Annotated in this window: 53 protein-coding genes, 1 tRNA gene, 1 other RNA gene and 1 pseudogene (2 of these 56 cut by a window edge); 34 read left to right on the forward strand and 22 right to left on the reverse strand. The window is 64.4% G+C overall.

Annotation, left to right across the window (positions count from 1 at the left end; all coding sequences use genetic code 11):
• The 3 genes from ACZ1JX_RS11380 to ACZ1JX_RS11390 form a co-directional block, all read left to right on the forward strand.
• A protein-coding gene (locus ACZ1JX_RS11380; protein WP_465123662.1) for a hypothetical protein crosses the window boundary here: on the forward strand, positions 1-253 show its final stretch. The gene continues 686 nt to the left of window position 1, outside the view; only the last 253 of its 939 coding nucleotides appear in the window; its start codon lies beyond the left edge, outside the window; it ends in the stop codon at positions 251-253.
• Between the two features lie 413 nt (positions 254-666).
• Positions 667-742: transfer RNA gene (locus ACZ1JX_RS11385), tRNA-Val, on the forward strand.
• Between the two features lie 115 nt (positions 743-857).
• Entirely contained in the window at positions 858-1,532 is a 675-nt protein-coding gene (locus tag ACZ1JX_RS11390; protein WP_465123663.1) for an extensin-like domain-containing protein, read from the forward strand.
• Positions 1,533-1,535: 3 nt separating this feature from the next.
• Here ACZ1JX_RS11390 and ACZ1JX_RS11395 read toward each other — a convergent pair whose 3' ends face one another.
• The 5 genes from ACZ1JX_RS11395 to ACZ1JX_RS11415 form a co-directional block, all read right to left on the reverse strand.
• Positions 1,536-2,156, reverse strand: a complete 621-nt coding sequence (locus ACZ1JX_RS11395) for a response regulator transcription factor (RefSeq protein WP_465123664.1) — start codon at positions 2,154-2,156, stop codon at positions 1,536-1,538.
• 283 nt (positions 2,157-2,439) lie between these two features.
• The gene (locus ACZ1JX_RS11400) at positions 2,440-3,204 is read right to left on the reverse strand and encodes a proteasome-type protease (protein WP_465123665.1); all 765 of its coding nucleotides are present in this window, start codon (positions 3,202-3,204) and stop codon (positions 2,440-2,442) included.
• Positions 3,205-3,299: 95 nt separating this feature from the next.
• The gene (locus ACZ1JX_RS11405) at positions 3,300-4,112 is read right to left on the reverse strand and encodes a transglutaminase family protein (protein ID WP_465123666.1); all 813 of its coding nucleotides are present in this window, start codon (positions 4,110-4,112) and stop codon (positions 3,300-3,302) included.
• Between the two features lie 22 nt (positions 4,113-4,134).
• Positions 4,135-5,082, reverse strand: coding sequence for an alpha-E domain-containing protein (locus ACZ1JX_RS11410; RefSeq protein WP_465123667.1), 948 nt, complete (start codon positions 5,080-5,082; stop codon positions 4,135-4,137).
• A 1-nt stretch (position 5,083) separates the two neighbouring features.
• Positions 5,084-6,517: a circularly permuted type 2 ATP-grasp protein gene (locus ACZ1JX_RS11415; RefSeq protein WP_465123668.1), complete on the reverse strand. Its 1,434-nt coding sequence runs from the start codon at positions 6,515-6,517 to the stop codon at positions 5,084-5,086.
• 194 nt (positions 6,518-6,711) lie between these two features.
• Here ACZ1JX_RS11415 and ACZ1JX_RS11420 point away from each other — a divergent pair, with 194 nt between their 5' ends.
• Entirely contained in the window at positions 6,712-8,766 is a 2,055-nt protein-coding gene (locus ACZ1JX_RS11420; protein WP_465123669.1) for a molybdopterin oxidoreductase family protein, read from the forward strand.
• A 297-nt stretch (positions 8,767-9,063) separates the two neighbouring features.
• On the opposite strand, the gene ACZ1JX_RS11425 is transcribed toward ACZ1JX_RS11420, so the two are convergent.
• Together ACZ1JX_RS11425 and ACZ1JX_RS11430 are read right to left on the reverse strand one after the other, a co-directional pair.
• Positions 9,064-9,858 carry an esterase/lipase family protein gene (locus ACZ1JX_RS11425; RefSeq protein WP_465126403.1) on the reverse strand — a complete coding sequence of 265 codons (795 nt, stop codon included), beginning with the start codon at positions 9,856-9,858 and terminating at the stop codon, positions 9,064-9,066.
• A 219-nt stretch (positions 9,859-10,077) separates the two neighbouring features.
• Positions 10,078-10,626, reverse strand: coding sequence for a DUF3617 domain-containing protein (locus ACZ1JX_RS11430; RefSeq protein ID WP_465123670.1), 549 nt, complete (start codon positions 10,624-10,626; stop codon positions 10,078-10,080).
• Between the two features lie 111 nt (positions 10,627-10,737).
• Here ACZ1JX_RS11430 and uvrB point away from each other — a divergent pair, with 111 nt between their 5' ends.
• From uvrB to ACZ1JX_RS11450, 4 genes are all read left to right on the forward strand, one after another.
• Positions 10,738-12,927, forward strand: a complete 2,190-nt coding sequence (uvrB, locus tag ACZ1JX_RS11435) for an excinuclease ABC subunit UvrB (protein ID WP_465123671.1) — start codon at positions 10,738-10,740, stop codon at positions 12,925-12,927.
• 92 nt (positions 12,928-13,019) lie between these two features.
• Positions 13,020-13,379 (forward strand): type II toxin-antitoxin system RelE/ParE family toxin, encoded by a 360-nt coding sequence (locus tag ACZ1JX_RS11440; RefSeq protein WP_465123672.1) that lies wholly within the window; start codon positions 13,020-13,022, stop codon positions 13,377-13,379.
• Complete coding sequence (locus tag ACZ1JX_RS11445; protein WP_465123673.1) at positions 13,354-13,644, forward strand: addiction module antidote protein; 291 nt, start codon at positions 13,354-13,356, stop codon at positions 13,642-13,644. The genes ACZ1JX_RS11440 and ACZ1JX_RS11445 overlap by 26 nt, the downstream gene beginning before the upstream one ends.
• A gap of 70 nt (positions 13,645-13,714) precedes the next feature.
• The gene (locus ACZ1JX_RS11450) at positions 13,715-14,248 is read left to right on the forward strand and encodes a hypothetical protein (RefSeq protein WP_465123674.1); all 534 of its coding nucleotides are present in this window, start codon (positions 13,715-13,717) and stop codon (positions 14,246-14,248) included.
• Here ACZ1JX_RS11450 and ACZ1JX_RS11455 read toward each other — a convergent pair.
• The 4 genes from ACZ1JX_RS11455 to tsaD are packed head-to-tail and all read right to left on the reverse strand — an operon-like array spanning position 14,221 to position 18,294.
• Complete coding sequence (locus tag ACZ1JX_RS11455) at positions 14,221-14,757, reverse strand: hypothetical protein (protein WP_465123675.1); 537 nt, start codon at positions 14,755-14,757, stop codon at positions 14,221-14,223. The genes ACZ1JX_RS11450 and ACZ1JX_RS11455 overlap by 28 nt on opposite strands.
• 21 nt (positions 14,758-14,778) lie before the next feature.
• Complete coding sequence (locus tag ACZ1JX_RS11460) at positions 14,779-16,257, reverse strand: lipopolysaccharide biosynthesis protein (RefSeq protein ID WP_465123676.1); 1,479 nt, start codon at positions 16,255-16,257, stop codon at positions 14,779-14,781.
• Positions 16,250-17,245: an NAD(P)H-dependent glycerol-3-phosphate dehydrogenase gene (locus tag ACZ1JX_RS11465; RefSeq protein ID WP_465123677.1), complete on the reverse strand. Its 996-nt coding sequence runs from the start codon at positions 17,243-17,245 to the stop codon at positions 16,250-16,252. The genes ACZ1JX_RS11460 and ACZ1JX_RS11465 overlap by 8 nt, the downstream gene beginning before the upstream one ends.
• The gene (gene tsaD / locus ACZ1JX_RS11470; RefSeq protein ID WP_465123679.1) at positions 17,242-18,294 is read right to left on the reverse strand and encodes a tRNA (adenosine(37)-N6)-threonylcarbamoyltransferase complex transferase subunit TsaD; all 1,053 of its coding nucleotides are present in this window, start codon (positions 18,292-18,294) and stop codon (positions 17,242-17,244) included. Before tsaD ends, ACZ1JX_RS11465 begins: the two co-directional genes overlap by 4 nt.
• A 45-nt stretch (positions 18,295-18,339) precedes the next feature.
• Between tsaD and hemC the strand changes: the two genes are divergently transcribed.
• The 4 genes from hemC (at position 18,340) to ACZ1JX_RS11490 (ending at position 21,430) form a co-directional block, all read left to right on the forward strand.
• Complete coding sequence (gene hemC / locus ACZ1JX_RS11475; protein WP_465123680.1) at positions 18,340-19,275, forward strand: hydroxymethylbilane synthase; 936 nt, start codon at positions 18,340-18,342, stop codon at positions 19,273-19,275.
• Positions 19,272-19,964: a uroporphyrinogen-III synthase gene (locus ACZ1JX_RS11480; RefSeq protein WP_465123681.1), complete on the forward strand. Its 693-nt coding sequence runs from the start codon at positions 19,272-19,274 to the stop codon at positions 19,962-19,964. The genes hemC and ACZ1JX_RS11480 overlap by 4 nt, the downstream gene beginning before the upstream one ends.
• Positions 19,965-19,993: 29 nt before the next feature.
• Entirely contained in the window at positions 19,994-20,926 is a 933-nt protein-coding gene (locus tag ACZ1JX_RS11485; RefSeq protein ID WP_465123682.1) for a hypothetical protein, read from the forward strand.
• A 126-nt stretch (positions 20,927-21,052) separates the two neighbouring features.
• Positions 21,053-21,430 carry a hypothetical protein gene (locus tag ACZ1JX_RS11490; RefSeq protein ID WP_465123683.1) on the forward strand — a complete coding sequence of 126 codons (378 nt, stop codon included), beginning with the start codon at positions 21,053-21,055 and terminating at the stop codon, positions 21,428-21,430.
• A gap of 188 nt (positions 21,431-21,618) precedes the next feature.
• Here ACZ1JX_RS11490 and ACZ1JX_RS11495 read toward each other — a convergent pair whose 3' ends face one another.
• Positions 21,619-22,836, reverse strand: coding sequence for a UbiH/UbiF/VisC/COQ6 family ubiquinone biosynthesis hydroxylase (locus ACZ1JX_RS11495; protein WP_465123684.1), 1,218 nt, complete (start codon positions 22,834-22,836; stop codon positions 21,619-21,621).
• Entirely contained in the window at positions 22,833-24,512 is a 1,680-nt protein-coding gene (locus ACZ1JX_RS11500; RefSeq protein ID WP_465123685.1) for an alkaline phosphatase family protein, read from the reverse strand. The genes ACZ1JX_RS11495 and ACZ1JX_RS11500 overlap by 4 nt, the downstream gene beginning before the upstream one ends.
• A 121-nt stretch (positions 24,513-24,633) precedes the next feature.
• Between ACZ1JX_RS11500 and ACZ1JX_RS11505 the strand changes: the two genes are divergently transcribed.
• Positions 24,634-26,670, forward strand: coding sequence for a protein-disulfide reductase DsbD family protein (locus ACZ1JX_RS11505; protein ID WP_465123686.1), 2,037 nt, complete (start codon positions 24,634-24,636; stop codon positions 26,668-26,670).
• A 17-nt stretch (positions 26,671-26,687) separates the two neighbouring features.
• On the opposite strand, the gene ACZ1JX_RS11510 is transcribed toward ACZ1JX_RS11505, so the two are convergent.
• Complete coding sequence (locus tag ACZ1JX_RS11510; RefSeq protein ID WP_465123687.1) at positions 26,688-27,461, reverse strand: SDR family NAD(P)-dependent oxidoreductase; 774 nt, start codon at positions 27,459-27,461, stop codon at positions 26,688-26,690.
• 404 nt (positions 27,462-27,865) lie between these two features.
• Between ACZ1JX_RS11510 and ACZ1JX_RS11515 the strand changes: the two genes are divergently transcribed.
• Complete coding sequence (locus ACZ1JX_RS11515; protein ID WP_465123688.1) at positions 27,866-28,168, forward strand: hypothetical protein; 303 nt, start codon at positions 27,866-27,868, stop codon at positions 28,166-28,168.
• A 194-nt stretch (positions 28,169-28,362) separates the two neighbouring features.
• Here ACZ1JX_RS11515 and parC read toward each other — a convergent pair whose 3' ends face one another.
• Complete coding sequence (parC, locus tag ACZ1JX_RS11520) at positions 28,363-30,648, reverse strand: DNA topoisomerase IV subunit A (protein WP_465123689.1); 2,286 nt, start codon at positions 30,646-30,648, stop codon at positions 28,363-28,365.
• Between the two features lie 117 nt (positions 30,649-30,765).
• Here parC and ACZ1JX_RS11525 point away from each other — a divergent pair, with 117 nt between their 5' ends.
• The 5 genes from ACZ1JX_RS11525 to ACZ1JX_RS11545 all read left to right on the forward strand — a co-directional run bounded on the left by ACZ1JX_RS11525 (position 30,766) and on the right by ACZ1JX_RS11545 (position 35,268).
• On the forward strand, positions 30,766-31,293 hold the full coding sequence (locus ACZ1JX_RS11525) for a type 1 glutamine amidotransferase domain-containing protein (protein ID WP_465123690.1): 528 nt from the start codon (positions 30,766-30,768) through the stop codon (positions 31,291-31,293).
• A 62-nt stretch (positions 31,294-31,355) separates the two neighbouring features.
• Positions 31,356-32,564 carry a hydrolase gene (locus tag ACZ1JX_RS11530; RefSeq protein ID WP_465123691.1) on the forward strand — a complete coding sequence of 403 codons (1,209 nt, stop codon included), beginning with the start codon at positions 31,356-31,358 and terminating at the stop codon, positions 32,562-32,564.
• Complete coding sequence (locus tag ACZ1JX_RS11535) at positions 32,561-33,598, forward strand: arginine N-succinyltransferase (RefSeq protein ID WP_465123692.1); 1,038 nt, start codon at positions 32,561-32,563, stop codon at positions 33,596-33,598. Before ACZ1JX_RS11530 ends, ACZ1JX_RS11535 begins: the two co-directional genes overlap by 4 nt.
• A gap of 9 nt (positions 33,599-33,607) precedes the next feature.
• Entirely contained in the window at positions 33,608-34,873 is a 1,266-nt protein-coding gene (locus ACZ1JX_RS11540; RefSeq protein ID WP_465123693.1) for an N-succinylarginine dihydrolase, read from the forward strand.
• A gap of 149 nt (positions 34,874-35,022) precedes the next feature.
• Complete coding sequence (locus tag ACZ1JX_RS11545) at positions 35,023-35,268, forward strand: hypothetical protein (protein WP_465123694.1); 246 nt, start codon at positions 35,023-35,025, stop codon at positions 35,266-35,268.
• A gap of 315 nt (positions 35,269-35,583) precedes the next feature.
• Here ACZ1JX_RS11545 and ssrA read toward each other — a convergent pair.
• Positions 35,584-35,953, reverse strand: a transfer-messenger RNA (tmRNA) gene (gene ssrA / locus ACZ1JX_RS11550).
• Positions 35,954-36,176: 223 nt separating this feature from the next.
• Complete coding sequence (gene mscL / locus ACZ1JX_RS11555; RefSeq protein ID WP_465126404.1) at positions 36,177-36,608, reverse strand: large conductance mechanosensitive channel protein MscL; 432 nt, start codon at positions 36,606-36,608, stop codon at positions 36,177-36,179.
• A gap of 166 nt (positions 36,609-36,774) precedes the next feature.
• On the opposite strand from mscL, the gene ACZ1JX_RS11560 reads away from it, so the two are divergent.
• From ACZ1JX_RS11560 to ACZ1JX_RS11580, 5 genes are all read left to right on the forward strand, one after another.
• A complete protein-coding gene (locus tag ACZ1JX_RS11560; RefSeq protein WP_465123695.1) occupies positions 36,775-37,401 on the forward strand; it encodes a LemA family protein in 627 nt (208 codons plus the stop codon).
• 1 nt (position 37,402) lies between these two features.
• Positions 37,403-38,245, forward strand: coding sequence for a TPM domain-containing protein (locus tag ACZ1JX_RS11565; protein WP_465123696.1), 843 nt, complete (start codon positions 37,403-37,405; stop codon positions 38,243-38,245).
• Positions 38,245-38,928 (forward strand): TPM domain-containing protein, encoded by a 684-nt coding sequence (locus tag ACZ1JX_RS11570; RefSeq protein ID WP_465123697.1) that lies wholly within the window; start codon positions 38,245-38,247, stop codon positions 38,926-38,928. Before ACZ1JX_RS11565 ends, ACZ1JX_RS11570 begins: the two co-directional genes overlap by 1 nt.
• A complete protein-coding gene (locus tag ACZ1JX_RS11575; protein WP_465123698.1) occupies positions 38,925-39,467 on the forward strand; it encodes an NUDIX hydrolase in 543 nt (180 codons plus the stop codon). Before ACZ1JX_RS11570 ends, ACZ1JX_RS11575 begins: the two co-directional genes overlap by 4 nt.
• Before the next feature lie 71 nt (positions 39,468-39,538).
• Entirely contained in the window at positions 39,539-40,318 is a 780-nt protein-coding gene (locus ACZ1JX_RS11580; RefSeq protein ID WP_465123699.1) for an SDR family oxidoreductase, read from the forward strand.
• Between the two features lie 126 nt (positions 40,319-40,444).
• Here the strand turns inward: ACZ1JX_RS11580 and ACZ1JX_RS11585 are convergent, their stop codons facing one another.
• Complete coding sequence (locus ACZ1JX_RS11585; RefSeq protein ID WP_465123700.1) at positions 40,445-41,557, reverse strand: S-(hydroxymethyl)glutathione dehydrogenase/class III alcohol dehydrogenase; 1,113 nt, start codon at positions 41,555-41,557, stop codon at positions 40,445-40,447.
• 99 nt (positions 41,558-41,656) lie between these two features.
• On the opposite strand from ACZ1JX_RS11585, the gene ACZ1JX_RS11590 reads away from it, so the two are divergent.
• From ACZ1JX_RS11590 to ACZ1JX_RS11630, 9 genes and pseudogenes are all read left to right on the forward strand, one after another.
• A complete protein-coding gene (locus ACZ1JX_RS11590; protein ID WP_465123701.1) occupies positions 41,657-42,544 on the forward strand; it encodes a LysR family transcriptional regulator in 888 nt (295 codons plus the stop codon).
• A gap of 117 nt (positions 42,545-42,661) precedes the next feature.
• A complete protein-coding gene (locus ACZ1JX_RS11595) occupies positions 42,662-43,942 on the forward strand; it encodes an MFS transporter (RefSeq protein WP_465123702.1) in 1,281 nt (426 codons plus the stop codon).
• Positions 43,943-44,199: 257 nt separating this feature from the next.
• A complete protein-coding gene (locus ACZ1JX_RS11600; protein ID WP_465123703.1) occupies positions 44,200-44,997 on the forward strand; it encodes a thioesterase family protein in 798 nt (265 codons plus the stop codon).
• Positions 44,998-45,007: 10 nt separating this feature from the next.
• Positions 45,008-46,240 carry a serine hydrolase domain-containing protein gene (locus tag ACZ1JX_RS11605; RefSeq protein WP_465126405.1) on the forward strand — a complete coding sequence of 411 codons (1,233 nt, stop codon included), beginning with the start codon at positions 45,008-45,010 and terminating at the stop codon, positions 46,238-46,240.
• Positions 46,241-46,284: 44 nt separating this feature from the next.
• Positions 46,285-47,523 (forward strand): annotated as a pseudogene (locus ACZ1JX_RS11610) (3-hydroxyacyl-CoA dehydrogenase); the annotation flags it as partial.
• A 13-nt stretch (positions 47,524-47,536) separates the two neighbouring features.
• Positions 47,537-49,129: a class I adenylate-forming enzyme family protein gene (locus ACZ1JX_RS11615; RefSeq protein ID WP_465123704.1), complete on the forward strand. Its 1,593-nt coding sequence runs from the start codon at positions 47,537-47,539 to the stop codon at positions 49,127-49,129.
• A 3-nt stretch (positions 49,130-49,132) separates the two neighbouring features.
• The gene (locus tag ACZ1JX_RS11620) at positions 49,133-50,308 is read left to right on the forward strand and encodes an acetyl-CoA C-acyltransferase (protein ID WP_465123705.1); all 1,176 of its coding nucleotides are present in this window, start codon (positions 49,133-49,135) and stop codon (positions 50,306-50,308) included.
• 172 nt (positions 50,309-50,480) lie between these two features.
• Complete coding sequence (locus ACZ1JX_RS11625) at positions 50,481-51,221, forward strand: hypothetical protein (RefSeq protein WP_465123706.1); 741 nt, start codon at positions 50,481-50,483, stop codon at positions 51,219-51,221.
• A complete protein-coding gene (locus ACZ1JX_RS11630) occupies positions 51,185-51,802 on the forward strand; it encodes a hypothetical protein (protein ID WP_465123707.1) in 618 nt (205 codons plus the stop codon). The genes ACZ1JX_RS11625 and ACZ1JX_RS11630 overlap by 37 nt, the downstream gene beginning before the upstream one ends.
• 192 nt (positions 51,803-51,994) lie before the next feature.
• Here ACZ1JX_RS11630 and ACZ1JX_RS11635 read toward each other — a convergent pair whose 3' ends face one another.
• Both ACZ1JX_RS11635 and der read right to left on the reverse strand, forming a co-directional pair.
• A complete protein-coding gene (locus ACZ1JX_RS11635; RefSeq protein WP_465123708.1) occupies positions 51,995-52,423 on the reverse strand; it encodes a DUF983 domain-containing protein in 429 nt (142 codons plus the stop codon).
• A 17-nt stretch (positions 52,424-52,440) separates the two neighbouring features.
• A complete protein-coding gene (gene der / locus ACZ1JX_RS11640; RefSeq protein ID WP_465123709.1) occupies positions 52,441-53,823 on the reverse strand; it encodes a ribosome biogenesis GTPase Der in 1,383 nt (460 codons plus the stop codon).
• A 125-nt stretch (positions 53,824-53,948) separates the two neighbouring features.
• Between der and ACZ1JX_RS11645 the strand changes: the two genes are divergently transcribed.
• Positions 53,949-54,752 carry a CHAP domain-containing protein gene (locus ACZ1JX_RS11645; protein WP_465123710.1) on the forward strand — a complete coding sequence of 268 codons (804 nt, stop codon included), beginning with the start codon at positions 53,949-53,951 and terminating at the stop codon, positions 54,750-54,752.
• A gap of 3 nt (positions 54,753-54,755) precedes the next feature.
• On the opposite strand, the gene mmsB is transcribed toward ACZ1JX_RS11645, so the two are convergent.
• Positions 54,756-55,625, reverse strand: coding sequence for a 3-hydroxyisobutyrate dehydrogenase (gene mmsB / locus ACZ1JX_RS11650; protein WP_465123711.1), 870 nt, complete (start codon positions 55,623-55,625; stop codon positions 54,756-54,758).
• Positions 55,626-55,629: 4 nt separating this feature from the next.
• Positions 55,630-55,985, reverse strand: the 3' portion of a protein-coding gene (locus ACZ1JX_RS11655; RefSeq protein WP_465123712.1) for an enoyl-CoA hydratase-related protein. 427 nt of this gene lie beyond the right edge of the window; 356 of the gene's 783 nt are visible here — the last part of the coding sequence; its start codon lies off the right edge, out of view; it ends in the stop codon at positions 55,630-55,632.

The raw sequence follows: 55,985 nt of genomic DNA on the forward strand, positions 1-55,985 counted from the left end.
GGGTCTGTTTCTGCGCGGCGGGAAGGGGCGTGGTGGCCAGGTTACCCTTCCGCGCTTCGAAGCCTCTGCAGAGGCTCTGGAGAAAGAGTTGGGCGCTCCCCTTGCGAATCCGAACTTCCCTTTCGCGGCCCACCGCGATGTCAATTGGGGCGACGCTGACTCGATCGAAGCCGCTACAGATTGGCTAGTATTGCAAACTGAACGATACACTAACGCAGCAGCGACACTGCTGTTACTAGGGGAAGTTGATTGAGGTCTTCTTCGCAGCTCTCCACACCGCGCATCAACCAGCGACTGAGACTCCTAGCATTGACTAGCGAATAGAGCACAACGCACGGCGCGCTCGTCACTTCTGCAACCAGACACTTTTTTGGACTCGAAATGCATTTGCTCGCCCGAGCCGTTAAAACTCGGCTTTCGAGGGCCTTCCTCGCTCGCATAAAGCCACAAGCACGGTCATGGGAAGTTGCATCGCATCGTTTGCATCCTCCAGCCATTCAAACTCGGAGAAATCTGCGGGTTTGAATGGCAAATCACTTCGGGACTATTTCGGGACTCTTGGCACAATCAGGGGTGTTTAGAGGTCATTCGATGCCTCTCCCTGCAGGACCATCAACGCTTGACCAACCCCGAAAAACCTAGCAATAGCGCGCTTCCGGCACGCCGGGGCGCTTAGCTCAGTTGGTAGAGCATCTCGTTTACACCGAGAGGGTCGGCGGTTCGAGCCCGTCAGCGCCCACCATTCCCGGACGCCGTTTCCCCATTCATCGCGATCACACGCCGGGTTGGAGCAGAGCTGCGCCGTAGTGGTGTTGACGCGTGTTGCGTGCGCGCGATTGTCGTGCGATTCTCAGGCCATGGCCAGAGCGTCTCGCGCCATCCTTGCTGCCTCGCTGACGGTCCTGCTCGCCGGGTGCATCGGATCGCCCGAACAGCCCGTGCGCAAGCCTTCGCGCAGTGGTACGGGCACCTCGCTCAGCCAATCGCCGCAGACCCGCGCGTGCCTTGCCAACCTGGGCACGACCCGCGCCAGTTTCACACCGCTGGCGGACCAGTATTACGGCGCAGGCTGTGCCACGCTGGGCACGGTCAAGCTGGGCTGGCTGCAGGGGGACGAGGGGCGGCTTGATGTCACCAACCTGGGGCCCGTATCGTGCCCCGCCGCCACGGCGCTGCAAGGCTGGGCGCGATTTGGGGTGGACCGGGCGGCACGGCAGATCCTTGGCAGCCCGCTGGTGCGGATCGAGACGATGGGGAGCTATTCGTGCCGCAACGTGGCGGGCACCACGCGCCTGTCTGCCCATGCACAAGCCAATGCGATCGACGTTGCGGGCTTTCGCCTTGCCGACGGGCGCCGCATTACCGTGGCCAACGACTGGAATTCACCCTCGCCCCAGACCCGCGCTTTCTTGCGGACGATCCGCGACAGCGCCTGCAAGCGCTTCGGCACCGTGCTTACCCCGGACTACAACGCCGACCACCGCGATCATCTCCATCTGGAGCCCGGCGGCCTCAAGCCGTTCTGCCGCTGACGATCAGGCCGCCACGTCGTCCAGTCCCGTAGCCTCGATCCGCAAACGCACCGCTTCGGCAGCATGGCGCGCGCCGAGCTTGCCCATCATCTTCATGCGGTGGATTTCGACGGTGCGCGGGCTGATGTCGAGTTCGCGGGCGATGGCCTTGTTGCTGCATCCCTCCGCCAACCGGTCGAGCACCTCACGTTCACGCAAGGACAGGCGCGAAATCCGCTGCCGCGCCTCGGCCGCGCGGGCGCGCTGGGCGCGGAAGGTGTCAGCCTCGCGCGTCGCCCGGGCCACCGCTTCATTCAGCGGGCCGATCTGCGTCGGTTGCGCAAGATAGTCGAGAGCGCCAGCCTTGATCGCCGAGACCACTGCCGCTGTCTGCGGCGCTTCGGCTATGGCGACGACCGGCAGCCAGTGCCCGGCGTGCATCATCGCCGCGATCAGCTTGCGTATCCCCTCGCCGACCGGTTCGTCCTGCGCCAGCACAAGGCCGCCAGACGGCGCGTGCGCAAGAAGCTCCCCGGCACTCGCGTAGATTTCCGCGTGGTGGCCAGCTGCGAAAGCCAGTCGTGCGAGCTGCGCACGGCGGGCGGAGTCGCTATCGAGAATGTGGAGTGTGATACGATCAACCATGCGGGCAAGTAATCACCCTGCTGCAACAATTGACCACCGTGGTTAGCTTCGTATTGAACCGAAACCGCGCTGCAAATTGTCGCTACTACAGGTTCACCCTAAGGAACTTCGCTTCGGGAACGGATCAAATACATCGGAATTTACCACGCCAATCGCCCGTCCAGCGCCTCGTGGCGGGGATTTTCCAAAGCGAAACACTGGCTTTCGGAAAGATGCGGTTAACCAAGGCCAGCCGGATCGGCCGAGTCGGAGCGACTGAAACGCAGAAACTGGCCGCCCCGGCTCAGTTGCCCCCGGCCTGCTCACCCAGACCATCGAAAGTATAGTCCGGCAGCGAATGGAACGCCTGCCGCAAGGCCTCGCTCCAGCTTGACGAGATCGACTTGAAATAGGGGTCGCTGGCAAGGATCCGCCGTTGGTGCAAGGGCTCGAACCGGTCGCGCTCCATCACCATCAGGTCGAACGGCAAGCCGACCGACAGGTTCGCCGCTACCGTGGAATCGAAAGATACCATCAGCAGCTTCACCGCGTCCTCGAAGCTCATCGTCCGGTCATAGCCGCGCAGCAGGATCGGGCGACCGTACTTGGTTTCGCCGATCTGGAAGAACGGCGTGTCGAAGCTCGCCTCGATGAAATTCCCTTCGGGGTAGATCATGAACAGGCGCGGCTCCATGTCCTTGATCTGGCCCGCCACGATGATCGAGGCGGTAAAGCGCGGCCCTTCGGATTGCATTCCGCCTTCCTGCCGCCCTTCGATCACATTGCGCAGCAGGTTGCCGACCAGCGTTGCCACCTGGAACATTGTCGGCGCTTCGAGGATCGACGGCCTGCGGTCGCTTGGCGCCTTGTTGCGCTCCTCAAGCTGCGAGATCACGGCCTGCGTCGTGGCGAGATTGCCCGCAGTCATGATCGTGATCTGCCGCTCGCCCGGCACCGACCAGTGGAACATCTTGCGGAACACCGAGATATTGTCGACGCCGGAATTGGTGCGCGTGTCACTCATCATGACAAGCCCTTTGTCGAGCACCATTCCCACGCAATAGGTCATTGTCCTGCCCCGATTTTTCCCCGTCGCAACGATGCAATCCGGCGCTCTGGCCGAAGCGTTGACCGAATCCCCCCGATCAGGCCGTTCGCGCGGTGCTATTGTTCCACACGCTGTTGCTGCACGGCAAGCTTCACGTGCATGGATTCGTCTCGCGCACCATACCTTATCCCCGTCACCGGCGCAGCATCGCGATAATCGCGCCCTGTCGCGACACGCACGTACCGGGCGTCGGGACTGATCCCGTTCGAGATATCGAAGCCGACCCAGCCCAGCCCTTCGACGAAGGCCTCGGCCCAGGCATGCCCTGCATCCTGATCGATGCGGTCATCCATCATCAGGTAGCCGCTGACATAGCGGGCAGGAATGCCGAGCGATCGCGCGGCACCGATGAACACGTGGGCATGGTCCTGGCACACCCCGCGCCCCGCCAGCAGCACGCCTTCGGCTGTCGTGGCAGAATCGGTATGCCCCGCCGCATACTCCACCCGCTCGCGGATGAGCGACGAGAGGCCGTGCAGCGTTGGCAGCGTGTTGGGCTCGTCCGGCAGCGCTGCAAGCAGACTCCGCGTCCGTGGTCCCGCGCGCGTCAGGTCGGTCTGCTCGACGAACTGCCACAGCGGCATGAAGCCCGAATGCCGTCCGATCACGCCGCTTTCGTCGCTGGTGTCGACCAGCCCTTCGCAACGGATGGTCACTTCGCTCACGCCCGGATCGAACGAGATCAGCGTGACGTGGTTGCAGTTGGCGTCGTCGTATTCGACCTGCAGCTGCGCGCCCTCGAAATGCATGTTCCATTCAAGCACGCGCTGGCCGGACGAGGTCTTCGGCATCAGGCGCAGGCGCTGCATCCCGCGGCTCACCGGCCCGGAAAAGACGTAATGCGTGGTATGATCTACGCTCAGGCGCATGGGGCTATGGTGTCCTCGGGGCCTAATCGATGAAGCGGTAATCGCGCTGTATCTGCAACGCGAGGGCAGTGTTGGAGCGGATGAAGCCGCCGATGAACTCGTGCAGGCCCTGCTCGAAGATCGCATCGATCGTTGCCTGATGGAACCGGCAATCGGCATCGCGCAGGATTTCGTGCGAATGCATCTCGCCGCCATACTCGCGAGCAAGGCTGGCAAGGTTCGAGCGCAACTTGGAATAGCAAAACGCCAGGCTGCGCGGGAAACGGCCGTCGAGGATCAGGAACTCGGCAATGCCGCGCGGGTCCATGCGCCCGGCGTTGAGCCAGCGATAGGCCCGCTCGCCCGCCACAGAGCGCAGCACGTTCTCCCACTGCACGTTGTCGAGGCTCGACCCCACGTAGGAAATCGAAGGCAGCAGCACGTAGTACTTCACGTCGAGGATGCGCGCGGTGTTGTCCGCCCGCTCGATAAAACTGCCCAGCCGCGCGAAGTTGTAGATCTCGTTGCGCAGCATGGTGCCTTCCATGGCACCGCGCACTTGCGTCGACTGGCGACGGACAAGGTCAAGCACGTCGCCCAGCCGCGTCTCCGTGACCGGACGCGCCAGCGCCTCCTTCAGCTTCATCCAGCCGTCATTGACCGATTCCCACACCTCGCGGGTGATCCCGCCGCGCACCATGCGCGCATTGGTCCGCGCCATCTCGGTCATCGCCATGACGCTGCCGGGATTGTCCTTGTCGCGCAGGATGTAGTTGAACACGTGCGGGCCGGTATATTCCGTCCCGTGCCGCGCTTCGAACCCCGGCCTCAGGCCCAGCGTCACGATCAGCGAGCGCCATTCGTCCGATGCGTCGGAGGCATCGCGGGTCAGCGCCATGCGGAACCCCGCCTCGATCAGGCGGGAAATGTTCTCCGCCCGTTCAAGGTAGCGGAACAGCCAGAAAATGCCGTTTGCAGACCGTCCCAACATATCAGTCGTCCAGTACCCAGCTGTCCTTGGTCCCGCCGCCCTGCGACGAGTTGACCACGAGCGACCCCTTCTTCAGCGCCACGCGGGTCAATCCGCCGGGCGTGATGTCGATCCCGTTGGGGCTGACCAGCACGAAAGGTCTGAGGTCCACGTGGCGCGGGGCAAGGCCCGCCTTGGTCAGGATCGGCACGGTCGAAAGCGAGAGCGTTGGCTGCGCAATGTAGTTCTCGGGCTTTGCCCGCAGCTTGGCCTCGAACGCTGCCAGTTCCTTGCGTGACGACGTCGGCCCGATCAGCATGCCGTACCCGCCCGATCCGTGCACCTCCTTGACTACCAGTTCGGCAAGGTTGTCGAGCACGTACTTGAGCGATTCCGGCTCGGCGCAACGCCAGGTTGGCACGTTCTGCAGGATCGGCTTTTCGCCGGTATAGAACTCGACGATCTCGGGCATGAACGAATAGATCGCCTTGTCGTCGCAGATGCCGGTGCCCGGTGCGTTGGCGATCGTGATCCCGCCCGCGCGATAGACGTCCATGATCCCCGACACGCCAAGAACGCTGTTGGGATTGAAGGTCAGCGGATCAAGGTATTCGTCGTCCACCCGGCGATAGAGCACGTCGATCGGCTGGTAGCCGCGCGTCGTCCGCATCGCGATGCGCCCGTTCTCGACGCGCAGGTCGCTGCCCTCGACCAGTTCGGCACCCATCTGGTCTGCGAGGAACGCGTGCTCGAAATAGGCCGAATTGTAGATCCCCGGCGTCAACACCGCGACGACCGGTTTCTTGCCATCGCAGGCCGGCGGCGCGCAGGCGGCAAGGCTGCGGGCAAGACGGCGCGGATAGTCCGAAACCTCGCGCACCCGGACCTTGGTGAACAGCTCCGGGAACATCGCCATCATCGTCTCGCGGTTCTCCAGCATGTAGGAGACACCGGACGGCGTGCGGGCATTGTCTTCCAGCACCATGAAATCGTCCTCGCCCGTGCGGACAAGGTCGATGCCGACGATGTGGGTATAGACCCCGCCCGGCGGCGTGAAGCCGACCATCTCGGGCAGGAACGCCACGTTGTTCTTCAAAAGGCGCGCCGGGAGACGACCCGACCGGACGATTTCCTGCCGGTGATAGAGATCGTGGAGGAAAGCGTTGAGCGCCCGCACGCGCTGCTCGATCCCGCGCGAGAGCTTGCGCCATTGCTGGGCAGTTATGATGCGCGGCACCATGTCGAAGGGAATGAGCCGCTCTTCAGCGTCTTCGTTGCCATAGACGTTGAAGGTGATGCCGGTGCGACGGAAAAAGGCTTCGGCTTCGCTGCCCTTGCGCCGCAGCAGGTCCGGTGGCTGCTGATCGTACCACTGGCAATATCCAGCATACGCAGGCCTCACCGAGCCATCGGCGTTGAGCATCTCGTCGTAGGACGAGGGCGATGTTGTTTTCATAGGCACATCCCGTCTGCACCCAAGCTTGCACAACGAATCAGCTTTGCCAAGCGCGCCAATGCTGCACTGCGAAATAAAGTTGCACCACTTTAACTGCCGCACTCTGTGCAAGATTCCGGCAAGCAATTTCCCTTGCCTGATCGCGTCTGGAATGAGACTTAATCGCTCAACTAAAAAGTTCTCGGAGAGCGGCGATGCCACAGGTCCACAAGCGCACCTGCCACATTTGCGAAGCAAACTGCGGCGTGCTGGTCGAGGTTGAAGGCAACAGCATCCTCTCGATCAAGGGCGATCCAGACAACCCTTTGTCGCGCGGGCATATTTGCCCCAAGGGCACCGCTTTGCAGGACCTGCAGGAAGACCCTGACCGGCTGCGCAAACCCTTGAAGCGCGTCGGATCAGACTGGCACGAAATCAGCTTCGAGCAAGCCTTTGCGGAGATCGGCGAGAAGGTCCGCGCCATCCTCGCGCGCGATCCTGACAGTTCGGCGGTCTATGTCGGAAATCCCAACGCACACTCATATGGCAATGCGCTGAACATCGGCATTCTCGAGAAGGCACTGCGCACGCGGAACAAGTTTTCCGCCAGCACCGTCGACCAGATGCCGCACCAGGTCGCGAATCTGCGGCTGTGGGGCCACGCCAGCATGTTCCCGATTCCCGACGCCGACCGCACGCAAACGCTCGTCATCCTCGGCGGCAATCCCATGGCGTCGAACGGCTCGCTGTGGACCGTCCCCGATTTTCGCAACCGCATGAAGGACTTGCGCGGTCGCGGCGGCGAACTCGTCGTGATCGACCCGCGCCGCACCGAAACCGCGAAGATCGCCGACCGCCACCTGTTCATCCGTCCGGCGAGCGACGTCTGGTTCCTGATCGCGATGCTCAAGGCGGTCATGGCGCGCAAGCCCCACCGCCCGGTGCAGGACTTCGTCACCGGGCTCGATGAAGTCGCCGCCCTGCTCGAACGCTTCGACAGCGAGGCCTGCGCCGCCGCCTGCGGCGTCCCACTTGCCGAGATCGAACGCCTGGCTGACCGCTTCGCCGCAGGCCCCGCCGCACTCTATGGACGCATGGGCGTGGCGACCCAATCCAATGGGACGCTCAACGCCTGGCTTATCTCCTTGATAAACATCGCATCCGGCCAGCTTGACCGCGAAGGGGGCTGGGTGTTCGGCCTGCCTGCCGTCGATACCGTCAGCGTCCTGCCCCCCGGCTCGATCGGCAAGCACACCTCGCGCGTGTCGGGCCACCGCTCGGTCCTCGGCGAATTTCCCGCCGCCGCCATGGCCGAGGAGATCGAGACGCCCGGCGAAGGCCAGATCAAGGCGCTGTTCGTCGTCGCCGGCAATCCAGTGCTCTCCACGCCCAACGGTGCGCGTCTGGCCAAGGCACTGGAATCGTTGGACCTGATGGTCTCCATCGACATCTACCGCAACGCCACCAGCGCCCACGCGCACTACATCCTGCCGCCCTCCGGCCCGCTGGAGCGCGACCACTACGGTCTGTTCCTCCTGCCCATGGCCGCACGCACCATCGCGGTCTATTCGCCACCCACGCTGCCGCAGGCTGAAGGCTCGCTCCACGACTGGGAAATCCTGCGCGGTCTGGCGAGCGCGATCAGCGGCGAACCGGTGCAGTCCCCCACCCCGCGCGAGGCGCTTGACGGACTTCTCCAAACGGGTCCTTACGGCCTCACTCTCCAACAAGTGGAAGCATCGCCTTCGGGCATCGATCTGGGTCCGCCGCCTGTCGGCCAGTTGCCAGCCCGCCTGCGCTCTGCCTCGAAGAGTGTGGCCTGTGCTATACCAGAGTTCATGCTCTGCCTCGGAGAGTTGGAGATTCCCGTCAACGAAGTTTCAGAGGGTCTGAAACTGATCGGAAGACGCCACTTGCGCACCAACAACTCCTGGCTCGCCAACAGCCGCCGCCTGATCAAGGGCCCGGACCGCTGCACAGTGATGATCCACCCGACCGACGCCGAACAGCGCGGCATCGCCGACGGTGCGACCGTGAAGGTCCGCTCAAGTGCTGGAGAAATAAGCCTTTCCGCCGAGATAACCGAAGACATGATGCCCGGCACCGTCTCCATCCCCCACGGCTGGGGCCACGCCCTCCCCGGCGTCGCCATGGCCAACGCGCTGGGCAAACCCGGCGTCAGCGTCAACGACATCACGCTGAACGAAGTCGATCCGCTATCGGGCAACGCAGCGCTGAACGGGATCGTGGTGGAGGTGGAGGTGACTTGATCTCGCAGAGAGCGTGATTCACACTGAGACCATGACACCTCGGCAGCGAGCGATCTTTTCTACAGCCTTTGAACGGCATCCAGATGGTTGGCTGTGGTATGCCAACGCGTGGTCTGGCGGCGTTCTAGTCTCAGCTGAAGAGCGTGAAATCTACATGCAATTCAGACCTGTAGCTTTCAGGCGAGCGCTAGCCGGGCGAAAGCCCAGTTCACCACGCAGACCATACTGGCCAATGTTAAAGCGCATTGCTGCGGCAATGCTCACCGGCGTAGATCCGGGATCAACGCCAGACCAGCTTCAATAAGACGCCACCAACCGCTTGAGCATCGCCGCCACATCGGGGTGCGCGGCAAAGCCCAAATGCGTGCAGCGCATGGGGATAGCGAGGTCTCGCTCACCCTTGCGGCCGCAGGCGGAACGGGGGGCGATGATGCCGTCGCGCGCGCTCCACAGCGCCACGGTCGGTACTGGGGGCTTGGCGGACATGTCCTGCCCGATCGGCGGTTCATCGACGGAATGGCCCGCGATCAGCTGGTAGGCGCGCCAGGCGTTGTTGGCGCGGCGGTCTCCGGAGAAGGGCGTGCCCATGGTGACGACCAGCCGCACGGCTTCGGGGTGGGCCTTGGCCACTTCGCGCGCGAAGATGCCGCCGAGGCTCCAGCCGACCAGCACCAGCGGCTCGCCCTCCTTACGCGCCATAGTGACGACACGCTCGCACAGGCGCTCGAAGCGTTCCTCGGTCGGCCCGAAGTTGAAGCCCAGGCCCCAGTCGCTGACGCGGTGGCCTGCCGCTTCGAGCGCCAACCGCAACGGCTTCATCCGTACGGGGTGCGTGCCGAAGCCGGGGAGAAGCATGACCGGGCGCGACTGGACGGCGGGTTCGTCTGAAACCTGTGCTTGGCGCGAGGCCTGCCAATGCTCGACCGGGGTGCGCAATTCGCCCAGCAGCGCCTGCCACTTCGGCCCGCGCACGTCTGCCGGACGCGGCTGGAATGCCAGCGCTCTGCGCCGCGCGATTGCCTGGCGCAGCAGCGCGAACCGGGCGGTTGCCTGCCCGAATGCGCCTTCAGACTGAGGTTGGTTGAGGATCATTGCCATTGCCTGCGCTCTATCGGCCTAACCCTGGATGAACGCCAGCATTTGGCAATTGTTTCAAATTCGCGTCAAGAAAGTGACTTGGAAGGCCCAATGTAACTTCGTCGCCCCGGACTTGATCTGGGGCCCCACTGCCTTCTTCTGCGCGGCGTCAGAAAAAGCGGAATCCCGGGTCGAGCCCGGGAGGACGAGGTGGGTGATGCGTGGGGGTATCTTTCACCCCTGCTCATCCCCCTTGCATTCACCCTTGTGCTGCGAGACCAGCCCCATCTGCATGACCATCGCCTTGCCGTTGGGGGCAGTGCCGACCATGTCCATGGTCATGTCGTAAGTATCCGCGCTGTAGGTGCCTGCGAGCGTCATCTTCGCCGAATTGCCCGCATCCTCGCCCGTGCCCTTGCAGGTCATGGTCGCATCGATCTTGCCATTGCCCATGGTGAAGGTGTCGTACTTGCAGTCCTCGCCCTGCTGGCCGAAGAATTTGCCGTCAGGCTTTTCCGCCTCCTCCTTGGTCAGGCATGAGGCGAACGTGCGGCTTTGGCCGAGCATCTTTGCCATCGCGGCCTTGGCCTCGGGCGGCATGCCTTCGACGTCGAACTTCTTGAAGTTCATGGTCAATTCCCACCTGCCGGGATTGAGCTTCATGCCAGCATCGGCCACCGACTTGGCGACCTCTGCCGTGCTGGCGTTCTTCTTCTCGACCGTGCTGCCATCGTTGCAGGCAGCCAGCAGGGCCAGCGGGATAAGGGCAATTGCAGCGCGCATGGGCGTCTTCCTCTCTCGTTCCGCGCAGGAGGCTAACACCTCGGCCCAAAAGCGCCAGTGCGCCCCATCACTCAGGTTGCGCGGACGCGGTTTGTTCCCCATATCCGCGCCATGGCCGAACTCGTTATCCGCAGGGGACTCGAAGAGCCCGACACCTCCGGCACTTTCGTGCCCCACCGCCCCGCGCGCCCGGACAAGATCGAGGGCGGCAGGCCGTTCAAGGTCGTCTCGGAATACCAGCCCGCGGGCGATCAGCCGACCGCGATTGCCGATCTGGTGGCCGCCGCGCGCGAGGGCGAACAGACGCAGGTGCTGCTGGGCGTGACCGGTTCGGGCAAGACCTTCACCATGGCCAAGGTGATCGAGGAACTGCAGCGACCCGCGCTGATCCTTGCCCCCAACAAGATCCTTGCGGCACAGCTCTATGGCGAGATGAAGAGCTTCTTCCCCGAGAACGCGGTGGAGTACTTCGTTTCGTACTACGACTACTACCAGCCCGAAGCCTACGTGCCCCGGTCTGACACTTATATCGAGAAGGAGTCCTCGACCAACGAGGCGATCGACCGGATGCGCCACTCGGCCACGCGTTCATTGCTGGAGCGCGATGACGTGATCATCGTCGCCTCGGTATCGTGCATCTACGGCATCGGCTCGGTCGAGACCTATTCGGCGATGATCTTCGACCTCAAGGTCGGGCAGAGCGTGGACAGCGGCGAGATCATCCGCAAGCTGGTGGCGCTGCAGTACAAGCGCAACGATGCGGGCTTCGGACGCGGCAACTTCCGCGTGCGGGGCGACAATCTCGAAATCTTCCCCTCGCACTATGACGATACCGCATGGCGGATCAGCTTCTTCGGTGACGAGGTCGAGGAGATCGTCGAGTTCGATCCACTGACCGGCAAGAGCGGGACCAAGCTTTCCAACGTGCGCGTCTATGCCAACTCGCACTACGTCACGCCGGGGCCGACGATGCAGCAGGCGGCGCAGGCGATCCGCTTCGAGCTGACCGAGCGGCTCAAGGAACTGGTCGAGGAAGGCAAGCTGCTGGAAGCGCAGCGGCTGGAGCAGCGCACCAACTTCGATCTTGAGATGATCGCCGCCACCGGATCGTGCGCAGGGATCGAGAACTACAGCCGCTTTCTTACGGGTCGCCTGCCGGGCGAGCCGCCGCCGACGCTGTTCGAGTACCTGCCCGACAACTGCCTGCTGTTCCTTGATGAAAGCCACCAGACCGTGCCGCAGATCGGCGCAATGGCGCGCGGGGACCATCGCCGCAAGATGACGCTGGCCGAATACGGCTTCCGCCTGCCCAGTTGCATCGACAACCGCCCGCTGCGCTTCAACGAATGGGACGCGATGCGCCCGCAGACCATCGCGGTTTCGGCAACGCCCGCCTCATGGGAAATGGAGCAGGCGGGCGGCGTGTTCGCCGAACAGGTCATCCGCCCGACCGGCCTGATCGACCCGCCGGTGTTCATCCGCCCGGTCGAGGATCAGGTGCAGGACTGCATCAACGAGTGCAAGCTGACCGCCGCCAACGGTTATCGCACGCTCGTCACCACGCTGACCAAGCGCATGGCCGAGGACCTGACCGAGTTCATGCACGAGGCGGGGCTGCGCGTGCGCTACATGCACTCCGACGTCGAGACGCTGGAGCGCATCGAACTGATCCGCGACTTGCGGCTGGGCGTCTATGACGTGCTGGTGGGGATCAACCTGCTGCGCGAAGGCCTCGACATTCCCGAATGCGGGCTGGTGTGCATTCTGGACGCGGACAAGGAAGGCTTCCTGCGCAGCGAGACCTCACTGATCCAGACTATCGGCCGCGCGGCGCGCAACGTGGACGGCCGCGTAATCCTCTATGCCGATCGCATGACCGGCAGCATGGAGCGCGCCATCGCCGAAACCGACCGCCGCCGCGCCAAGCAGGAGGAATACAACGCCCTCCACGGCATCACCCCGCAGACGATCAAGCGCAACATCCACGACATCGTGGCCGACACCGCCAGCCGCGACGGCGTGCTGGTCGACATCGACGCGGATGGTGCCAACAACCTCGTCGGCCACAACCTGCGCGCTTACATCGAAGACCTCGAAAAGAAGATGCGCGCGGCGGCGGCGGATCTGGAGTTCGAGGAAGCGGGCCGGTTGCGCGACGAGATCCGGAAGCTTGAGGCGACCGAATTGGGCTTGCCGGACGGGGATCGCAAGGCGCCGATTGTCGGGCGGAGCAATGAAGGCAAGCCGGGGACAAGGAAGACGCGGTACGGGAAGAGCCAGAAGACGAAGTGGGGGAGGTAATGCAACGCCACCTCAATGAACCCAAACTGGCAGCGCCTGCGCTGTATTGGCGCATCCTCAGGCCTATTGAACTCTCCTGATGGAGAGGCTTCGTGGTCGATATTGACTCTGACAAGAATGTCCCTTATAAAGGACAAGTTCAGATCGTTCAAACTGCCCGCTTCCGGGACTGGATTGACGGTTTGCGTGATCGGCGGGCGCGGTTGCGGATCGATGATCGCCTTCTGCGTCTGGCCGAAGGAAATGCTGGGGACACGAAATCGGTTGGGGATGGCGTTCAGGAACTTCGCCTGCACTTCGGCCCCGGCTATCGGATCTACTACATCTGGCAAGGCGACGTTCTCGTCATCTTGCTGAACGGGGGCGACAAGGACACGCAATCGCGTGACATTGCATTGGCCCGGACACTGGCCAAGGAAGCTGACAATGGCATTGAAGGTTTACCCGTTTGATCCGGCCAGACATCTTGAGACAGAGGAGGACATCCTCTTTTACCTTGAGGCGGCGATGGAAGGGAATGATCCCAAGCATATTGCAGGGGCGCTCGGCGATATCGCACGTTCCAAGGGCATGAGTGAGATTGCGCGGAAGACGGGTCTGGGACGTCAGGCCCTCTACAAGTCACTGTCTGAAGACGGTAACCCCACGCTTGAAACGCTGGTCGCGGTCCTGTCGGTCCTCGGCCTTGAATTGACCGTCCAGAAGCGGGCTGCCTGATCCTGTCGTGAAACATCCATTAGTAGCCCTTTTGGCCCTCACCCTCGCCGCGTGCTCCAACTCCCCGGCCATGCCCACGCGCGAAGGGGCGCCGGACAATGCCGTGCGGCTGGCCATGCCTGAGGGCGAGGCGCTACCGGGGGTGCAGGATGGCAAGTCCCAGGCCTCGTGGGCATCCGGGGCCGATGGGCTTTCGGCGCGATACGGCTATCCGGGCGAGGCACCGTTGGTCTCCGTTGCCTGCCGCGAAGGCGTGCTCACTATCACCCGCCATGCTGCCGCTCCGGTGGGTGCGCAGGCGCTGTTTGCGCTGGTAGGGAGCGAAGGGATCATGCGCCTGCCGGTGGATGCCACACAGGTGCCGGGGCAGCGCGGCTATATCTGGCAGGGGACGATGTCAGCCGATGACAGCCGCACGAAGGTGCTCGGCGGCTCCTACACCGGCACACTGCCGGGCGCAGGCATGATCAAGGTTTCGGGCGGCGGCGCGGTGCGCGATGTGGTGGCGCGGTGCCGCCGATCAGCGCCGACGGCTGCGCCCGAGCCCATGGCCCCGGCAGCAAGCCCCGATAACGCTCAGACTTTTCCGAACTTCGCTTCGTAGGCGGCGGTGTCGCCGGTGGCGAGGAGCTTGGCCTGCTCGACCCAGTTGTCGCGCTTGGCGCGGCCCGCAAAGGTGCCGAGCTGCGCGTCGATCTTCGCGATGTCCTCATCGGTCCACGCGGCGATCTGGGCGTAGCTGGTCACGCCCAGCGATGTGAGCAAGGCCTTCAGCTTCGGCCCCACGCCCTTGATCCGGCCAAGATCATCGCCCGCCGCGGCAGGCGCAGGTGCCGCCTCAAGCACTTCCTCGGCAGCGGCAGCGGCGACGACCTCACCGATGCCAGCCATCGTGCCCACGCCCGGTGGCGGCGTTACCAGCGCGGCCGCGCTTGGCGCGTCGATCAGTGCAGTGTTGCGCGCAGCCTTCTCCGCGCCTTCCGAGAGAACGTCGGTATATTCGCGCTTCTTGGGTGCAGGCTTGGTGCGGCCCCACACCCACCAGACCACGAACGCGACGAGAAGAACGATGCCAGCCAGCAGAATCTGATTGGCTTCGAACAGTTCCAGCATCTGCAAACCCCTTCTGGCAGATCAGGCCGGTTGCTGCTTTCGGAACAGCACACGGTCCTCGGGCCCGAACGCGCGGACCCACAACATGTAGCAATAGATACCCAGGATCGCCGGGATGCCAATGGCAAGCTCGGCCCATTCGGGCAGCCAGGTCATCGCCGTGCCGATGGCAATCGCCGGAATGATCGCCCAGGCAAGGCCCCAGCGCCAGTTACTGATCGAATGGCCGAGAATACGCGTCAGCACCCGCGACTTGACCGCCGACGAGAGGCCCAGCGAAATCGCCAGAGCCAGTGCGGCGGCCGCCGCAACGTACATCGGCCCCATCTCCAGCCGCTTAGCAACCAGGATCAGCGCGAAAGTCAGCACCGCCTGCAAGGCGATCGTCGCAAGGCTGATCCACAGGTTGCGCATGCGGGCGAGGTAGACCAGCGCGGCCTCGCTCACCACCGCCTTCGATGCCACGACTTCTGCCACCAGCAGGAACACCAGCGCCGCCGTGCCCGCCACGAATGCCGGGCCGCCAAGACCCATCAAGCCCTCGCCCGGAATGCCGAGCGCCAGTGCGATGCCGATCTGCGCAGCGCCGATCCAGAAGCCGACCTGGCAGACCTGCTTGGCAATCGCGGCGTAGTCCTTGTCCTTGACGCTGCGGGTGATCACCGGGCCGAGCACCGGCTCGAAGCTGGTCTTGAGCTTCTGCGGCAGCGAGGCAATCTGCTGCGCGAAGTAGTAGATGCCGACTGGCGCCTCGCCCACGAAGAAGCGCAGGATGAACACGTCGAGCTTGCGCGTGCCCCACTCGACGGCGTCGGCGCCTGCCAGCGGGATGTTGCGCCGGGCGATCTGCCACAGTGGGCCGGGGCGAGGCTTCCACGCGTGTGGCAGGCCATACGTGCGCAGCAGCACGAAGACCGCAACGCCCGTCGCCGCCCAGACTGAGGCGAGATAGGCAAGGCTGAGGCCCGAACTCGGCCAGATGAAGTAGAACGCACCTGCCGCAATCGAGATCGTCCAGGGCTCGACCACCGAGCGAGCGCGCACCGTCGTCGCCACATCGAAGCGATAGGCGAGCGCGGCAAGCGCCAGATCGCCCAGCGCGATGCCGGGAATTGCCAGCACCAGCAGCGTATCGGCCCAGGTGAAGTTGCCGCTGGGGTACATCGATTCCGGGAAGAGCCAGATCAGCGCGCCCATGCCGAGCGCCAGCGACATGGCGAGCAGCACGGCATCGCCCACGACATTTGCCGGCGGTGCATCGTTCTCGGCCAGTCGCTGCGCAAGCCCGCGCTTCTGCCCGAGCGTTGCCAGCATTCCGGCGAACTCGACCATGACCAAGGCCGAGGCAAAGCGGCCCATCGCAGGCGCGCCATAGAGGCGGCTGGCGATGAACAGGAAAGGGATGCGCGCCAGCAGCCGGAGCAGGAAGCCGAGGAAATTGGTCCGCCCGCCCTTGGCGAGGGCAGCAATGTCCTGCTGCGGAGGCTTGGCTTCAGACAATGACGGCTTCCGCCTTCAATGGCCGCGACAACAGCCCGGCCACGACATCGCGCGCTGGAGCGCCGCCTTCGAGCAGGGTCACCACCGCCTCGACAATCGGCATAGAGATACCCCGGTTTCGCGCGATCTCCGCCAGAACCGGCGCGGTGAATGCGCCTTCTGCCACGGAATTCTTCGCTCCCAACGCGTCAGACGCACTCATCCCTTCGCCGAGCGCCTTGCCCAGCGAGAAATTGCGGCTGGAGGTGGACGAACAGGTCAGCACGAGGTCTCCCAGGCCCGAAAGCCCGGACAAGGTTTCCGGCCGCGCGCCCAGCGCGAAGCCAAAGCGCTGCATTTCGGCAAAGCCCCGGCTGATCAGCGCGGCGCGGGCATTCTGGCCAAGGCCCAGCCCCTCGACCACACCGCAGGCGATGGCGAGCACGTTCTTTACCGCGCCGCCGATTTCCGCGCCGGTCACGTCGTCGGAATAGTAAGGCCGGAAGGTGGGCCGCGCGATGGCTTGCGACAGACGCTGCCACTGCGCCTCGCCGCCTGCACAGGCCAGTGTCACCGCCGTAGGAAGGCCTGCTGCCACTTCATGTGCGAAAGTGGGCCCCGACAGCACCGCGATGCTTGCCCCCGGAACTGCAGCGCTGGCCACGTCGGCCATCAGCCGCCCGGTGCCAGCCTCGATGCCCTTGGAGCACAGCACAACATCGCCGCCATCGCGCCCGATGCCGGAAAGCACGCTCGCCAGAAACTGCGCGGGCGTGACCATCAAAAGCGCCGGAATGCGCGCCATCTCGGCAAGGTCGGTCGTCGCCCGGATCGAAGGGGAAAGCTTGGCCGAGGGCAGGAACAGGCTGTTGGTGCGCGCGGTATTGATCTCGTCGACCAGCTCGGCCTCGCGCGCCCAGAGCACGATCTCGCGTCCGTCGCTTGCCAGCATCTGGGCGAGCGCCGTTCCCCATGCGCCTGCGCCAACGACACCTACCCCAGCGGTCATGCCTTCACCCCTGCACCGCGCACCGGCGCGGCATTGTCATCGAGCGGCCAGCGCGGGCGCGCGGCCACATCGAGCGGGTCGGTATATCCCAAAGTGAAGCGCTCCGCGCCAGCCCAGCCGATCATCGCCGCGTTGTCTGTGCACAGTTTCGGCGGCGGCGCGACCAGTGGCAGGCCGTGATCTGCCGCCAGCGCTTCCAGAGCGCCACGCAACGCGGCGTTGGCGGCAACCCCGCCCGCCACGACCAGCGCGGTTATCCCCGGCTCTGCCACACCGAGCGCAATCCGCGTCCGATCCACCACGCAATCAAGCGCAGCCTGCTGGAATGAGGCGGCGATATCGGCATCTGCATGGACGCCCGCATCCTTCGCGCGCATCACCGCGCTCTTCAGCCCTGCGAACGAGAAATGCGGCTCCCCGCTCCCTACTAGCGGGCGCGGCAGCGGCACGGCCTTGGGATCACCCTCGCGCGCAAGCCGCTCCACCGCAGGTCCGCCAGGATAACCGAGGCCGAGAATCTTGGCGGTCTTGTCGAAAGCCTCGCCCAACGCATCGTCTATCGTCGTGGCAAGGCGGCGGTACTGGCCGACGCCTGCAACCTCCAGGATCTGGCAGTGGCCGCCTGAAACGAGCAGCAGCAGGTAGGGATAGTGCAGCGAGGGATCGGCCAAGCGCGGCGAAAGCGCATGGCCTTCTAGATGGTTGACCGCCACCAGCGGTTTGTCTGCGGCCATGGCCAGCGCCTTGGCGGTGACGAGGCCGACCATCACGCCGCCAATCAGCCCCGGGCCCGCCGTCGCGGCAATGGCGTCCATGTCGGCAAGGGTCATCCCTGCATCGGCGAGGACTGCCTCGACCATCGGCCCCAGCACTTCGACATGCGCGCGCGCCGCGATTTCGGGCACCACGCCGCCGAACGGGCGGTGCATTTCGTCTTGCGAGGCAATGCGTTGCGCGACAATCCGTGCGCTGAGCGTGGTGCCATTGCCGTCGATCACCGCGGCGGCGGTTTCATCGCAGCTGGATTCTATGCCAAGGATCAGGGCCATCTGGCGCTTTCCTCTAGAGATAATCACAGGTACGGCAAGCAAAGCATGAACACTGCAACGCCCCAGAAGCCGCTAAGGCTCGGAACCCGCCGCTCACCGCTTGCCATGGCGCAGGCCGAAGAGACTCGCGATCGCCTTTGCGCGGCCCATGGCTGGACGCACGACATGGTCGAGATCGTCCCCGTCACCGCCAGCGGCGACAAGATCCTCGACCGCCCGCTGGCCGAGATCGGTGGCAAGGCGCTGTGGACCAAGGAACTCGACGCCTGGCTGTTCGAAGGTGAGATCGACTTCGCGGTGCACTCGATGAAGGACGTCGAGACGATCCGGCCTGAACAATTCACCATCGCTGCCGTCCTACCGCGTGCCGACGTGCGTGACGTGCTGGTAGGCGCGCCCTCTATCCATGCCATCCTGCCCGGCGCGCGCGTCGGCACCAGTGCGCCGCGCCGCGCCGCGCAGATGCTCCACGCCCGGCCCGATCTCACCATCGTCGGCTTTCGCGGCAATGTCGCCACGCGCCTTGCCAAGCTACAGGCGGGCGAGGCAGACGTGACGCTGCTTGCCGCCGCTGGCCTGCAACGCCTTGGCGAAACCGGCGTCGGCACGCCGCTGTCGCAGTTCGAATGGCTCCCTGCGCCGGCACAAGGCGCCATCGGCATCGAATGCCTTGCCGCGAACGAGGCCGTGCGCGGCTGGCTTGCCGCCATCGATGACCGCGAGACGCACGATGCGGTCATGGCCGAACGCGCGCTGCTGGCGGCGCTGGGCGGCAATTGCCACAGCCCGATTGCGGTACTGACTACCACGCACGAAAGCTCGCTCACCCTGCGCGCGGCGATCTACAGCCCCGACGGGGCCGAGCGCGTGGAGGCGAGCGAGACGTTCGCTCCGGCTGACAGCGAAGGCCCCCGCCGCCTCGCCCACCGGCTGCTGGCAGAGGCACCCGAATCCGTGACGGTGCACTTCTCCGGCGAATGAGCACCTCCGGAGCGCCACTGCCGCTCGTCGTCATCCGCCCGGAACCGGGCAACGCCGCCACTTGCGCAGCGGCACGCGCGCTGGGGCTTGCACCTGCAGGCTTCCCGCTGTTCGACGTTGCCCCGCTGCCGTGGGAGGTGCCGGAAGGCCGGTTTGACGCGATCCTTGCGGGCAGCGCCAACGTGTTCCGCCATGGCGGGGACCAGCTTGAGGCGGTGCGCGCAGTTCCGGTCATCGCGGTGGGGGCGACCACCGCGCAGGCTGCGAGGGACGCAGGCTTTGCGGTTTCGCGCATTGGCGAGGGGGGATTGCAGCCGGTCGTCGCCACGCTTTCGCCGGGAACCTATCTGCGAATCGCGGGCGAGGATCGGGTTGAACTGACCCCGCCAGAGGGTGTGCGAATCGCCACCACAGTGGCTTATGCGGCACTCAAGTCACCCGCCCCGAGTGACCTGGCGCACATTCTGCGAGAGGGCGCAGTCGTGCTGCTACACTCCGGCGAAGCGGCGCGGCATTTCGCCGGGGAGTGTCAAAGGCTTGAAATTCCGCGAGAGTCACTCCACCTCGCCTGTCTGGCCCCGCGCATAGCAACCATGGCCGGAGCAGGTTGGGCGTCCATTGCCACCGCGCCGGAAAGAACGGAAGCCATGTTGCTGGAAACTGCCCGGCGAATGTGCCAGACAGTGTGACTTCGGGGCGACAGGACAAGCGAAAAAGGATGCAGGATCTCGGATATAATCCGCGTAGGGCAGCGCAACGAGGCGGACTGGGCGCTCGCTCGGTTGCCGCTATTGTCGCCGGATGCCTGCTCGCAGGCGCAGCGGGCGCGGCATGGCTCGGCTGGCGCAACGGACTGATCGATGTGCAGATGGGCGATTCGGGGATCCCGCAACTCGTCACCTCGCCCACCACTCCGCCATCTCCCAGCGCCACTGCTGCCGAAGTTGCCGCCACGCAGGCCCAGATCGACGCGCAGATTGACAGTACCGCCGCCAAGATCGCCGTGCTCGAACAGCGCCTTGCCGAACTGAACCAGCAGGCCATCGCCGCATCGGGCAACGCCACCCACGCCGAATCGCTGCTGCTTGCCTTTGCCGCCCGCCGTGCGCTTGAGCGCGGCCAACCGCTCGGCTGGATTGAGGGGCAATTGCGGGCCCGTTTCGGCACCACGCAGGGCGCTGCGGTCGACAAGGTCATTGCCGCCGGGGCCTTGCCGGTCACGCTCGGCCAGCTTGGCGAACAGTTTGAACTTCTCGCGCCCACGCTTGCCGGGGGCCGCGCCGACGAAGGCACGTGGGACTGGCTGAGCCGCGAAGTCTCCGACCTTTTCGTGATCCGCCACGACGATTCGCCCTCCCCAGCGCCCGAACGCAGGCTCGAACGCGCCCGCGCCTTCCTTGCAGGCGGCAAGGTTGAGGCTGCCGTCGCCGAAGTCGAGAAGATGCCCGGCCACGACGCCGCGACAGACTGGCTCACCCGCGCCCGCGACTACATGACCGCCCAACGCGCGCTGGACCAGCTGGAAGCCGCGGCCCTGATGGGCGCGCAACCAGTCAGCGCGCCAGCGCAGACGGTGATGCCCGCGCCGACAGCCAGCGCATCACCTGCAGTGCCGCCACTGCCACCGGCGGGGTCTACGCCACAGATTTGAGGTGATTAGTGTCAGGGGTGGAAAGCACAGTCCGCTTTTCCGTTTTTCACACCAAGAGCTGCCGTTCAGGACACGACCCCGTTCTGGACGTTGCGGAATGAGCACTTTCACCGCAAAGTGGATCGCATGAAAAAGCTCGCGGTCTTCCTTCTTGCAGTTGTTCTTGCGATAGGCGCTATCTCGCTTTGGATCGCGTTCGAGCATGGATACTTGCCACGCAGTTCATTCAATTCGGAGGAATGGAAGCGAGCAGAGAATGCGGAGGGTTACCCACGCCTCGCAATGGTGGATTCACTGATCCAGAGTGGTCAACTTGACGACAAGGCTGAAGACGAAGTCCTCACGTTGCTCGGTCCACCGACTGACACGAAATACTTTTCCGACTGGGACGCTGTCTATTGGTTGGGACCGGAACGAGGTTTCTTGCGCCTCGATTCAGAATGGCTTGTCTTGCGATTTGACGCTGAGGGTAGGGTTTCCGAATACCGATTGGTTCGCGACTGATTAACGTCGGCAATCCACCCCATTCCTGCCATTGAGCCCTCAGCAGTGAGCTACCAAAACCCGTCGTCCCGGACTTGATCCGGGACTTGGCTTTTCTTCTTCAGCGCTCGGCCAAGAGAACAGCGGGATCCCGGGTCGAGCCCGGGATGACGAAAATCGGGTGGCGGTTGATCGGGTTGATCCCCCAATCACGCCGCGCGCAGCAACTTCGGCAGATCCCCGCTCATCCCGCGCGCTTCGTCCATAAACCAGCGCTTCAGCGGAGCCGCGCGTTGCACGCCCGCCATGCCGAGGCGGCGGACTGCCGAGGGGAGCTTGCCGGGGATGCCGAACAGGCGGGTCAGCACGTCGGTTGCCGTCGCGACCATGAAGGTATCGGCCGCGCGCCAGCGTTCGTAGCGGGCGAGGAGTTGCGCATCGCCCACGTCAAGCCCCAGCCGCACCCCGTCCGACAGCACCTCGACCAGCGCCGCCACATCGCGCAGGCCGACGTTCAGGCCTTGGCCCGCGATCGGGTGCATGCCGTGCGCCGCATCGCCGACCAGCGCCAGCCGGTCCTCGACGATCCGCGCGGTGTGGTGGAAGTTGAGCGGATAGGACGAGCGCGGGCTGGCGAGTTCGATCTTGCCGAAGATGCCATGCATGCGGCTAGCGACTTCGTTCAGGAACATCGCCTCGGGCATGGCCAGCACGGCGGCAGCGTCCTTTTCGGCCACGGTCCAGACCAGCGCCGAGCGGTGCTTGTCGCCTTCATCCAGCAGCGGCAGCAGCGCGAAGGGGCCTGCGGGATAGAACACTTCCCACGCCACGTTGCCGTGCGGCTTCTCGTGCGTGAGGCCGGCAATGATCGCGCGGTGGCCGTAGTCCCACTTGGCAGGCGTAAACCCGGCCTCGTCGCGCGTCGGGCTCTTGCGCCCTTCTGCCGCGACCATCAGCCGACCCTTGAGCACGCGACCATCCGCCAGCGTCACCGCCACCCCATGCTCGCCGCGTTCACGGGCAACGACGTGGCTGTTGGGGTGGAAGGTGATCGCCTCTTCCCGCGCGGCCACGCCATACATCGCGATGCGCAGATCGCGGTTGGCGTACATGCGGCCCAGCGAGCCATCCGCCTCGCCCGGCTGGAAATCGATCCGCCCCGGCTTCATCCCGTCGGTCACCGCGATCGAGGCGATCGGGCAGCCCTTGGGCGCAAGGTCCTCGGCCATGCCGAGGTTGGTGTAGAGGTTCCAGCTGGCGGTCGAGATCGCCGAAGCGCGGCCATCAAACCCTTCGGCGGTCTGCGCTGCAGGGTCGGAATTGTCGACGACGTGAGAGGTGATCCCCGCCTTGGCGAGGCCGATGGCAAGCGTCATGCCCACCAGGCCACCGCCAAGAATCACGACATCGGCATTCAGTTCGTTCACTTGACCGCTCCACACGTATTGCCGGTGCCACCATCCAGATCGAGGCAGCGCCCGTCAAATGCACCTTGGGGGATCTTGAGCCCGATCAATGCCGCAAGTGAAGGCGCGATGTCCACCGTTTCGACGCCGCTGGGCTGTTCGAATCCGGTCATGCCCTTGCGCCAGAACAGGATCGGCACGCGGCGGTCATAGTCCCACGGGCTGCCGTGCGTGGCGACGTAGCCCGCGCGCGGGGCCGGGATCGGCACCACGCCGCGCTTGAGGAACACCACGAAATCGCCCGAATGCAACGGGTTGTACGAAGCGCGCGCGCGTTCGGCCAGGGTCCAGCTCTCGGGCGAGGTGCTGGGCATCGGCGTGGCGGCAATCTCGGCGGCGCTCAGCACCACCTCCACCTGCGGGTCAGCTTCGAGCAGCGCCTTGGCATCGTCCACCAGCTTGCCCTTTGTGCCGGGGTCAAGATCGCGGCGCAGCCAGTAATCGCCCGAAGGCCCGTCCGACAGGATCAGGCCCTTGGCTTCAAGCCCATACTTCTTGCCCAGCGTTGCCGAAAGCGCCTCGGGCGAGACAGCCGTGCCAACGCGAGCGGACTTTTCCAGCGCCTGTTCGTGCAGTCGCTCGGGCAGGTCGAAACCGCCGTGGTCGGCGGTCAGCACCACGGCATAATCGATCCCGCGCTTGTCGAGGCTGGCGAAGAAATCGCCCAGTGCCATGTCGAGCTGAGTGAGCTGAATGCACATTTCCGCGCCCTCGGTGCCAGTGGCGTGGCCGACATAGTCGGTGGCCGAAAGGCTGACCGCGAGGAGATCGGGCACAGCGCCCTTGCCCAGCTTCTGCTCGTCCACCAGCTTCGTCGCAAGGTCGAGCGTGGCGCGATCAAGGCGCGGGGAAACGCGGAACTGTTCCGCCTCGCCCGCCTTGAGCGCAAAGCGTCCGGTCCCGACCGTTGCGGTGCCCGCCTGCACGGCGCGGTCCTGCCTTCCGCACCATGCCGGAAGCGGGAATGCAGGTGCGCCCTTGGCCAGCAGCTTGTCGATCTCGGCATTCTGCGCCACCGCCGTGGCCCCTAGCTCGCGGCCCGCCAGCGTGACGAACTGCTTGCCCTTCCACCAATAGACCTGATCGATATCGTGCCCGCCCATCATCAGCGCGCCGCGATCCTTGCCCGAAACGGCAATGTTGCGCGCGGCGGGGTTGGCCTTCTTCATCCACTCGCCCAGCGTCGGCACCAGCAGGTGGACGGGCGAGGCGACATAGTCCTTCGATCCCGCCGTGCGCTTGGACACGTCCTCGGCGCAATAGACGATCTTGGGTCCGGTGGTGACGCTCTGGTCGATCCACGAATTGGCGATGATCCCGGTGTGCGCGGGGCGGTTGCCGGTGAGGATCGTGGAGTGGCCGGGGCAGGTCTCGGTCGCCGCGTGGCTCTGGTAGCCTGCCGGGAACACCGCGCCTTGCGTCAGTCGCGCAAATCCGCCGGTGAAGCGCTGGCGATACTGCGCGAAGATGTCGGCCGAGAACTGGTCGATGGAAATCGCGACGATCAGCTTGGGCGCTGTGGCGGGCACTTGCTGGCTCACGGCAGGCGCGGCATCCTGCGCCGAGACGGAAACGACAGGGGCGGCACAAGCCAGCAGAACGGCGGCGTAACGGGAAAGGGTCTTCACGCGAAACATACTCCTGTGGGCACGTGCTATGGACTTGAGGGAAGGCCAGCCGTAGGACGCCCAAGAGCGCTACGCATGGCCCCGCCAGCGCTCCCGTTCAAGGGGCCATTTGGGACCGGTGACGCCCGAGATGCCGATACGCGAACTGGCCGGGATCAAGACCTTGCGCATCATAGCGATGTTTGTGACGGCACTGTGGCTAGCCCTCGCCCCTGCGCAAGCCGCGCCCAATCACATGCAGGCGAGCCTTGTTGCCGAAGGGCCCGCAGCGCCGGGCGGCACGGTCACGCTCGCGCTGCTGATGCAGCCCGAGAAGGGCTGGCATGGCTACTGGTCCAATCCGGGCGATGCCGGATACGGCCTGACGCTCGACTGGACCCTGCCCAAGAGTGCCAGCACCGGCCCCATGCAGTTTCCGGTGCCGCAGACGCTGGTCATCCAGGGCCTGATGAACCACGTATATGAGCACGAATACGCCGTGCTCGTGCCATTCAGGCTCCCCACCGACGCCACCCCTGGCACGCTCCTGCCCGTCAGTGTGAAGGCGCAATGGCTGGTCTGTACCAACGAGATCTGCGTGCCCGAGCGCGCCGAGCTGAAGGGCACGATCACCGTCGGCAGCGGCCCCGGTGATGCGCGCTTCGAAGGATGGCGCGCAGCCCTTCCCGCCCCGCTCGACCGCCCCGGCACCTTCGCGCTGGCGGGCAAGACTCTGCGCCTCGCCCTGCCCTTCCCCGCTTCGGCCCCGCTCGATGCGCCGCACCTGTTCCTGACGACCGAGCGCCTGATCGACTACGCCGCCCCGCAGCGCTTCTTCCGCAATGGCGATACGCTTGTCGTCGAAGTGCCACTGGCCAAGTCACCCGCTCAGTCTGACAAGGTCGAGGGCGTGCTCGCAATGGGCAAGGATGCGGGCGGCATCGCCTTTGCCTCGGCCCCCGGAGTGGTGCCCACAGGCGGCGATGAAGTGGGTGGTGCGGCTGCCTTCTCCGCCGCCACGCTCGGCCTTGCCCTGCTCGGCGCATTCCTTGGCGGGCTGATCCTAAACGTCATGCCTTGCGTCTTCCCGATCCTCAGCCTCAAGGCGCTGGCGCTCGCGAGCGGCAATTCGCACGACGCGAAGACCGAAGGCCTTGCCTACACCGCAGGCGTAGTCCTCGCCTGCCTGCTGCTCGGCGGCGTCATGCTCGCCTTGCGCGCGGGTGGAGAGCAGGTCGGCTGGGCGTTCCAGCTGCAGGAACCGGGCGTCGTTGCCGTCCTGCTGCTGCTGGCCGTGGCGATCACCGCCAACTTCGCCGGGCTCTACGAACTCCCCGGCCTTTCGGTGGAGCGCGGCGCGGGCAAGTCGGGCGCGTTCGGCACCGGCCTGCTCGCCGCCTTCGTCGCCACGCCCTGCACCGGCCCGTTCATGGCCGCCGCGATGGGTGCGGCGCTGGTCCTGCCGACATGGGCGGCGCTCGGCGTCTTCGCAGCGCTCGGCCTTGGCCTTGCCCTGCCGTTCCTGCTGCTCGGCTTCATCCCCGCCCTGCGCCGCCTGCTGCCCAAGCCCGGCAAGTGGATGGAGCGCTTCCGCCGCTGGATGGCCCTGCCGATGGCGCTGACCGCGCTGGCGCTCGGCTGGCTGGCTTGGCGCGTAGGCGGGGCGACTTTCGCCTCGGTTCTCGTAGCCATCGCCGTGGTGCTGCTTGGCGCGCTTGCCGCCATCGGCGTGACGCAGCGCAAGGGGCAATCGATCCGTACGCTCATGGCGGTGGCTGCGCTGATCGCCATTGGCGGCGTGATCGGCCTGCCCCCGCCCGCGCCGACTGCCGCAAGCGAAGGCGGTCTGCTCGCCGCAAAGCCCTTCTCCGAAGAGGCGCTGGCGCAGGCACGCAAGTCCGGCAAGCCGGTCTTCGCCTTCTTCACCGCCGACTGGTGCCTGTCGTGCAAGGTCAACGAAAGCGCCTCGATCGAGCGCGAGACCACCAGGGCCGCGTTCGAGAAGGCAGGCGTGGTCGTGCTGGTAGGCGACTGGACCCGCCGCGACCCGGCGATCACCAGATTCCTCACCGCACAGGGCGCGGCAGGAGTGCCGCTCTACCTGTGGTATCCCGCAGGCGGCGGCGAGCCGCGCCAGCTTCCGCAAGTGCTGACGCCCGATCTGCTGGCGAAGTTACCTTCCAGCTAACGTTCAGAGGCTCTGCCTTAAAGCGATTGGCCGTCATCTACCGAGATAAACGTCCCCGTCACCTGCCGCGATGCGTCCGAGGCGAAGAACAGCATCATGTCGTCGAGCGCCGAAATCTCGGTCAGGCGCTTGCGGGGCCACGAGGCGACCTGCGCCTTGCCGCCTTCACTGTCGAACCAGTCGCCGTCGATCTCGGTGCGGATATAGCCCGGCTGGATCACGTTGACGTTGATCCCCAACCTCGCCCACTCGCGCGCGAACTGCCGCCCGAGGTGCTGCACCGCCAGCTTGGTCGCGGCATAAGCCGGGTCGCCGGTCGCGGTCATCTGCGCGGTGATCGAACCGGTCAGGATGATCCGCCCCTTTTCCGACTGCTTCGATCCCGCCGCGATCATCCGCCGCGCCCCTTCGCGCGCGGTCAGGTACACCCCGTTGAAATTGGTATCGACCACGCGGCGCATTGCCTCGGCAGGAATATCAATCGACCGCCCCGGCTCGACGATCCCGGCATTGGCCACCACCACATCGGGCACGCCGAGACTGGCCTCAGCCGCATCGAACGCCGCGATGATCGAAGCCTCGTCGGTCACGTCGAGCGCCACGGCCAGCGCCTTGCCGCCGCCCGCCACGATCTCGTCCGCCAGAGCCGCCACCCGCTCCACCCGCCGCGCACCGACGACCACCGCCGCGCCTGCCGCCGCATAAATTCGAGCGAACCGCGCGCCCAACCCGGACGAAGCCCCGGTAATCAGCGCAACGCGGCCTTCAAGCGAATAGCGTGGGGTATCCATGAAGCTCTCCTTTGGAGAGGCAGCGTTTAACTGATTGGTTAATCGGTGCAAGAACCAACCCGCGATCCTCCCCTTTTTCACAAAGTGCAAAAGGGGAGGTGGCAATCGCGCCAGCGATTGACGGAGGGGTCATTACCCCTCCACCACCAGCTTCGCTGGCGGTTCCCCTCCCCGTTTGCACCTGCGGTGAAAACAGGGAGGATGGGTATCAAGCTCGGCGTAAATCCCAGTCCTCAGGGAGAAAGAAGGCTACAGCACATGAAGCAAAAAGTCAGTTTGGCGGGTTTCCGCACCAAAAGCCGCCTGTAAGGACACGACGTCATTGCGGTCGTTCCTCTGACTGCTAGAAATGCGAGATGCACCGTGCTCCCCTAGCCATACTTATGATGACGTTGGCGAGCTGCGTGTCGGCTTCTGCCCCGACTTCAATCACAAGCTATCAGATGCTCGAAGCGCGAGTGAATGAGAATGTCACCCTCTCCGGCTTCTGGTCAAAGCAGCACGAAGCAACGGGCATCTACTTCGGCACAAGGAAATATGCCGACGCACCCGAAAGCTGTGTCGCTGTCGATGCGGCTATCGACGCGCCTCATGCAAGCAGAGTGATGCTGACGGGGACTTTGGAGAAAACGACTTGTGGCATCGAGTTGATCTGCATCACGGTCTGCCAACCTTATGTCCTGAGGAACGGCCAGCAGATTAAGTGATCTTGAGTGACAGTTAACCACCCCATTCCAGCCGTCTAACCCAACCTCAACCCCACCCCAACTCCCGTCGCCCCGGGCTTGACCCGGGATCCCGCTTCTTCTTGCCCACGCAGCGCCGAAAGAGAGCGGGACCCCGGGTCAAGCCCGGGGCGACGATGGTTGATGGTTCAGTGCAGAGGACAATCCCCCCAACCTCAAAACTTGTTATCCCGCGGAAACCCGTTCGGCGGCAATCGCCCAGCAGCCCCACGCGCGACCTTCCACGGCAGCAGGTCCTTTTCCACCCGCGTGCGCCCGGAATCGCCGCCCATGGCCCAGGAGAGCCCGTCCTCCAGCCGCAGCGTGATCACGTCGGCCATCTCGCCGTCCTTGTAGCGCTGCAGCGTCACGCCCTGCCCCTTGGCGAGCAGCGGCACTTCGGAAAGCGCGAAGATCACCAGCTTGCGGTTCTCGCCGATTACCGCGACGTGATCGTGCTCCGCTGCAATCTCGCGCACCACGGCCAGCTTCACGCCGGGCTTGGTCGAAACCACGCCGCGGCCCTTGCGGGTCTCGGCCAGCAGTTCGTCCATCTCGGCGGCAAAGCCGCGCCCTGTATTGGCCGCCAGCAGCAGTTGCCCCTTGGGCTTGTGCACCACCAGGCTGATGATCTGCGCCTCGGGATCGATGTCGACCATCGTGCGGATCGGCTCGCCAAAGCCGCGCGCGCCCGGCAGCTTGTCGGCGCCCAGCGTGTAGAACCGCCCGTTGTCCACTGCCACAAGCAGCTTGTCGGTGGTCTGGCAGTGCAGCGCGAAGGCGGGGCCATCGCCTTCCTTGAACTTGAAATCGCCATCAAGCGCCACATGCCCCTTGGCCGCCCTGATCCAGCCCTTGGCTGAAAGGATCACCGTCACCGGCTCCTTCTCGATCATCGCGTCCATGTTGAACTCGCGCGTCGGCGCGGCTTCGGCAATCGTCGTGCGCCGCCGCCCGAGCACGGTGTCCTCGGCGTAATCCTTGCGCAGCGCGTTCAGATCGCGCTTCAATCGCGTGCGCTGGCGGGCCGGGCTGTCGAGCAGCTTCTGCAGTTCCTCCTGCTCGGCCAGCAGCGCATCGCGTTCCTTGCGCAGCTCCATTTCCTCAAGCTTGCGCAAGGACCGCAGCCGCATGTTGAGGATCGCTTCGGCCTGCCGGTCGGTCAGCTCGAACTCGGCCATCATCACCGGCTTGGGCTCGTCCTCGGTGCGGATGATCTCGATGATCCGGTCAAGGTTGAGGTAGGCGATGATATAGCCGCCCACCAGTTCCAGCCGGTTCAGGATCTTGTCGAGCCGGTGCTGCGAACGGCGCAGCAGGATGTCGATCTGGCTGATCACCCATTCCTGCAGCACCAGCTTCAGGCCAAGCACGCCGGGTGTTCGGCGCGAATCCAGCACGTTGAGGTTCAGGCCGAAGCGCGTTTCCAGATCGGTCAGCCGGTAGAGCGATTCCTTGAGCAGATCGGGATCGACATTGCGGCTCTTGGGGATCAGTACCAGCCGGATCTGCTCGTCGGACTCGTCGCGGATGTCCTCGAGGATCGGCAGCTTCTTGTCGGCGATGAGCTGCGCGATCTGTTCGATCAGCTTGCTCTTCTGCACCATGTAGGGGATTTCGGAGACGACCAGCTGCCACTGCCCGGCGCCCAGCTTCTCGATGCCGCTCTCTTCCCAGTTGCCCGCATCGTCGCGGCCCGTAGAGAAGCGCCCGCGCACCCGGATCGATCCGCGTCCGGTTTCATAGGCATTGGATATCACCGAGGGACTATCGACCACGATGCCGCCTGTTGGCAGGTCCGGGCCGTGGAACACTTCCATCAGCTGGCTGTGCTCGACGCCCGGATTGTCGATCAGCAGCATCGTGGCGTCGATGATCTCGGCCACGTTGTGGCTCGGGATATTGGTCGCCATGCCCACGGCAATGCCGCTGGAACCGTTGGCCAGAAGGTTGGGGAACAGGCCGGGGAATATCTCCGGCTCCTCGTCCTCGCCGTTGTAGGTGGGATGATAGGTGACCGAGCCTTCATCAAGCCCCGCCATAAGCTGCATCGCGGTGCGCGTCAGGCGCGCTTCGGTATAGCGGTAGGCGGCGGCATTATCCCCGTCGATATTGCCGAAGTTGCCCTGCCCCTCGACCAGCGGATAGCGCAGCGACCAGTCCTGCGCGAGGCGGACCATCGCATCATAGACGCTGGAATCGCCATGCGGGTGATACTTGCCGATCACGTCGCCCACCACGCGCGCCGATTTCTTGAACGCATCGGTGGGGTTGAGCTTCAGCTGCCGCATTGCCCAGAGCAGGCGGCGGTGTACCGGCTTCAGCCCGTCGCGCAAGTCTGGCAGCGACCGAGCGGTGATCGTGCTCAGCGCGTAGACGAGGTAGCGCTCCGACAGCGCGGAATCGAACGGGGCATCGACGATTGCGTCGAAAGGATCGGGTTCTGTCGTATCGGTGACCATGGCCGGAACGTCGTAGCAACGCGATCACCGGAGCGAAAGTCATGGAACCGCAGCAGTCCCCGGCAATTCTAGCAGGGACGGGCCAATGCCAACCCGATTCCCCAAAAGGAGAACCCCATGACCAAGCGCGTGCTGATCGTCGCGACCGACGGATTCGAGCAGTCCGAACTCGAAGGCCCCAAGAAGGCGCTGGAAGACGCAGGTTTCGAAACCGTTGTCGCCAGCCTCGAACCAGGATCAATCACTGGCTGGAAGGACAAGAACTGGGGTGATGCGGTTGCAGTCAACATCACGCTCGATGAAGTGGACGCCAAGGAATATGCAGCGCTGCTGCTGCCGGGCGGGCAGATGAACCCCGACATCCTGCGCATGGACGACCGCGCGATCGACATCGTCAACGACTTCGACGATCTCGACAAACCCATCGCCGCGATCTGCCACGCGCCCTGGCTGCTGGCCGAGGCCGACATCGTCGATGGCCGCACGGTCACCTCCTGGCCCTCGATCCGCACCGATCTCGCCAATGCCGGGGCTGATGTGGTCGACGAGGAAGTCGTCGTCGACGGCAACCTCATCACCAGCCGCATGCCCGATGACATTCCCGCCTTCTCCAAGGCGCTGATCGATATGCTCACCGACGACTGATACAGCCTGTCGGGGTTTCCGGGGGTTCACCCGGCCCTCGGGAACCGCTACGGTCGTATCAGATGAAACAGCTTGACCATACAGAACACAAACTGATCGAGGGGATTGACGGGGCCGCGATGCTGGCCTTGGTCGAGGCGTGGTGCCCGCTCAACACCGGCACCGGCAATCTTCCGGGCCTCGCCGCGCAGTGGGACATGCTGGCCGATGCCTTCGCCGCGCTTCCGGGCGAAGTGCGCAAGGTCGATCCCGCCCCCGTCACCGCCATCGCAGCGGATGGTCGCGAGGTAGCAACCGCCAACGGCGCGCACTTCGTGTTTTCGGTGAGGCCGCAGGCGGAACGGCGCTACCTGCTCACCGGCCACATGGACACGGTCTTCGCGCCCACCCACCCTTTTCAATCGCTACGCTGGCTAGATGCCGAAACGCTGAACGGCCCGGGCGTCGCCGATATGAAAGGCGGCATCGCGGTGATCCTCGCCGCGCTTCAAGCCTTCGAGCGCAGCCCAGCCGCCGCCTCGGTCGGATACGACATCCTGATCAATTCGGACGAGGAAACCGGCAGCCTCTCCTCCGCCCCGCTGATTGCCGAGATGGCGCGGGGCAAGGCGGCAGCGCTGACCTACGAACCCTCCGCCCTGCCCGATGGTACGCTCGCCGGAGAGCGGCCGGGGAGCGGGAACTACAGCGCGGTGATCAAGGGCCGCTCGGCCCACGCCGGTCGCAATCCGCAGGACGGGCGCAACGCGATCATCGCGGCGGCCGACATGGCGCTGAAGCTCAAGAATCTGGAGCGTCCGGGGCTGTCGATCAACCCGGCGAAGATCGAGGGTGGGAGCGCGAACAACGTGGTGCCCGACCATGCCATTCTGCGCTTCAATGTTAGGCCCCGGCTGCCGAGAGTTGCCATAGAGTTCATGGAGAGTCTGCGAGAGTTGGAAAAAAGTCTCGAAGAGTTGCATGAGGTTGCGATCCACCTCCACGGCGGCGTCTCGCGGCCTCCCAAGCCTCTTACGGAGGAAGCCGAAAGACTGTTCGTGCTGGTCCGCGAGTGCGGGGAATCTCTTGGCCAGACAATACGTTGGCAGGCCTCTGGCGGGGTCTGCGACGGCAACAACATCGCAGCCTGCGGCGTGCCCGTGGTCGATACCATGGGCGTGCGCGGCGGGGCGATCCATTCGGATCAGGAGTTCCTGATCGTACCTTCTCTGGCCGAGCGCGCCGCCTTGTCCGCGCTCGTCCTGCATAGACTTTCCGGGGGAAATCCATGACATTCCGCATCCGCGCCGCCCGCGCGAGCGACCTGCAACCGCTCTACGAAATGGCCAAGCTGACAGGCGGCGGCTTCACCAATCTGCCCGCCGATCGCAAGGCACTGACCGCAAAATTGTCACGCGCTTCAGAGGCTTATGGCAATTCCGAAGAGGGCGATCCGAAGAACCCCAAGGACGAACTGTTTGTTCTGGTGCTGGAAGATACGGCCACCGGAGACGTGCGCGGCACCGCGCAGATCTTCACCTCGGTCGGTCGCCAATGGCCCTTCTATTCCTACCGCATGGCAACACTCACCCAGCACTCCAAGGAACTGAACCGCACCTTCCGCGCCGAAATGCTCAACCTCGTTACCGACCTTGAGGGGTCGAGCGAGGTGGGCGGGCTGTTCCTGCATCCCTCGGAGCGCGCAGGCGGGCTTGGGATGCTGCTCGCGCGCAGCCGCTACCTGTTCATCGCGATGCACAGAAAACGCTTTGGCGACAAGATCTTGGCGGAACTTCGCGGGGTGATCGACGAGCGTGGAGGGTCGCCGTTCTGGGATGGCGTTGCGGGCCGTTTCTTCGGCATGAGCTTCCAGGAAGCGGACTATTTCAACGCGATCAACGGCAACCAGTTCATCGCCGATCTGATGCCCAAGCACCCGGTCTACATCGCCATGCTGCCCGAAACCGCGCGCTCCGCCATCGGCCTGCCCCATCCCTCGGGCCGCGCCGCGATGCGGATGCTGGAGGAGGAAGGCTTTGCCTACGAAGGCTATGTCGACATCTTCGACGGCGGCCCGACAATGACCGCGCGGACCGACCGGGTGCGGTCGATCTGCGAGGCGAAGGAGGTGCCGGTGGCGCATATCCGCGCGCCGGAAGGCGCTGGCAGCGTGACCAAGGCGCTGGTGGCGATGGGCAAACTTGCCGACTATCGCTGCACCTTTGCCGAGATTGCCGAGACGGATGAGGGACTTACTCTCGATCCGGTTGCCGCGGCAGCGCTTGGCGTGAACGTGGGCGACATGGTCTGGTTCGTGGGTCGGTAAGGATAGACAATGCCTCTCGTTGAAATCAACTTCGACGGCCTCGTCGGCCCGAGCCACAACTATGCCGGCCTCAGCCTCGGCAACCTTGCGTCGGCGAACAACGCGGGCGAGGTTTCCTACCCCCGCGCCGCCGCGCTGCAGGGGCTGGGCAAGATGCGGCACAACATCGCCCTTGGCCTGACGCAGGGCCTGTTCGCGCCCCTGCCCCGGCCCAATCCGGCGCTGCTGACGGCGTTGGGCCTTGAGAACATTGACGAAAGCGATGCGGCGCAGCGCCGGTTGCGCGCGGCGGCGTGGTCGGCCTCGTCGATGTGGACGGCCAATGCGGCCACTGTCAGCCCAACGCCAGACACGGCGGACGGGCGCTGTCATCTGACTGCGGCGAACCTCGTGACAATGCCGCACCGCTCGCAGGAATGGCCCGATACGGTGCGCCAGCTGCGCCTCGCCTTCGCCAACAGCACAGCGTTTGCCGTGCACGACGCCGTGCCCCCCTGCTTCGGTGACGAAGGCGCGGCGAACCACATGCGCATGTGTTCGAGCCACGACGCGCCGGGGCTGGAAATCTTCGTCTATGGCACGACCGGCGGAGCCTTCCCCGCACGCCAGCACGAACAGGCGAGCCGCGCCGTCGCCCGGCTCCATGGCCTGAACCCCGAACGCTGCCTCTTCATCGAGCAATCGCCCGATGCGATTGCCGCAGGCGCATTCCATAACGACGTGGTGGCGGTGGCCAACGAACGGGTGCTGTTCACCCACGAGCAGGCCTTTGCCGATCCCGAAGGCACATATGCCGCGATCCGCGAACGGCTTCCCGAGGCCGAGATCGTCGTGGTTCCGGCCAGCGTCGTCAGCCTTGGCGATGCGATCAGGAGCTACCTGTTCAATGCGCAGCTGCTGACGCTGCCATCGGGCGAAATGGGCCTCGTGATCCCGCTCGAGGCGTGGGAAACACCTTCAGTGCGGGGCTGGCTCGAGGGGCATATCGCATCGAACGGGCCGATCCGCCGAGTGCTGCCGGTGGACGTGCGCCAGTCGATGGCCAATGGCGGAGGGCCTGCCTGCCTGCGCCTGCGGGTTGTCGCCGATCCTGCCACCGTCGATCCGCGCTTTCTGCTGAATGAGGCCAGGCTGGTGCTGGTCGAGAAAGTCGTGGCCGCACATTGGCCCGAGCAGATCGATCCCGCTGATCTGGGCCGCGAATCTCTGGCCCGCAGCGTGATCGCGGCGCGGGCGGCGCTGCTTGAGGCACTGGCATTACCGGAACTTGCCTGAGCCTTCAGGCGTTTCCTCGCGGACGGGTCCTTCACAGGTTGTCGCTTCGCTTTACAGTGAAGATTGGATTAACCAGACTGTTGCCAGCATTTAATGATCTGGCACGATCGTTGCGATGTGATTCTGAAAACAAGAGGAATTGAATCCGGATGCTTCGCAAGGTCGGCCGCCTGTTCGTTATCAAGACCCGCTTCGAGGCGTTCGCGGTGATCTATGCGCTGGCGCTTGGCGCGGTCGAGCGCGGGCATGCCTATCTGGGTCAGTATCCCGGATTTGGCGGCAAGATGCTGTTTGCAGCCGCGACCGGTGCGGTGTTCATCGGAGGTGCAAAGATTCTGGACTCGCTGCGCTTGGAGCAGCAGTTGAAGGAACTTGAGGCTGCTCGCGAGGAATAGTGCCAGCGTCCTTCGACAAGCTCAGGACGAGCGAGGCGCTGGCTTGAGAGCGCATGGGCCCCGGCCTTCGCCGGGGTGACGAAGGATTCAGGATTTCCGACATCCGTCACCCCGGCGCAGGCCGGGGTCCAAGACGTATCGTTTTCACCCCGATGCCCGGCATAATCGCTCCCCTTGCGGCTCGGATGAGCGCCGACGGTGCGCGCGCGGCGACGTTATGGGCCCCGGCCTGCGCCGGGGTGACGGGCTGTTTGCGCAGAACGCTGGATGAAGAGAAATAGGGCGATTCTGTTGCTAGGCTCGCCCCCAGCCCCCGGTTTCCGATTCTGTTACCCGGTTCGGTCCGAACCGTGCTCTAACCTTATAACTTCAGGGCGTTAGCCCCTAGAATTATGCAGCGAGAGCAAGTGCTTCGTTGTCGTTGGCACTTGTGAGTTTTGAGCCTTGAACGGGTTACTCAGCCCGGGCAAAAACAGCGCTTTTCAACACACGTCGATCCTAGTTCGGCCCCATCAACACCCTTGCGACAACAAGGCCCGCCCCTTTGCAGGAAACGGTAGTGATGGTGGAGCCGCCGGGTACCGCCCCCGGGTCCGCTGTGCCTATTGCACGCCGCAGTTTATCACCATAGCCGGCCGAAACCGGCAGGGACCCATATAGGGGGCGCGGCGCAAATGAAAAGGGGCTGCGGGGATGATATGTCGTGGACTCGCGACAGCTAGTGGCCCCCGGCCTGCGCCGGGGCGACGATCAATTGGCGTAACAACGTTGCGTCACCCCGGCGCAGGCCGGGGTCCATTTCCTCGACGTTTGGCGTGCTGTCTTCAGCGATCAGGAAATCGTGATGGCATGGATTCCGGCCTTCGCCGGAATGACGGGAGTTTGTACCGTTCCTTGGCTGGCTTGCCTCAGCCTTTCGCCTTCAGGGCATCGCGGATTTCGGCGAGGAGTTCGACCTCGCTCGGCCCTGCGGGAACTGCAGGTGCTTCCTCGGGCTTGGCGGTCAGCTTGTTGGCCTGGCGCACGATCAGGAAGATCACAAAGGCGAGGATCAGGAAATTGATGATCGCGGTGATGAACGAGCCCCAGCCGAGCATCGAAACGCCAGCAGCCTTGAGCGCAGCATAGGTCATTTCGCCCTTGTAGTCCGCGGGGATGGTCCCCAGCACCACGAACTTCTGGCTGAAATCGATGCCCCCGGTAATCAGGCTGATAAGCGGCATCAGAACGTCGTCGGTCAGCGATGACACAATCTTGCCGAAAGCCGCGCCGATGATCACGCCGACCGCGAGATCGAGCACGTTGCCGCGTGCGATGAATGCCTTGAATTCTCCGAACATGCCGACCAGTTCCCCCTTCAGTTCCTGATTAACCATAATCCCTTGTCCGCTGGTTGCCATTGTCCCCGGAGCGCGACAAGCCTCAATCGGTTGCAATGCGGTCCTACTTGAACCGCAACACAAGCCCTCTATCTCTTGTGGCACCACATTAGGGGAACTCACGTCGATGGCCGCTACTCGCTTCACGCAGATCGCATTTGCCACCGTTGCCGCTGCCAGCCTTTCGGCCTGCGGGATCAATTCGGTCCCGGCTGCCGAGGAAGAAGCCAAGGCGCGCTGGGCCGATGTCGAAAGCTCGTACCAGCGCCGCGCCGACCTGATCCCGAACCTTGTCGCCACGGCCAAGGGCGCGGCAGCTTCGGAAACGCAGATCCTGACCAACGTGACCGACGCGCGGGCACGGGCAACCTCGATCAACATCACAACAGACGATCTTTCGAACCCGGAAGAGTTCGCCAAGTTCGAGAACGCGCAGAACCAGCTGACCCAGGCGATGGGCCAGCTGCGCACGGTGGTGGAGAACTATCCGCAGCTGCAGAGCCAGGCGCGTTTCTCGGACCTGATGGTGCAGCTGGAAGGCACGGAGAACCGCATCAACGTGGCGCGCACGCGCTATAACGAGGCGGTGCAGGCCTACAACACCACGATCCGCACCTTTCCCGATGCGATTGGCGCAAAGCTGATCCACGGGGCCAAGCCGATGATCCCGTTCAAGGCGGCAGCCGGTTCGGAAGTGGCGCCGACGGTGAACTTTGACATGAATGCTCCGGCGCCAGCGGCTTCGGGCAAGTAAGATGATCCGCCCCCCAGGGGCCATGGCGCGGGCTTTCTGGCAGACGGTTGCGCTGCTGCTCCTGCTGGTTGCAGGAGCGGCGCACGCGGCCATGCCTGCGCGGCCTGCAGGTCCGGTGCTCGATCAGGCGGGGATCATCCCCGATGCCGACGAGGCGGCACTGACGCAGAAGCTTGCTGCCTATAACGCGCAGACCGGGCGTGCGGTGATCGTGGCGACGGTGGCCTCGCTGGATGGGCAGGACGTCGAGAGCTACGCCAACACGCTGTACCGGACGTGGGGCGTGGGCGGTGCGAAGACCGATCAGGGCCTTTTGTTCCTGATCGCGCCCAATGACCGCAAGGTACGCATAGAGGTGGGCTACGGGCTCGAGGAGTTTCTGCCCGACGTGCTGGCGGGGCGGATCATTTCGCAAGAAGTGACGCCGCGCTTCAAGGCGGGCGACTATCCCGGCGGGATCAATGCCGGGGTCGACCAGATCCTGACCCAGCTAAACCGCAATCCCGCCGATGCCAAAGCTGTGGCGGAAGCGGCCAAGGCGGGCGCGCGTAAAGAAAGCTCTGGCGGGTCGACCATTGGCAGCGCGATCTTCTGGGTCGTGCTGATCGTGGTGCTGATTGCCGTGTTCGGGCGGCGCAAGCAGGGCTATGTCCAGCGGCGCAGCGGGATCGATCCGGGCATAGTGCTGTGGGGGTTGAGCGAGATCGCGCGGGCTGCTTCCGACAACCGCCATTCGGGCGGTGGCTGGGGTGGCGGCGGCGGCTCCGACTGGGGCGGCGGAGGCGGCTTCGGCGGATTTGGCGGCGGCGATTCCGGCGGCGGCGGGGCTTCGGGGGACTGGTGATGGCTGGGATCGCGACGATGACCGAGGCGGATCGCCTGCTGGTTTCCGAGGCCGTGGCGGCGGCGGAAATGCTGAGCGCGGGCGAGATCGTGACGATCGTGACGCCGCGTTCGGATTCCTATCGCGACGTGGCGCTGGTCTGGAGCGCCATCGTGGCCTTTGTGGCGCTATGTGCGCTGGAGATCTTTCCCGGACTCTACCTTGGGTTGGTCGAGCGCGTGCTGGGCCTGTGGGCGTTCGAGTGGAGCCCGCGCGCAGTGCTGGGCCTTGCGTTGACGGTGGCGACGCTGAAGTTTTCGGGCACCTATCTGATCCTGCGCTACACGCCGCTGGGCCTTTGGCTGACGCCGCGGCGGGTGCGCAATGCGCGGGTGCGTGAGCGGGCGCTGACGTGCTTTCGCGTGGGCGCGGAGAGCCGGACTTCGGGGCGGACGGGCGTGTTGATCTATCTCAGCCTTGCCGAGCATCGCGCCGAGATCATTGCCGATGCCGCGATTGCCTCGAAGGTCTCGCCCGAGACGTGGGGCCATGCGATGAAGGCCATGCTGGATCCCCTGCGGCAAGGGCAGATGGCGCAGGGGATGGCAGCGGCCGTGGGCGAAGTGGGCAAGGTCCTCAGCCAGCACTTCCCGCGCTCTGCCGACGACACCAACGAATTGCCGGACAGGTTGATCGAAGTATGAGTCTTGAAGAAGAGTTTCGCGACCATCCGGAGCAGGTCCATTGGCAGGGACGCTTCATCGTCGCCAAGACGCGGGGGCGCTGGGAGTATGTCAGCCGCAATCGCAACATCAAGGCGGCGGTGATCCTCGCCGTCGATGATGGCCATGTGCTGCTGGTCGAGCAGTTCCGCGTACCGCTGGGGCGTCCGTGCATCGAGCTTCCCGCCGGACTGATCGGTGACGAGGCCGGGGCCGAGAACGAGGACGCGGCCGATGCTGCCGCGCGCGAGTTGGAGGAGGAGACGGGCTACCGTCCCGGCCGGATCGAATCGCTGGGCGAGTTCCATTCCTCACCGGGCATGGTCACCGAAGCTTTCACGCTGTTTCGCGCGCATGATCTGGAAAAAGTTTCCGCAGGCGGCGGCGTGGAGGGCGAAGGCATTACCGTGCACCGGGTTGCCCTTACGGAAATCGAGAGCTTCCTCGCCGCCAAGCGGGCGGAAGGCTATGCCATCGACGTGCGGATGCTGCTGCTTCTCGCGCCTGGGATCATCGGCTGACCTTTCCGGGACTTGCGTGATTGCTCCCAACTTGCTTCGTTGACGCAAACGGAAAGCAGGAGAGCGTCACGATGGGAAGGGTTCAGGGCAAGAAGGCGCTGGTTACAGGCGCGGCGCAGGGCCTTGGCGCGGCACATGCCTGGATGCTGGCGCGCGAAGGTGCGCGGGTGCTGCTGACCGACATCAACGGCGAGGGCGCGGCCAAGCAGGCTGAGGCGATCGATGCCGAACTGGGTGCAGGCACCGCCTTTGCCATGCGCCATGACGTGACGAGCGCGGAAGACTGGGACAAGGCGATGGCGCTTGCCGCCGAGAAGCTCGGCGGGCTTTCGGTGCTGGTGAACAATGCGGGCGTGGGCGTGCGCGGGAACATCGAGACCTGTACGCTGGAGGAATGGCATCGTGGCTTTGCCATCAACGTCGATTCCGTGTTCCTCGGCTGCCAGAAGGCCCTGCCCTTGCTGCGCGACAGCCAGCCGGCCTCGATCGTCAACATCAGCTCGATCGCGGGGCTGATCGCATCGGATACGATGCCGGGCTACAATGCGAGCAAGGCGGCGGTGTGGATGCTGACCAAGTCGGTCGCGCTCTACTGTGCCAAGCGCGGCTGGGACATCCGCTGCAACTCGGTGCATCCGACGTTCGTGGATACGCCGATCCTTGATGGCATCGCGTCCAATGCGAACATCGAAAAGGACGTGGTGATGGGCAAGCTCGCGCGCCAGATTCCGCTGGGCCGCGTGGGCGAGCCAGACGATATCGCGGCTGGTGTGCTCTATCTCGCCAGCGACGAGAGCCGTTTCATGACCGGGGCGGAGCTGAAGCTGGACGGCGGTATTTCGGCAATGTGAGGTTAGGTGATGGCTGCGAGGTAATGGGCCCCGGCCTTCGCCGGGGTGACGGAGTTTGAAGCCCCTGTTCCGTCATCCCGGCGAAGGCCGGGATCCATTACCTCTCAAGCGCAGCAAACCTTCGCCTCAGAACACCACGACCGAGCGGATCGACTTTCCGGCGTGCATCAGGTCGAACGCAGTGTTGATCTCCTCGAGACCCATGACGTGGGTGATCATGGGGTCGATCTCGATCTTGCCGGTCATGTACATGTCGACGATCTTGGGCACTTCGGTGCGGCCCTTGGCGCCGCCGAAAGCCGTGCCGCGCCAGTTGCGGCCCGTCACCAGCTGGAACGGGCGGGTGCTGATTTCCTTGCCTGCCTCGGCCACGCCGATGATGATGCTGGTGCCCCAGCCGCGGTGGCAGGCTTCGAGAGCGGTGCGCATGACTTCGGTGTTGCCGGTGGCGTCGAAGGTGTAATCCGCGCCGCCGTCGGTCATATGGACGATCTTGGCCACTGTGTCTTCGCGGCTCATGCCCTTGGAGTTGAGGAAGTCGGTCATGCCGAACTTGCGGCCCCATTCCTCGCGATCGGGGTTGATGTCGACACCGATGATCTTGTTGGCACCGGCAAGGCGCGCGCCCTGGATCACGTTGAGGCCGATGCCGCCGAGGCCGAAGACGACGACATTGTCACCCACCTGGACCTTGGCGGTGTTGACGACCGCACCAACGCCCGTGGTCACGCCGCAGCCGATGTAGCAAGCCGACTGGAACGGCGCGTCCTCGCGGATCTTTGCGACCGCGATTTCGGGCAGGACGGTGAAGTTCGAGAAGGTGGAGCAGCCCATGTAGTGGAAGACGGTCTGGCCCTTGTAGGAAAAACGGCTGGTGCCATCGGGCATCAGGCCCTGACCTTGCGTGGCGCGGATCGCGGTGCACAGGTTGGTCTTGCCCGAAAGGCAGCTTTTGCACTGGCGGCATTCGGGCGTGTAGAGCGGGATCACGTGATCGCCGGGCTTTACCGAAGTGACGCCGGGGCCGACTTCGCGCACCACGCCTGCGCCTTCGTGACCCAGCACGCTGGGGAAGATACCTTCGCTGTCGAAGCCGTCGAGCGTGTAGGCATCGGTATGGCAGACGCCGGTGGCCATGATCTCGACAAGAACCTCGCCTGCCTTGGGGCCTTCGAGATCAAGCTCGACGATCTCGAGCGGCTGCTTGGGCGCGAACGCTACGGCGGCGCGGGTCTTCATGGCAATGCATCTCCCGTTTGGAATGGCAGGCCGTTAGCATAGTTGCTAAGCCGGTGTTAAATCGCCCGATATGATAAACACTGTTGCAAGACGAGAACAATGAGCAATCGCTGGGATGGCATAGACGAAGTGGTGGCGGTTGCCGATACGGGCACGTTCGTGGCGGCGGCAAAGCGGCTCGGGACATCGACCTCGCACGTGAGCCGAGCCGTCGCGCGGCTGGAGCAGAGCCTTGGCGCGCAGTTCTTTCACCGCACCACGCGCGCGGTGAGCCTCACCGATACCGGGCGTACGCTGGTCGACCAGTTCCGCCGCCTGATTGCCGAGCGGGACGAGGCGATTGCCATGCTCGACCTGCAGGGCGAGCCGCAGGGCCACTTGCGCATCACTTGCCCGACAGCGCTGGGAGAGCGGTTCGTGGCACCGATCGTGCGCGCCTATGTGCAGGAGTATCCCAAGCTTTCGGTGGACCTTGATCTGTCCAACCGCGTGGTCGAGCTGGTATCGGAAGGGTACGATCTGGCGATCCGGACCGGCACGCTGCCCGACAGCCGCCTGATCCGCACGCAGATTGCAGCGCGCGGGATCGTGACCTGCGCCTCGCCAGCCTACCTGGCGGCACATGGCACGCCCGAGACCGTGGACGACCTTGAAGCGCACGATTGCATTCCTGCAACGCTCGAGATGTGGCGCTATCTTGTTGACGGTGAGGTTCGGACGGTTCGGCCACGCGGACGCTGGCGGTGCAGCAATGGAACGGCCGTGTTCGATGCGGCGATGGCAGGCATGGGCCTGTGCCAGTTGCCCGCATTCTATGTGAGCAGGGCGATTGCCGAGGGCTCGCTGGTCGAGGTACTGCAACAGTTCCGGCCCGAAGACGATCCCATCTGGGCGGTCTATCCGCAGCGGCGACACCTTTTGCCCAAGGTGCAACGCCTTATCGAAAAGCTGCGCCGGGAGCTTGGCGCAGCGATGGCTGCGGGTTGATATAAGATGCAATCTGTGAGAACGTTCACAGGAATAGCTATGCGACCGACATGACAAGGCTGTCAGTGAAGGCTAAAGCAAACCAATCGCCAAATATGGCAGGGTGAGGAGAGATACGTGTCAGGCAGCAATGCACATTCGGGATCACAGAAGGCCGCGTTCATCGCGGTTACCGTGCTGTTCTTTGCCTGGGGTTTCATCACCTCGCTGATCGACCCGCTGGTGGCCGCAGTGAAGGGCGTGTTCACGCTGACGACGCTGGAAGCGCAGCTTTCGGCCTTTGCGTTCTTCATCGCTTACGGTGTGATGAGCTTTCCCGCAGCCGCGATCATCGGACGGCTGCGCGCCGTTCCTGCGATCCTGCTCGCGCTGGCAACAATGGCGCTGGCCTGTGTCGTCATGCTTGCGGCGGCAAATCTGGCATCCTACCCGCTGGTTCTGGCCGGTCTGTTCATGCTCGCCACCGGGATCACGGTGCTGCAGGTTGCGGCAAATCCACTGGCCGCAGCCTTGGGTAAGCCGGAAGGCAGCCACTTCCGCCTGACGCTATCGCAGACCTTCAACTCATTCGGCACGTTCCTCGGGCCGGCGCTGGGCGCATCGCTGTTCCTCAAGGGCGTGGAAGTTTCCGAAGGGACCGCGCTCACGCCCGAAGTGCGTGAAGCTGCCCTGGCCGGTATCGATCGCGCCTATTTCTGGATTTGCGGGCTGCTGATCGCGCTGCTTGCGTTCTTCTGGTTCAACCGCAAGCGCATCGCGGCAGCCGCTCCTGCCTCCCGCCCGACTGGCGGCATCGGCGCACTGCTGGCCGAAGCCTTTGCATCGCGCTGGGCAGTGTTCGGTGCGGCGGCGATTTTCGTCTATGTGGGCGCGGAAGTGGTGATCGGCACGCAGATGGCGTTCTATCTCAACAATCCGGCCATCTGGAACGTCAGTCTGGAACAGGCTGGCAAGGCCGTGGCGTTCTACTGGGGCGGCGCAATGGTCGGCCGGGCCATCGGCACGGTTCTGCTCGCCCGCTTCCCCGCAACCCGGCTCATGACCCTGTTTGCGGCCATTGCTGCGGCCATGTGCGCTTACCTGTTCCTGGTCGGAGGCGTCTCGGCCGGGTACGTCGCGCTCGCCATCGGTCTGTTCAACTCGATCATGTTCCCGGTGATCTTCACGCTGACGCTCGAGCGGTCTTCGGCTGGCGAAGAGGCCACTTCCGGCCTGCTTTGCACCGGCATCATCGGTGGCGCACTGGTGCCGCTGCTCGCGGGTGCGGTGACCGACGCGGCGGGCATTTTCGCCTCGTTCCTCGTGCCCTTGGCCTGCTATGTGCTGCTGGTGCTGTTCGCCACCTCTGCCGCGCGCGCGCCGATCCTGCGCCAGGCGGGCGGAGAAAGCCTGCACTGACGTTCTTCCTTTGATGCAGGCGCATATCTGTCGGCCCCGGTACATCGCCGGGGCCGATTTTTTTGGGCGCAATCCGGGTAGCTTGCCGTAGCGTCATAGGCGCGCGCCATCGAGAGCAGATGGTTTTGCAGCGCTGGGGGGACTTTCCCTTTACGTAAACTTCCACTAGCTCTGCTTCTGCAAGAGTCGTGACTCAAGCGACAGCGGGAGAGAGCCTTGGAACGCAATTGCCTGACGCCCACACAGGAAATCTTCGCATGACACAGGTCGTGCAGGACACCGTCGCCATCGGCCTGATCGCCGCCGAAATGAGCGGCACGGGGCCGGATTTCTCGGTGCGTGGCGTCGATGGCTGGCTTCAGGGCCGCACGATGTATGGCGGTGCTTCGTCGTTCCTTGCCTATGCCGCGGCGCGCAAGGCCCGGCCTGACCTTCCACCGCTGAGAGCCGGACAGATCGGTTTCATCGCGCCGGTCGGACCGGACGTGGACATCTCTGTTTCCACTCTGCGCGAAGGCAAGAACGTGGCCAATATCCAGACCGATCTGGTAAGCGGTGGTGCTCTGGCCCATCGCGCCGCATGGGTGTTTGGCAGCGCGAGACCGTCCAACGGAACGGTGGCAGCGCCGCGCGCCGAGAACTTCGTTCCCTACACCGAAATGGAAGAGCTGGGTTCGCCCGAAGGCCTGCATTTCGTCAACAACTTCGAACTGCGGCGGGGTGAGGCAAAGGACGATCGCCGCCCGGGCGTGGTGCGACGCTGGGTGCGGTTGAAGGATCGCGCCGGCCTTGACCCAACGGGCGAGCTGGTCCTGATCGGCGATACACTGCCGCCCGGATCCATGCGCGCGATGGAGCGGCGCGGGCCGATCAGTTCGATCAACTGGGCTTTCACGCTGCTGGGCGACGCCCCGGAAACCGATGACGGTTGGTGGCTGCTGGAAACCGCCTCGAATTACATGGCAGACGGCTTCAGCAGCGAGACCTTGCGCATGTGGAACGCGGACGGCGTGCAGGTGATGCATGGCCTGCAGAGCGTCGCGATTTTTGGCTGAGAGGACAATGATGGAACTGGCCGACGCACAATCGCTGGGGTTCGAACCTGATCGGCTTGACCGGATCGGCGCCTACCTTGATGAGCACTATATCGCCAGCGGTCGCCTGCCCGGGCTCGACGTGCTGGTCGCACGCGACGGCGAGGCGGTCTATCGCCACACCGTAGGCCGTGCGCGCGAAGACGGCACGCCGATGGCGGCTGACACGATCTGCCGCATTGCCTCGATGACCAAGCCGCTGACTTCGGTCGCGTTCATGATGCTGGTCGAAGAGGGCAAGGTGGCGCTCGACGATCCGGTGACCAAGGTGATCCCCGAGTTCGCGAATCTTGGCGTCTATGCAGGCGGTGGGGGCGAAGTGGACTTCTTTCCTGCGCGCCCTGCCCCGGTCATGCGCATGGTCGACCTGATCACGCACCAGTCCGGCCTGACCTATGGCATCCAGAACCGCACCAACGTCGACGCTGCCTATCGCAAGGCGCGTCTGGACGGCCATGCCAGCCTGCCGGGCAACGATCATTTCATCGAGGAACTGGCCAAGCTTCCGCTGGAGTTCGAGCCCGGACAGGCGTGGAACTATTCGGTGGGGATCGACGTGCTGGGCGTGGTCGTCGCGCGGATTTCGGGGATGAGCCTTGGCGAGTTCCTGCGCACGCGCATTTTCGAGCCGCTGGGCATGGTCGATACCGGCTTTCATTGCCCGGACGACAAGGCGCACCGGCTGGCCGATGCCTGGGCCTATCAGGCGGGGCAACCGCCTCAGCTGTTCGATCCAGCGGAGAAATCGGGCACGCGCCGGGTGCCTCGCTTTGAAAGCGGGGGCGGTGGGTTGCTGTCGACGACGGCGGACTATCACCGGTTCTGCCGGATGCTGGTGAACGGCGGCGCAGCAGATGGTGCGCGCATCCTCAGCCCCAAGACACTGCATCTGATGACCGCCAATCACCTGCCCGGCGGCGCAGACCTTACGCAGGTTTCGAAGGCGCTGTTCAGCGAGGCCTATAACGCAGGTGCAGGGTTTGGTCTCGGCTTCGGCATGACCATCGATCCGGCACGGGCGCTGGTGCCGGGCTCTGCCGGCGAGTTCTACTGGGGCGGGATCTTCTCGACCGCGTTTTTCGTGGACCCTGTTGAAAAGGTCCATGCGGTCTTCATGACCCAGCTCTACCCCTCTTTCATCTATCCCATCCGGCGTCAGTTGAAGACGCTCATCTACAGCGCGCTGGCGACGAGCCGCGCCTGACAAACCACTCGAGGAGATTGACGATGTCCGACCCCATTCCCGGTGCCAAGGAGCACATCGACGCTGCCCGCAAGCTGGCGGCGACCATCGACGACATCCCGGCTGACACGCAGCTGCTCCCCATCAACCGCGTTGGCGTGATCGGTGCAGGCACGATGGGTGGCGGGATCACGATGAACTTCCTCACCGCAGGCATTCCGGTGACCATCGTGGAAATGACGCAGGAAGCGCTCGACCGCGGCGTGGCCACGATGGGCAAGAACTACGAGAACACCGTCAAGCGCGGCAAGATGGACGCCGCCGATGCGCAAGCCGCGATGGCCCGCCTGACCCCGACGCTGGACTTCGGCGCGCTGGCCGAAGCAGACCTCGTGATCGAGGCGGTCTATGAGAGCATGGACGTGAAGAAGGACGTGTTCGGCAGGCTCGACAAGGTAGCCAAGCCGGGGGCAATCCTCGCCTCGAACACCAGCTATCTCGACATCGACGAGATCGCGTCCGTCACCTCGCGCCCGGAATCGGTGCTGGGGATGCACTTCTTCTCGCCCGCCAACGTGATGAAGCTGCTCGAAGTCGTTCGCGGCAAGGCAACCGGCAAAGCGCAACTGGCGACGGTCATGGCGCTGTCGGTGAAGATCGGGAAAGTGCCGGTGGTCTCGGGCGTGTGCCACGGCTTCATCGGCAACCGCATGCTCAGCCCCCGTCAGGCTCAGGCCCACGCGCTGATCATGGAAGGCGCGAACTACTGGGAGGTGGACGAGGCTCTGCTGGAGTTCGGCTTCCCGATGGGACCGTGGCAGATGGCCGACCTTGCAGGCCTCGATATCGGCTGGCACCGCGATCCTGCCCGGATCGAGTCCGTGCGCGATGCGCTTTGCGCCAAGGGTCGTTGGGGCCAGAAGACCAAGAAGGGCTTCTACGATTACGACGACAACCGCCAGCGCACGCCTTCAGATGAAGTGAAGGCGGTCATCGCCGAGTTCGCCGCCAAGGAAGGCAAGCCACAGCGTTCGATCGACAAGGACGAGATCCGCGAACGCCTGCTCTATCCGATGGTCAGCGAAGGCGCGTTGATCCTTGAAGAAGGCATTTCGCAGCGGGCTAGCGACATCGATACCGTGTGGCTGAACGGCTATGGCTGGCCGGCATGGACCGGCGGGCCGATGTTCTGGGCCGACCATATCGGGCTCGATACCGTCGTCGCGGGCCTGAAGAAGCATGGGCTTCCCGTCGCGCCGCTGCTGGAGCGCAAGGCTGCCGCAGGCGAGAAGTTCAACGCCTGACGGGAGACGGGCGATGCGGATCGAGGATATCGTCGAGAGCGAGTTCACGCCGCTGAGCGACATTCTGCGCGCCCATGCCGCAAGGCGGGGCGATGCGGTGGCGCTGGCTGACGAAAACCGCACCATCGGCTGGGCGGAAATGGACGCCCTGCTCGACCGCATCGCCACCGCCCTCCAGCGCGAGGGCGTGCAGAAGGACGAACCCGTCGCCATCGCGGCCATGAATGCGGTGACGACCGGACTCGCCTTCCTCGGCGCGATCCGGGCGGGCGCAGTCGCCGCGCCGCTGACTTCGACCGCGACGCCGGAAACGATCATTGCCATGCTCGAGGACAGCGGCAGTCGGGTGCTGCTGCTGGACAAGGATATCTCGGACAGGCTGGCCGGACTGGACCTGCCCGCCGGGGTCAAACGCATCGCGCTGGATGACAGCGACGCGGGCGAGCCGTTCAGCGCGTGGATGGCAGAAACAGGCGCAAAGCCGGAAGAGCGCACCCCTGCCCCCGGCGATCCGTTCAACATCATCTATTCCTCGGGCACCACCGGCGCGCCCAAGGGCATCGTCCAGAGCCACAAGATGCGCCACGAATATGCCCGGCGCACCATCCCCGGCGGCTATGGCGACGATACGGCGGTCATCTGTTCGACCCCGCTCTATTCCAACACCACGCTGGTCAGCTTCCTTCCTGCGCTCACCGCAGGCGGCAAGGTCGTGCTGATGCGCAAGTTCGATGCGCGCACCTTCCTCGAACTGTCCGAGCGCGAGCGGGTGACGCATGCCATGCTGGTTCCGGTGCAATACCGCCGCATCATGGAAGTGCCGGACTTCGACCGCTTCGACCTGTCGTCCTACAAGCTCAAGTCCTGCACCTCGGCACCCTTCCCCGCGTGGCTCAAGGCAGATGTGCTGAAGCGCTGGCCGGGTGGGCTGACGGATGGCTATGGCATGACCGAGGGCGGGGCAACGTCGATCCTGCTGGCGCATCTCCACCCGGACAAGCTGCACACGGTTGGACAACCCTCCCCCGGCCACGTGATCAAGATCATCGACGAAGACGGCAACGAGCTGCCGCAAGGCGAAGTGGGCGAGATCGTCGGCCATTCGCCGATCATGATGAACGGCTACCACAACAAGGCCGACAAGACCCGCGAGGTCGAGTGGTACGACGCTGAAGGCCGCCGCTACATCCGCCACGGCGATGTCGGCAAGTTCGACGAGGACGGCTTCCTGATCCTGATGGACCGGGCCAAGGACATGATCATCTCGGGCGGGTTCAACATCTATCCAAGCGATCTCGAGGCTGAACTGACCCGGCAAAGCGCGGTCAAGGAAGCCGCCGTGGTAGGCGTGCCTTCTGACGCGTGGGGCGAAACGCCTTTGGCTGTGGTGGTACTGGCCGATCCATCTGCCGATCCCAAGGCGATCCTCACCGAAGCCAACAGCCGCCTTGGCAAGACGCAGCGGATTTCCGCGATCGAAGTGGTGGACGAATTGCCCCGCAGTCCGATCGGCAAGGTCCTCAAGCGCGAGTTGCGCGACAAGTTCGGCGGCAACCCCATCCTCGCCGCCGCATCCCTCGAAAAAACATCCTCAGCAGGAGCATGAGCCATGCGTGACGCCGTAATCGTATCGACCGCCCGCACCCCCATCGGGCGCGCTTACAAGGGTGCTTTCAACGCGACGCCGGGCGCGACGCTCGGTGCGCTCTCGCTACAGGCCGCCGTTGCCCGCGCCGGTATTGACCCTGCCGAGGTCGACGATGTGCTGTGGGGTGCTGCGCTGCAGCAGGGCGCGCAGGCCGGGAACATCGCACGACAGGTCGCCCTGCGTGCAGGCCTGCCGATCACCACGTCCGGCATGAGCATGGACCGCCAGTGCTCGTCGGGCCTGATGACCATCGCGACCGCCGCCAAGCAGGTTATCATCGACCGCATGGACGTGGTTGCCGCCGGCGGTCAGGAATCGATCAGCCTCGTCCAGACCAAGGATATGCGCGTTGCCCCGGACAAGAGCCTCATGGCGATTCACAAGGCGATCTACATGCCGATGCTGCAGACCGCCGAGATCGTCGGCCAGCGCTATGGCATCAGCCGCGAGGCTTGCGACGAATACGCGCTGCAATCGCAGCAGCGTACCGCCGCAGCGCAAGCCGCCGGCAAGTTCGATGACGAGATCGTGCCGACTGACAGCTCGATGGGCGTCCAGAACAAGGAAACGGGTGAGATCACCTTCCAGGACGTCCACCTGACCAAGGACGAAGGCAACCGCCCCTCGACCACGCTGGAAAGCCTGGCGGGCCTGAAGCCGGTGATCGAAGGCGGCATCGTGACCGCAGGCAACGCCAGCCAGCTTTCGGACGGTTCGGCAGCCGTGATCGTGATGGAAGCCGCCCTTGCCGCGCAAAAGGGCCTCACCCCGCTAGGCCGTTATGTCGGCATGGCGGTGGCTGGCACCGAGCCCGATGAAATGGGCATCGGCCCGGTCTTCGCAATCCCCAAGCTGCTGCAGCGCTTCGGCCTTAAGATGGGCGACATCGGCCTGTGGGAACTGAACGAGGCTTTCGCCGTGCAGGTGCTCTATTGCCGTGACAAGCTGGGCATTCCCAACGATCTGCTCAACGTCAACGGTGGTTCGATCTCCATCGGCCACCCCTATGGCATGACCGGCGCACGCTGCACCGGCCACGCCCTGATCGAAGGCAAGCGTCGGGGAGCGAAGTATGTCGTCGTCACGATGTGCGTAGGCGGCGGCATGGGTGCTGCGGGGCTGTTCGAGGTTCTGTAACTGAGGGGGCGGAAGGCCCACCCCCGACCCCTCCCGCTTGCGGGAGGGGGGAAGAAAAGGGCGGCTTCCAATTCTCCCCTCCCGCAGGCGGGAGGGGTTGGGGGTGGGCACCCGCGCAGCGGGTCAGCTTCCAACGCTTGCCCACAAACACCACCCCGCCTACCCTCACCCCATGAACGACAACGAGATGGAACGCCCCTGGCCGCAAGCCGGGCGCGAGAGGCTGATCTACCCTTCGCCGGTGGGTTGGAAGGGCACCGACTTCGTCGACAACGAAGCCGAGCTGCTCAAGCTGCTGAACCCGAAAACGGTGTTCATGATGGGCGACAATCCCGCCCTGCCCCGCATGCCCGAGCGCCCGCGCCTGCTCGATTTCTTCCGCCATCGCTTCGGCGACATCACGGTGCGCCACCTGCTGGTCAGCGCCAAGCGCGCACTGGACGATGGCCTGCCCGAAAAGGTCGTGCTCGCCTGCCTGCTGCACGACATCTCCAACGGCTGCCTGATCCGCGCCGACCATGGCTACTGGAGCGCGCAACTGATCGCACCCTATGTCGATCCGGAAGTGGCCTTCGCGGTGAAGTACCATCAGGCTCTGCGCTATGTGGCGGACGAAAGAGTCGGCTATGCCTATCCCGACAGCTACCACAAGTTCTTCGGGCCGGACTATCAGGTGCCCGAATATCTGCTGCGCGACGCCGAATACGCGCGCGGCCACGAATGGTACATGACCGCGCGGCAGGTGACGCTCTACGACACCTACTTCTTCGACGACTTCCCGGTGGTGGAGCCCGAGGAACTGGAAGGCGTCATCGCGAGGAACTTCCGCGAGCCGGAGGAAGGGCTGGGGTTTGACGGGTCGCCAACGGCGCACATGTGGCGGACGATGATCTGGCCGAACAACTTTTTGTGATGGGCATACGGGTGGCAGGCGCAGTGAAATTGACCGCAGCCTTTTTGGCGTGCTTTACGGTGGGAACCTCCTGCCACGCGCAAACTGCAACTTCACGCCAAGCATGGTTCTATTCTGACCTCTCTGCCGATGCCGAAAGCGGTGCCCCGGAAACCTGGTGTGCTTTTCTAACGAAGGACGAGGCAAAGGCTGCCGCGAAAGGGGAGCGCTTCACATCCGTAGAGTCAGGCTGGCTGCAATATCGCGGAGACACAATCGCCAAACTGGTAGTCTTCTCGGAAAGCGAAGATGCCTACGTTGAGGACACTTACACCTTTGGCCCGAACTTTACCGTGATCGAGGTCTTGCGACGCGGGCATTACTACTCCGACCCCTTCATCTCTGCCCGCTTCAAGCCCGATGCCAAGGGTCATCTCAATATGACCCCAGAGAGCCAGAGAGCGATAAAATCGTGGAAACACACGACCTCCTTCTTCGAGTGGCCGCTATATCTGAGGTTTTCGGACTTACCATTTGCAGGCCTGATCAAACTGAGGCCGCGCATAACGGTTAGCAGAGATTGCCAGACTATCCGGCGCTGAATCGGCTGGGCCTCCATCCACGCCAGTTCGGCCTTTGACTCAGATCGGTAGCATACAGGGTCCTCCCTGTTTTTCCGAAGGACAAACGGGGAGCGGAACCGCCCGCAAAGCGGGTGGTGGAGGGGCCGCTACCCCTCCGTCAGCGCTTCGCGCTGCCACCTCCCCGTTTGCGCTTCGCGAAAACAGGGAGGATCAGGTAGTTGCATCCGCCTCAACCTTCCCAGCCCGCCCGGCAAAGCCCTGCAGCCCCAGCCACCATTGCAGCGCGATCACGCCGCCCTTGGCGGGTTGCAGCAGGCCAATCAGCAGCACCAGAGCCATCACCGCCACGATCAGCATCATCGTCCAGCCCGGCAGACCCGTGTGCAGGCCCAGTTCGATGATCACCGGGGCCATGATATGGCCGGTCAGCAGGATCGAGATGTAGGGCGGGAAATCGTCGGCCGCGTGGAGCGTCCAGTTCTGGCCGCACAGGCGGCAGCGCTCGACAGGCTTGAGGAAGCGCGCGAACAGGTGGGTGCCGCCGCAGCGCGGGCACTTGCCCCGAATGCCGCGCCACAGCGCCGCGCCAAGCACTTGGGGGAGCGTGGTGCGGTCGAGAGGCAGGGCTCCGGTGGGCATTGTCTTACCTTCGGGGGCTACTTCGCGAAGGGGTTCTTGGGGCTGCGCAGTGTCATGCGGATCGGCACGGCCTCGAAGCCGAGTTCGCGGCGGATGCTGTTGATCAGGTAGCGGCGGTAGCTTTCCGGCAACTGCTCAAGCCGGGTGCCGAACAGGATGAAGCCGGGCGGGCGCGTCTTGGCCTGCGTGATGTAGCGCAGCTTGATGCGGCGGCCGCCGGGTGCGGGCGGCGGATTGGCCGCCAGCGCATCGTCGAACCAGCGGTTGAGCGCGGCGGTGGCGACACGCTTCGACCAGGCGGCGCGGATTTCGAATGCGGCCTTGAGCAGATCGTCCAGCCCCTTGCCGGTGCGGCCAGAGATGGCGAGCAGCGGCACGCCGCGCACTTGCGCGAGGCCATCGTCCAGCGCCTTGCGCACGCCCTGGAACAGGCCGGAGGGGTCTTCGGCCACGTCCCACTTGTTGATCGCGATCATCAGCGCACGGCCCTCTTCGAGCACCATCGAGGCGATCTTGAGATCCTGATGTTCAAGCCCGCGCGTGGCATCGAGCATGAGCACGACGACTTCGGCGAAATCGATGGCATGGCGCGCATCAGCGACCGACATCTTTTCCAGCTTCTCGGTCACGTTGGACTTCTTGCGCATCCCCGCCGTGTCGATCAGGCGGACGGGGCGATAGCCCTCGCGCTCGGGATCGAACCACTGCCAGTCAACGGCGATGGAATCGCGGGTGATGCCAGCTTCCGGGCCGGTGAGCAGGCGGTTCTCGCCCAGCAGGCGGTTTACCAGCGTGGACTTGCCCGCGTTCGGGCGGCCGACGATGGCAAGCTTGAGGACGGATTCGGGATCGAACTCCTCCTCGTCGCCTTCGATCTCGGCGTCCTCGTCGACTTCGACCTGCTTGGGCTCAAGATGTGGGCGCAGCGCTTCGAACAGGTCGGCAAGGCCTTGCCCGTGTTCGGCGGAGAAGGCGACGGGTTCGCCAAAGCCCAGCGCGAAAGCATCATAGATGCCGGGATCGCCCTGACGGCCCTCGGCCTTGTTGGCCATGAGCACGATGGGGACGCGGCTTGAACGCAGGTAGCGGGCGATTTCCTCGTCGAGCGGGGTGACGCCTGCGCGCGCATCGATCACGAACAGCGCGACATCTGCGCCGACGAGCGAGGCTTCGGTCTGCTGGCGCATGCGGCCGGGGAGCGTTTCGGGATCGAGATCTTCCCAGCCTGCGGTGTCGACGATGGTGAAATCAAGCCCAAGCAGCGTCGCATCGCCGAAGCGACGGTCACGCGTCACACCGGGCTGATCATCGACCAGCGCCAGCTTCTTGCCGACAAGGCGGTTGAACAGCGTCGATTTGCCGACGTTCGGGCGTCCGATAATGATGACCTGGGGGCGCATGGGCCTCCCGTGGCTGTTTGTGCGCCGAAAGGCAAGGGCGGGCGTGGCGTATAGCCTTTGTTTATCCTGCCGTTAACCAAATGCACCCATATGAAGTTTACCTGAAATTTCTAATCGTAAGTGCGATGAGAGGGATCAGGATCATTGTGGCGCTGGTCGCCGCCCTGCCTTGCGGCACGGCCATGGCGGAAGCCGTGGACATGCCAGAAGCGCGCGGAGAGCGTGGTTTTTCGGCCAGTGCGCCGGATTTCGGCGGTACCGATGGCTCGCTCCCCTACCTCCAATGCGTGCCCTATGCACGCGAGGTCAGCGGCATCAACATTTATGGCGACGCGTTAACCTGGTGGGACCAGGCTGAAGGCCGCTATGCACGCGGCCACAGGCCGAAGGTTGGTGCGGTGATGAGCTTTGCACCGCACGGCCGGATGGAACTCGGCCATGTCGCCGCTGTCAGCCGGGTGATCGATTCGCGCACCGTCCTGCTGCGCCACGCCAACTGGTCCCCCATCGACGGACGTCGCGGCCAGATCGAGGACAACGTGCGTGCGGTCGATGTTTCGGAAGCGAACGACTGGTCCGAAGTTCGCGTCTGGTACGCACCGATCGGTAACCTCGGCACGACCGCGTGGCCGGTGAACGGCTTCATCTATCCGGAAAAGCCGGGCAGGAACGAGCGACTGGCTGTGCTGTCCTCCGCGACCAAGCCAAAGGCGGTGGAGGCTCCCAGGTCTTTGGTTGGCGCAGACTTCCTCAAGGGCATCCGTCCGGAAGTCGCGGTAAAGCCAGCACCCGTGCGCCGCGAACTGGCCGACAGGTACGAAGTGCCCAAGGCCAGTGCGGCCAAGCAGGTTGCGACCCGCCCGGCCAAGGCCACGTCCTCGCTGGCGGATGACCCGATTGGCCGGATCATCGCCGCGAAGACGCGCTGATTTTTACAGCGACTTGATGATTGCCGAGAAATCGAGGCCCGCATTGCCGGCCTCAGCAAAGGCCGAATAGAGCTCTTCGGCGCGCTGGCCCATCGGCACGTCGGCTCCGGCATCCTTTGCCGCCGCCATGGCGAGCTTGAGATCTTTCAGCATCAGCGCGGTGGCAAAGCCGCCCTGATAGCCGTTGTCGGCCGGGCTTTGCGGGCCGACGCCGGGGACCGGGCAATACGAGGTCATTGACCAGCACTGACCCGAGGCCTTGGACGAGATGTCGTAGAAGGTCTGCAGATCAAGCCCGAGCTTCTCGGCCATGGCGAAGGTTTCGCAGGTGGCGACCATCGAGGCCCCGAGGAGCATGTTGTTGCAGATCTTGGCCGCTTGCCCTGCCCCGCTCGCGCCTGCATGGATCACCGCCTTGCCCATCGCGGCAAGGATCGGCTCGGCGCGGGCGAAAGCCTCGTCCGAACCGCCGACCATGAATGTGAGCGTGCCGCCATTGGCCGCCGCGATCCCGCCCGAAACCGGTGCATCGACCATGGCATAACCCGCTGCGTCAGCCGCCGAAGCCACCTCACGCGCAGTGGCGACATCGATGGTCGAACAATCGAGCAGCAGGGCCGAAGTCGGCGCATGGCCGATGACATCGGCGGCATAGACCGACTTCACGATCGCGCCGTTGGGCAGCATCGAGACGACGGCATCCGCGCCCTGAACCGCTTCCTTGACCGAAGTGTAGGTGGTGCAGCCGTTTTCGCGGGCGCGTTCGAGCGCCGCTTCGGCAAGGTCGAAGGCGTGGACGTCGTGCCCCGCCTTGACGAGGTTCGCGGCCATGCCGCCGCCCATGTTGCCGAGGCCGATGAATGCGATTTTCATGATCTTAGCGTCCCTTCCACACGCCAGGGCGCTTTTCGATGAAGGCCTTCATGCCTTCGGCCTTGTCCTCGCTGGCAGTGAGGATCTGGAACACGCGGCGTTCGAACAGCAGGCCCTGGTCGAGCGTGGTCTCGAAGGCGGCGTTGACCATTTCCTTGTTCGCCACAGCAGCCATCGGCGGCATCGCGGCAATGGCCTCGGCGGTCTTGAGAGCATCGGCCAGCAGGTCTGCCAGCGGCACGACGCGGGTGACAAGGCCCGAACGCTCGGCTTCGGCAGCGTCCATCATGCGGCCGGTGAGGCACATGTCCATCGCCTTGGCCTTGCCCACGGCCCGGGTCAGGCGCTGCGATCCGCCCA

The sequence above is a fragment of the Novosphingobium sp. BL-A-41-Hi4A-0G genome (assembly GCF_055521735.1).

Coding starts and splice junctions, on each gene's coding strand:
- ACZ1JX_RS11590 (WP_465123701.1), top strand. CDS start 41,657: ATGAGCAATCGCTGGGATGGCATAGACGAAGTGGTGGCGGTTGCCGAT.
- ACZ1JX_RS11510 (WP_465123687.1), bottom strand. CDS start 27,461: ATGGATACCCCACGCTATTCGCTTGAAGGCCGCGTTGCGCTGATTACC.
- ACZ1JX_RS11620 (WP_465123705.1), top strand. CDS start 49,133: ATGCGTGACGCCGTAATCGTATCGACCGCCCGCACCCCCATCGGGCGC.
- ACZ1JX_RS11395 (WP_465123664.1), bottom strand. CDS start 2,156: ATGGTTGATCGTATCACACTCCACATTCTCGATAGCGACTCCGCCCGC.
- ACZ1JX_RS11430 (WP_465123670.1), bottom strand. CDS start 10,626: ATGCGCGCTGCAATTGCCCTTATCCCGCTGGCCCTGCTGGCTGCCTGC.
- hemC (WP_465123680.1), top strand. CDS start 18,340: ATGAACACTGCAACGCCCCAGAAGCCGCTAAGGCTCGGAACCCGCCGC.
- ACZ1JX_RS11560 (WP_465123695.1), top strand. CDS start 36,775: ATGGCCGCTACTCGCTTCACGCAGATCGCATTTGCCACCGTTGCCGCT.
- ACZ1JX_RS11420 (WP_465123669.1), top strand. CDS start 6,712: ATGCCACAGGTCCACAAGCGCACCTGCCACATTTGCGAAGCAAACTGC.
- ACZ1JX_RS11580 (WP_465123699.1), top strand. CDS start 39,539: ATGGGAAGGGTTCAGGGCAAGAAGGCGCTGGTTACAGGCGCGGCGCAG.
- ACZ1JX_RS11415 (WP_465123668.1), bottom strand. CDS start 6,517: ATGAAAACAACATCGCCCTCGTCCTACGACGAGATGCTCAACGCCGAT.
- ACZ1JX_RS11425 (WP_465126403.1), bottom strand. CDS start 9,858: ATGATCCTCAACCAACCTCAGTCTGAAGGCGCATTCGGGCAGGCAACC.
- tsaD (WP_465123679.1), bottom strand. CDS start 18,294: ATGGCCCTGATCCTTGGCATAGAATCCAGCTGCGATGAAACCGCCGCC.
- ACZ1JX_RS11615 (WP_465123704.1), top strand. CDS start 47,537: ATGCGGATCGAGGATATCGTCGAGAGCGAGTTCACGCCGCTGAGCGAC.
- ACZ1JX_RS11480 (WP_465123681.1), top strand. CDS start 19,272: ATGAGCACCTCCGGAGCGCCACTGCCGCTCGTCGTCATCCGCCCGGAA.
- ACZ1JX_RS11570 (WP_465123697.1), top strand. CDS start 38,245: ATGGCTGGGATCGCGACGATGACCGAGGCGGATCGCCTGCTGGTTTCC.
- ACZ1JX_RS11410 (WP_465123667.1), bottom strand. CDS start 5,082: ATGTTGGGACGGTCTGCAAACGGCATTTTCTGGCTGTTCCGCTACCTT.
- ACZ1JX_RS11525 (WP_465123690.1), top strand. CDS start 30,766: ATGACCAAGCGCGTGCTGATCGTCGCGACCGACGGATTCGAGCAGTCC.
- parC (WP_465123689.1), bottom strand. CDS start 30,648: ATGGTCACCGATACGACAGAACCCGATCCTTTCGACGCAATCGTCGAT.
- mmsB (WP_465123711.1), bottom strand. CDS start 55,625: ATGAAAATCGCATTCATCGGCCTCGGCAACATGGGCGGCGGCATGGCC.
- ACZ1JX_RS11585 (WP_465123700.1), bottom strand. CDS start 41,557: ATGAAGACCCGCGCCGCCGTAGCGTTCGCGCCCAAGCAGCCGCTCGAG.
- ACZ1JX_RS11490 (WP_465123683.1), top strand. CDS start 21,053: ATGAAAAAGCTCGCGGTCTTCCTTCTTGCAGTTGTTCTTGCGATAGGC.
- ACZ1JX_RS11625 (WP_465123706.1), top strand. CDS start 50,481: ATGAACGACAACGAGATGGAACGCCCCTGGCCGCAAGCCGGGCGCGAG.
- ACZ1JX_RS11530 (WP_465123691.1), top strand. CDS start 31,356: ATGAAACAGCTTGACCATACAGAACACAAACTGATCGAGGGGATTGAC.
- ACZ1JX_RS11450 (WP_465123674.1), top strand. CDS start 13,715: ATGCCCACGCGCGAAGGGGCGCCGGACAATGCCGTGCGGCTGGCCATG.
- ACZ1JX_RS11545 (WP_465123694.1), top strand. CDS start 35,023: ATGCTTCGCAAGGTCGGCCGCCTGTTCGTTATCAAGACCCGCTTCGAG.
- ACZ1JX_RS11635 (WP_465123708.1), bottom strand. CDS start 52,423: ATGCCCACCGGAGCCCTGCCTCTCGACCGCACCACGCTCCCCCAAGTG.
- der (WP_465123709.1), bottom strand. CDS start 53,823: ATGCGCCCCCAGGTCATCATTATCGGACGCCCGAACGTCGGCAAATCG.
- ACZ1JX_RS11500 (WP_465123685.1), bottom strand. CDS start 24,512: ATGTTTCGCGTGAAGACCCTTTCCCGTTACGCCGCCGTTCTGCTGGCT.
- ACZ1JX_RS11465 (WP_465123677.1), bottom strand. CDS start 17,245: ATGACCGCTGGGGTAGGTGTCGTTGGCGCAGGCGCATGGGGAACGGCG.
- ACZ1JX_RS11535 (WP_465123692.1), top strand. CDS start 32,561: ATGACATTCCGCATCCGCGCCGCCCGCGCGAGCGACCTGCAACCGCTC.
- ACZ1JX_RS11575 (WP_465123698.1), top strand. CDS start 38,925: ATGAGTCTTGAAGAAGAGTTTCGCGACCATCCGGAGCAGGTCCATTGG.
- ACZ1JX_RS11400 (WP_465123665.1), bottom strand. CDS start 3,204: ATGACCTATTGCGTGGGAATGGTGCTCGACAAAGGGCTTGTCATGATG.
- ACZ1JX_RS11605 (WP_465126405.1), top strand. CDS start 45,008: ATGGAACTGGCCGACGCACAATCGCTGGGGTTCGAACCTGATCGGCTT.
- ACZ1JX_RS11405 (WP_465123666.1), bottom strand. CDS start 4,112: ATGCGCCTGAGCGTAGATCATACCACGCATTACGTCTTTTCCGGGCCG.
- ACZ1JX_RS11645 (WP_465123710.1), top strand. CDS start 53,949: ATGAGAGGGATCAGGATCATTGTGGCGCTGGTCGCCGCCCTGCCTTGC.
- ACZ1JX_RS11455 (WP_465123675.1), bottom strand. CDS start 14,757: ATGCTGGAACTGTTCGAAGCCAATCAGATTCTGCTGGCTGGCATCGTT.
- ACZ1JX_RS11390 (WP_465123663.1), top strand. CDS start 858: ATGGCCAGAGCGTCTCGCGCCATCCTTGCTGCCTCGCTGACGGTCCTG.
- ACZ1JX_RS11445 (WP_465123673.1), top strand. CDS start 13,354: ATGGCATTGAAGGTTTACCCGTTTGATCCGGCCAGACATCTTGAGACA.
- ACZ1JX_RS11565 (WP_465123696.1), top strand. CDS start 37,403: ATGATCCGCCCCCCAGGGGCCATGGCGCGGGCTTTCTGGCAGACGGTT.
- uvrB (WP_465123671.1), top strand. CDS start 10,738: ATGGCCGAACTCGTTATCCGCAGGGGACTCGAAGAGCCCGACACCTCC.
- ACZ1JX_RS11600 (WP_465123703.1), top strand. CDS start 44,200: ATGACACAGGTCGTGCAGGACACCGTCGCCATCGGCCTGATCGCCGCC.
- mscL (WP_465126404.1), bottom strand. CDS start 36,608: ATGTTCGGAGAATTCAAGGCATTCATCGCACGCGGCAACGTGCTCGAT.
- ACZ1JX_RS11485 (WP_465123682.1), top strand. CDS start 19,994: ATGCAGGATCTCGGATATAATCCGCGTAGGGCAGCGCAACGAGGCGGA.
- ACZ1JX_RS11505 (WP_465123686.1), top strand. CDS start 24,634: ATGCCGATACGCGAACTGGCCGGGATCAAGACCTTGCGCATCATAGCG.
- ACZ1JX_RS11540 (WP_465123693.1), top strand. CDS start 33,608: ATGCCTCTCGTTGAAATCAACTTCGACGGCCTCGTCGGCCCGAGCCAC.